Annotated in this window: 59 protein-coding genes and 2 pseudogenes (2 of these 61 only partly in view); 29 read left to right on the forward strand and 32 right to left on the reverse strand. The window is 72.0% G+C overall.

Going from position 1 to position 55,132, the window contains the following annotated elements:
• The 4 genes from HDA43_RS06220 to HDA43_RS06235 all read left to right on the forward strand — a co-directional run.
• A protein-coding gene (locus HDA43_RS06220; protein WP_179822862.1) for a metal ABC transporter ATP-binding protein crosses the window boundary here: on the forward strand, positions 1–281 show its final stretch. It extends 472 nt beyond the left edge of the window; the window shows 281 of its 753 coding nt (coding positions 473–753); the start codon falls outside the window, past its left edge; its stop codon occupies positions 279–281.
• Entirely contained in the window at positions 278–1,111 is an 834-nt protein-coding gene (locus HDA43_RS06225) for a metal ABC transporter permease (protein WP_376770456.1), read from the forward strand. Before HDA43_RS06220 ends, HDA43_RS06225 begins: the two co-directional genes overlap by 4 nt.
• The gene (locus tag HDA43_RS06230; RefSeq protein ID WP_179818755.1) at positions 1,108–1,512 is read left to right on the forward strand and encodes a Fur family transcriptional regulator; all 405 of its coding nucleotides are present in this window, start codon (positions 1,108–1,110) and stop codon (positions 1,510–1,512) included. Before HDA43_RS06225 ends, HDA43_RS06230 begins: the two co-directional genes overlap by 4 nt.
• A gap of 116 nt (positions 1,513–1,628) precedes the next feature.
• A complete protein-coding gene (locus HDA43_RS06235; RefSeq protein ID WP_179818756.1) occupies positions 1,629–2,177 on the forward strand; it encodes a CGNR zinc finger domain-containing protein in 549 nt (182 codons plus the stop codon).
• Between the two features lie 51 nt (positions 2,178–2,228).
• Here HDA43_RS06235 and HDA43_RS06240 read toward each other — a convergent pair whose 3' ends face one another.
• Positions 2,229–3,008 (reverse strand): isoprenyl transferase, encoded by a 780-nt coding sequence (locus HDA43_RS06240; protein ID WP_179818757.1) that lies wholly within the window; start codon positions 3,006–3,008, stop codon positions 2,229–2,231.
• Positions 3,005–3,742: a DNA repair protein RecO gene (recO, locus tag HDA43_RS06245; protein ID WP_179818758.1), complete on the reverse strand. Its 738-nt coding sequence runs from the start codon at positions 3,740–3,742 to the stop codon at positions 3,005–3,007. The genes HDA43_RS06240 and recO overlap by 4 nt, the downstream gene beginning before the upstream one ends.
• A gap of 164 nt (positions 3,743–3,906) precedes the next feature.
• On the opposite strand from recO, the gene HDA43_RS35775 reads away from it, so the two are divergent.
• Entirely contained in the window at positions 3,907–5,493 is a 1,587-nt protein-coding gene (locus HDA43_RS35775) for a CDP-alcohol phosphatidyltransferase family protein (RefSeq protein WP_179818759.1), read from the forward strand.
• Positions 5,490–6,194 (forward strand): DUF5941 domain-containing protein, encoded by a 705-nt coding sequence (locus HDA43_RS35780; RefSeq protein ID WP_179818760.1) that lies wholly within the window; start codon positions 5,490–5,492, stop codon positions 6,192–6,194. The genes HDA43_RS35775 and HDA43_RS35780 overlap by 4 nt, the downstream gene beginning before the upstream one ends.
• A gap of 103 nt (positions 6,195–6,297) precedes the next feature.
• Here HDA43_RS35780 and HDA43_RS06260 read toward each other — a convergent pair whose 3' ends face one another.
• Both HDA43_RS06260 and HDA43_RS06265 read right to left on the reverse strand, forming a co-directional pair.
• Positions 6,298–7,356 carry an AF_0692 family protein gene (locus HDA43_RS06260; protein ID WP_179818761.1) on the reverse strand — a complete coding sequence of 353 codons (1,059 nt, stop codon included), beginning with the start codon at positions 7,354–7,356 and terminating at the stop codon, positions 6,298–6,300.
• Complete coding sequence (locus tag HDA43_RS06265; protein WP_179818762.1) at positions 7,353–7,583, reverse strand: hypothetical protein; 231 nt, start codon at positions 7,581–7,583, stop codon at positions 7,353–7,355. Before HDA43_RS06265 ends, HDA43_RS06260 begins: the two co-directional genes overlap by 4 nt.
• 179 nt (positions 7,584–7,762) lie before the next feature.
• On the opposite strand from HDA43_RS06265, the gene HDA43_RS06270 reads away from it, so the two are divergent.
• The 5 genes from HDA43_RS06270 (at position 7,763) to rocD (ending at position 12,557) form a co-directional block, all read left to right on the forward strand.
• Complete coding sequence (locus tag HDA43_RS06270) at positions 7,763–9,019, forward strand: sensor histidine kinase (protein WP_179818763.1); 1,257 nt, start codon at positions 7,763–7,765, stop codon at positions 9,017–9,019.
• Positions 9,016–9,699, forward strand: coding sequence for a response regulator transcription factor (locus HDA43_RS06275; protein ID WP_179818764.1), 684 nt, complete (start codon positions 9,016–9,018; stop codon positions 9,697–9,699). The genes HDA43_RS06270 and HDA43_RS06275 overlap by 4 nt, the downstream gene beginning before the upstream one ends.
• Before the next feature lie 164 nt (positions 9,700–9,863).
• Positions 9,864–10,337, forward strand: a complete 474-nt coding sequence (locus HDA43_RS06280; RefSeq protein ID WP_179818765.1) for an Lrp/AsnC family transcriptional regulator — start codon at positions 9,864–9,866, stop codon at positions 10,335–10,337.
• Positions 10,338–10,484: 147 nt separating this feature from the next.
• The gene (ddaH, locus tag HDA43_RS06285; RefSeq protein WP_179818766.1) at positions 10,485–11,279 is read left to right on the forward strand and encodes a dimethylargininase; all 795 of its coding nucleotides are present in this window, start codon (positions 10,485–10,487) and stop codon (positions 11,277–11,279) included.
• Positions 11,280–11,336: 57 nt separating this feature from the next.
• The gene (gene rocD / locus HDA43_RS06290; RefSeq protein ID WP_179818767.1) at positions 11,337–12,557 is read left to right on the forward strand and encodes an ornithine--oxo-acid transaminase; all 1,221 of its coding nucleotides are present in this window, start codon (positions 11,337–11,339) and stop codon (positions 12,555–12,557) included.
• A gap of 159 nt (positions 12,558–12,716) precedes the next feature.
• Here rocD and HDA43_RS06295 read toward each other — a convergent pair whose 3' ends face one another.
• The gene (locus HDA43_RS06295) at positions 12,717–14,270 is read right to left on the reverse strand and encodes an alkaline phosphatase D family protein (protein ID WP_179818768.1); all 1,554 of its coding nucleotides are present in this window, start codon (positions 14,268–14,270) and stop codon (positions 12,717–12,719) included.
• Between the two features lie 257 nt (positions 14,271–14,527).
• Between HDA43_RS06295 and HDA43_RS06300 the strand changes: the two genes are divergently transcribed.
• A complete protein-coding gene (locus HDA43_RS06300) occupies positions 14,528–15,811 on the forward strand; it encodes a Glu/Leu/Phe/Val family dehydrogenase (RefSeq protein ID WP_179818769.1) in 1,284 nt (427 codons plus the stop codon).
• Between the two features lie 13 nt (positions 15,812–15,824).
• On the opposite strand, the gene HDA43_RS06305 is transcribed toward HDA43_RS06300, so the two are convergent.
• Positions 15,825–16,145 carry a winged helix DNA-binding protein gene (locus HDA43_RS06305; RefSeq protein ID WP_179818770.1) on the reverse strand — a complete coding sequence of 107 codons (321 nt, stop codon included), beginning with the start codon at positions 16,143–16,145 and terminating at the stop codon, positions 15,825–15,827.
• A gap of 207 nt (positions 16,146–16,352) precedes the next feature.
• On the opposite strand from HDA43_RS06305, the pseudogene HDA43_RS06310 reads away from it, so the two are divergent.
• From HDA43_RS06310 to HDA43_RS06320, 3 genes and pseudogenes are all read left to right on the forward strand, one after another.
• A pseudogene (locus HDA43_RS06310) lies at positions 16,353–17,538 on the forward strand (RNA-guided endonuclease InsQ/TnpB family protein).
• Between the two features lie 173 nt (positions 17,539–17,711).
• On the forward strand, positions 17,712–18,068 hold the full coding sequence (locus tag HDA43_RS06315) for a hypothetical protein (RefSeq protein ID WP_179818771.1): 357 nt from the start codon (positions 17,712–17,714) through the stop codon (positions 18,066–18,068).
• A gap of 87 nt (positions 18,069–18,155) precedes the next feature.
• Positions 18,156–19,166, forward strand: coding sequence for an acetamidase/formamidase family protein (locus HDA43_RS06320; RefSeq protein ID WP_179818772.1), 1,011 nt, complete (start codon positions 18,156–18,158; stop codon positions 19,164–19,166).
• A 221-nt stretch (positions 19,167–19,387) separates the two neighbouring features.
• On the opposite strand, the gene HDA43_RS06325 is transcribed toward HDA43_RS06320, so the two are convergent.
• The 3 genes from HDA43_RS06325 to HDA43_RS06335 form a co-directional block, all read right to left on the reverse strand.
• Positions 19,388–20,296 (reverse strand): Gfo/Idh/MocA family protein, encoded by a 909-nt coding sequence (locus tag HDA43_RS06325; protein WP_179818773.1) that lies wholly within the window; start codon positions 20,294–20,296, stop codon positions 19,388–19,390.
• Positions 20,297–20,312: 16 nt separating this feature from the next.
• A complete protein-coding gene (locus HDA43_RS06330) occupies positions 20,313–21,257 on the reverse strand; it encodes an NAD-dependent epimerase/dehydratase family protein (protein ID WP_179818774.1) in 945 nt (314 codons plus the stop codon).
• Positions 21,258–21,332: 75 nt separating this feature from the next.
• Positions 21,333–21,683, reverse strand: a complete 351-nt coding sequence (locus tag HDA43_RS06335) for a YrdB family protein (RefSeq protein ID WP_179818775.1) — start codon at positions 21,681–21,683, stop codon at positions 21,333–21,335.
• 115 nt (positions 21,684–21,798) lie between these two features.
• On the opposite strand from HDA43_RS06335, the gene HDA43_RS06340 reads away from it, so the two are divergent.
• Positions 21,799–22,497 (forward strand): TetR/AcrR family transcriptional regulator, encoded by a 699-nt coding sequence (locus HDA43_RS06340; protein WP_179818776.1) that lies wholly within the window; start codon positions 21,799–21,801, stop codon positions 22,495–22,497.
• A gap of 165 nt (positions 22,498–22,662) precedes the next feature.
• A complete protein-coding gene (locus tag HDA43_RS06345; protein ID WP_179818777.1) occupies positions 22,663–23,217 on the forward strand; it encodes a YciI family protein in 555 nt (184 codons plus the stop codon).
• 8 nt (positions 23,218–23,225) lie between these two features.
• On the opposite strand, the gene HDA43_RS06350 is transcribed toward HDA43_RS06345, so the two are convergent.
• Together HDA43_RS06350 and HDA43_RS06355 are read right to left on the reverse strand one after the other, a co-directional pair.
• Positions 23,226–23,447, reverse strand: a complete 222-nt coding sequence (locus HDA43_RS06350) for a transposase (RefSeq protein ID WP_218911620.1) — start codon at positions 23,445–23,447, stop codon at positions 23,226–23,228.
• Positions 23,448–23,521: 74 nt separating this feature from the next.
• Positions 23,522–24,109 (reverse strand): TetR/AcrR family transcriptional regulator, encoded by a 588-nt coding sequence (locus tag HDA43_RS06355; RefSeq protein ID WP_179818778.1) that lies wholly within the window; start codon positions 24,107–24,109, stop codon positions 23,522–23,524.
• An 86-nt stretch (positions 24,110–24,195) separates the two neighbouring features.
• Between HDA43_RS06355 and HDA43_RS06360 the strand changes: the two genes are divergently transcribed.
• Together HDA43_RS06360 and HDA43_RS06365 are read left to right on the forward strand one after the other, a co-directional pair.
• A complete protein-coding gene (locus HDA43_RS06360) occupies positions 24,196–25,101 on the forward strand; it encodes an NmrA/HSCARG family protein (RefSeq protein ID WP_179818779.1) in 906 nt (301 codons plus the stop codon).
• A gap of 365 nt (positions 25,102–25,466) precedes the next feature.
• Positions 25,467–26,356, forward strand: a pseudogene (locus HDA43_RS06365) (IS5 family transposase).
• Here HDA43_RS06365 and HDA43_RS06370 read toward each other — a convergent pair.
• Positions 26,353–26,823 carry an ATP-binding protein gene (locus HDA43_RS06370; RefSeq protein WP_179818780.1) on the reverse strand — a complete coding sequence of 157 codons (471 nt, stop codon included), beginning with the start codon at positions 26,821–26,823 and terminating at the stop codon, positions 26,353–26,355. The pseudogene HDA43_RS06365 and the gene HDA43_RS06370 overlap by 4 nt on opposite strands.
• A gap of 145 nt (positions 26,824–26,968) precedes the next feature.
• On the opposite strand from HDA43_RS06370, the gene HDA43_RS06375 reads away from it, so the two are divergent.
• A complete protein-coding gene (locus HDA43_RS06375; protein WP_179818781.1) occupies positions 26,969–27,796 on the forward strand; it encodes a helix-turn-helix domain-containing protein in 828 nt (275 codons plus the stop codon).
• Positions 27,784–27,996, forward strand: coding sequence for a DUF397 domain-containing protein (locus HDA43_RS06380; RefSeq protein ID WP_179818782.1), 213 nt, complete (start codon positions 27,784–27,786; stop codon positions 27,994–27,996). Before HDA43_RS06375 ends, HDA43_RS06380 begins: the two co-directional genes overlap by 13 nt.
• A gap of 119 nt (positions 27,997–28,115) precedes the next feature.
• Here the strand turns inward: HDA43_RS06380 and HDA43_RS06385 are convergent, their stop codons facing one another.
• Together HDA43_RS06385 and HDA43_RS06390 are read right to left on the reverse strand one after the other, a co-directional pair.
• On the reverse strand, positions 28,116–28,511 hold the full coding sequence (locus HDA43_RS06385; RefSeq protein WP_179818783.1) for a GNAT family N-acetyltransferase: 396 nt from the start codon (positions 28,509–28,511) through the stop codon (positions 28,116–28,118).
• Between the two features lie 194 nt (positions 28,512–28,705).
• Positions 28,706–28,927, reverse strand: coding sequence for a hypothetical protein (locus tag HDA43_RS06390; protein ID WP_179818784.1), 222 nt, complete (start codon positions 28,925–28,927; stop codon positions 28,706–28,708).
• Positions 28,928–29,179: 252 nt separating this feature from the next.
• On the opposite strand from HDA43_RS06390, the gene HDA43_RS06395 reads away from it, so the two are divergent.
• Positions 29,180–29,641: a DUF6220 domain-containing protein gene (locus HDA43_RS06395; protein ID WP_179818785.1), complete on the forward strand. Its 462-nt coding sequence runs from the start codon at positions 29,180–29,182 to the stop codon at positions 29,639–29,641.
• Positions 29,638–31,869, forward strand: a complete 2,232-nt coding sequence (locus HDA43_RS06400) for a multicopper oxidase family protein (RefSeq protein ID WP_179818786.1) — start codon at positions 29,638–29,640, stop codon at positions 31,867–31,869. The genes HDA43_RS06395 and HDA43_RS06400 overlap by 4 nt, the downstream gene beginning before the upstream one ends.
• Before the next feature lie 172 nt (positions 31,870–32,041).
• On the opposite strand, the gene HDA43_RS06405 is transcribed toward HDA43_RS06400, so the two are convergent.
• Together HDA43_RS06405 and HDA43_RS06410 are read right to left on the reverse strand one after the other, a co-directional pair.
• Positions 32,042–32,593, reverse strand: a complete 552-nt coding sequence (locus HDA43_RS06405) for a hypothetical protein (RefSeq protein WP_179818787.1) — start codon at positions 32,591–32,593, stop codon at positions 32,042–32,044.
• Positions 32,594–32,804: 211 nt separating this feature from the next.
• Positions 32,805–33,419, reverse strand: a complete 615-nt coding sequence (locus HDA43_RS06410; protein WP_218911622.1) for an Ohr family peroxiredoxin — start codon at positions 33,417–33,419, stop codon at positions 32,805–32,807.
• 539 nt (positions 33,420–33,958) lie between these two features.
• Between HDA43_RS06410 and HDA43_RS06415 the strand changes: the two genes are divergently transcribed.
• A complete protein-coding gene (locus tag HDA43_RS06415) occupies positions 33,959–35,206 on the forward strand; it encodes a phospholipase D-like domain-containing protein (protein WP_218911623.1) in 1,248 nt (415 codons plus the stop codon).
• A 165-nt stretch (positions 35,207–35,371) separates the two neighbouring features.
• On the opposite strand, the gene leuA is transcribed toward HDA43_RS06415, so the two are convergent.
• The gene (leuA, locus tag HDA43_RS06420; RefSeq protein ID WP_179818788.1) at positions 35,372–37,084 is read right to left on the reverse strand and encodes a 2-isopropylmalate synthase; all 1,713 of its coding nucleotides are present in this window, start codon (positions 37,082–37,084) and stop codon (positions 35,372–35,374) included.
• A gap of 306 nt (positions 37,085–37,390) precedes the next feature.
• On the opposite strand from leuA, the gene HDA43_RS06425 reads away from it, so the two are divergent.
• Entirely contained in the window at positions 37,391–37,636 is a 246-nt protein-coding gene (locus HDA43_RS06425; protein ID WP_179818789.1) for a DUF2630 family protein, read from the forward strand.
• Between the two features lie 166 nt (positions 37,637–37,802).
• Here HDA43_RS06425 and HDA43_RS06430 read toward each other — a convergent pair whose 3' ends face one another.
• The 5 genes from HDA43_RS06430 to HDA43_RS06450 all read right to left on the reverse strand — a co-directional run bounded on the left by HDA43_RS06430 (position 37,803) and on the right by HDA43_RS06450 (position 42,301).
• Complete coding sequence (locus HDA43_RS06430) at positions 37,803–38,063, reverse strand: serine hydrolase (RefSeq protein ID WP_312873051.1); 261 nt, start codon at positions 38,061–38,063, stop codon at positions 37,803–37,805.
• 106 nt (positions 38,064–38,169) lie between these two features.
• Positions 38,170–39,291, reverse strand: coding sequence for an RNA-guided endonuclease InsQ/TnpB family protein (locus HDA43_RS06435; RefSeq protein WP_179818790.1), 1,122 nt, complete (start codon positions 39,289–39,291; stop codon positions 38,170–38,172).
• A 17-nt stretch (positions 39,292–39,308) separates the two neighbouring features.
• Positions 39,309–39,956, reverse strand: a complete 648-nt coding sequence (locus tag HDA43_RS06440) for a serine hydrolase domain-containing protein (RefSeq protein WP_312873052.1) — start codon at positions 39,954–39,956, stop codon at positions 39,309–39,311.
• A gap of 174 nt (positions 39,957–40,130) precedes the next feature.
• Positions 40,131–41,168 (reverse strand): hypothetical protein, encoded by a 1,038-nt coding sequence (locus HDA43_RS06445; RefSeq protein ID WP_179818791.1) that lies wholly within the window; start codon positions 41,166–41,168, stop codon positions 40,131–40,133.
• Positions 41,153–42,301, reverse strand: a complete 1,149-nt coding sequence (locus HDA43_RS06450) for a transporter substrate-binding domain-containing protein (protein WP_179818792.1) — start codon at positions 42,299–42,301, stop codon at positions 41,153–41,155. The genes HDA43_RS06445 and HDA43_RS06450 overlap by 16 nt, the downstream gene beginning before the upstream one ends.
• Before the next feature lie 150 nt (positions 42,302–42,451).
• Here HDA43_RS06450 and HDA43_RS06455 point away from each other — a divergent pair, with 150 nt between their 5' ends.
• The gene (locus HDA43_RS06455) at positions 42,452–44,392 is read left to right on the forward strand and encodes a serine/threonine-protein kinase (protein ID WP_179818793.1); all 1,941 of its coding nucleotides are present in this window, start codon (positions 42,452–42,454) and stop codon (positions 44,390–44,392) included.
• A 32-nt stretch (positions 44,393–44,424) separates the two neighbouring features.
• Here HDA43_RS06455 and era read toward each other — a convergent pair whose 3' ends face one another.
• From era to HDA43_RS06490, 7 genes are all read right to left on the reverse strand, one after another.
• Entirely contained in the window at positions 44,425–45,345 is a 921-nt protein-coding gene (gene era / locus HDA43_RS06460; RefSeq protein ID WP_179818794.1) for a GTPase Era, read from the reverse strand.
• 17 nt (positions 45,346–45,362) lie between these two features.
• Positions 45,363–45,695: a cytidine deaminase-like protein gene (locus HDA43_RS06465; protein ID WP_179818795.1), complete on the reverse strand. Its 333-nt coding sequence runs from the start codon at positions 45,693–45,695 to the stop codon at positions 45,363–45,365.
• A 25-nt stretch (positions 45,696–45,720) separates the two neighbouring features.
• A complete protein-coding gene (locus tag HDA43_RS06470; RefSeq protein WP_179818796.1) occupies positions 45,721–46,392 on the reverse strand; it encodes a hypothetical protein in 672 nt (223 codons plus the stop codon).
• Positions 46,393–46,582: 190 nt separating this feature from the next.
• On the reverse strand, positions 46,583–47,902 hold the full coding sequence (locus tag HDA43_RS06475; RefSeq protein ID WP_179818797.1) for a hemolysin family protein: 1,320 nt from the start codon (positions 47,900–47,902) through the stop codon (positions 46,583–46,585).
• Entirely contained in the window at positions 47,899–48,381 is a 483-nt protein-coding gene (ybeY, locus tag HDA43_RS06480) for an rRNA maturation RNase YbeY (protein ID WP_179818798.1), read from the reverse strand. Before ybeY ends, HDA43_RS06475 begins: the two co-directional genes overlap by 4 nt.
• Positions 48,382–48,400: 19 nt before the next feature.
• Positions 48,401–49,462, reverse strand: a complete 1,062-nt coding sequence (locus HDA43_RS06485; protein WP_179818799.1) for a PhoH family protein — start codon at positions 49,460–49,462, stop codon at positions 48,401–48,403.
• A 92-nt stretch (positions 49,463–49,554) separates the two neighbouring features.
• Positions 49,555–49,905, reverse strand: coding sequence for a histidine triad nucleotide-binding protein (locus HDA43_RS06490; protein ID WP_179822871.1), 351 nt, complete (start codon positions 49,903–49,905; stop codon positions 49,555–49,557).
• 286 nt (positions 49,906–50,191) lie between these two features.
• Here HDA43_RS06490 and HDA43_RS06495 point away from each other — a divergent pair, with 286 nt between their 5' ends.
• Together HDA43_RS06495 and HDA43_RS06500 are read left to right on the forward strand one after the other, a co-directional pair.
• Positions 50,192–50,671, forward strand: a complete 480-nt coding sequence (locus HDA43_RS06495; protein WP_179822874.1) for a SigE family RNA polymerase sigma factor — start codon at positions 50,192–50,194, stop codon at positions 50,669–50,671.
• On the forward strand, positions 50,668–51,321 hold the full coding sequence (locus HDA43_RS06500; RefSeq protein ID WP_179818800.1) for a hypothetical protein: 654 nt from the start codon (positions 50,668–50,670) through the stop codon (positions 51,319–51,321). The genes HDA43_RS06495 and HDA43_RS06500 overlap by 4 nt, the downstream gene beginning before the upstream one ends.
• A 25-nt stretch (positions 51,322–51,346) precedes the next feature.
• Here the strand turns inward: HDA43_RS06500 and HDA43_RS06505 are convergent, their stop codons facing one another.
• The 3 genes from HDA43_RS06505 to hrcA are packed head-to-tail and all read right to left on the reverse strand — an operon-like array spanning position 51,347 to position 54,304.
• Positions 51,347–52,078 carry a 16S rRNA (uracil(1498)-N(3))-methyltransferase gene (locus HDA43_RS06505; RefSeq protein ID WP_179818801.1) on the reverse strand — a complete coding sequence of 244 codons (732 nt, stop codon included), beginning with the start codon at positions 52,076–52,078 and terminating at the stop codon, positions 51,347–51,349.
• 57 nt (positions 52,079–52,135) lie between these two features.
• Positions 52,136–53,278, reverse strand: a complete 1,143-nt coding sequence (gene dnaJ, locus HDA43_RS06510; RefSeq protein WP_179818802.1) for a molecular chaperone DnaJ — start codon at positions 53,276–53,278, stop codon at positions 52,136–52,138.
• A 12-nt stretch (positions 53,279–53,290) separates the two neighbouring features.
• Entirely contained in the window at positions 53,291–54,304 is a 1,014-nt protein-coding gene (gene hrcA / locus HDA43_RS06515; protein ID WP_179822877.1) for a heat-inducible transcriptional repressor HrcA, read from the reverse strand.
• Positions 54,305–54,464: 160 nt separating this feature from the next.
• Here hrcA and HDA43_RS06520 point away from each other — a divergent pair, with 160 nt between their 5' ends.
• Positions 54,465–55,132, forward strand: partial view of a DUF3097 domain-containing protein gene (locus HDA43_RS06520; RefSeq protein WP_179818803.1) — the 5' portion only. It continues 148 nt past the right edge of the window; the window shows 668 of its 816 coding nt (coding positions 1–668); the start codon lies at positions 54,465–54,467; its stop codon lies beyond the right edge, outside the window.

Consider the following 55,132-nt stretch of genomic DNA (forward strand, 5'->3'; position numbering starts at 1 on the left):
ACGAGCCCACGGCCGGGGTGGACGCCGACAGCCAGCAACTCCTCGCCGACACCCTGTCCGCGCTCGTCAGCCAGGGCAGGACGGTCCTGCTGGTCGCGCACGAGCTGGGCCCCCTGGAGCCGTTGATCACCCGCGCCGTGGTGCTGCGCGACGGCTGCGTCTGCCACGACGGCCCGCCACCGCGCGCCGTCGGCGCCCACGCCCTGCCCGGCCACGACCACGTGCACCCGCACGCCGAGGAGAACCCCGTGAGCACGCTCGACTGGAGGCCCACGCCGTGATCGAACTACTGAGCCTGGGCCTCATGCGCCGGGCGCTGATCGCGGCCCTGCTGGTCGGCCTGGCCGCCCCGGCCATCGGCACGTTCATCGTCCAGCGCCGCCTGGCCCTGCTCGGCGACGGCATCGGCCACGTCGCCCTGACCGGCGTGGCGCTCGGCTTCCTGACCGGCACCGCCCCCGTGCTGACCGCGGTGGCGGTCTCGGTGCTGGGCGCCGTGACGATCGAACTGGTCCGGGCGCGCGGCAGGACCAGCGGCGACGTGGCGCTCGCCCTGCTGTTCTACGGCGGCATCGCCGGGGGCGCGCTGCTCATCTCGCTGGCCCCGGGCGGCAGCAACACCACCCTGATGTCCTACCTGTTCGGCTCGATCAGCAGCGTCACCTCCCAGGACGTGTGGGCGATCGGCCTGCTGGCCGCGGCCGTGCTCGGCGTGGTCGCCGTCTTCGGGCGCGAGCTGTACGTGCTGTGCCAGGACGAGGAGGTCGCCAGGGCCAGCGGCCTGCCGGTGCGCTTCCTCAGCCTGCTGATCGCCGTCACCGCCGCGCTGACCGTGGTCATCGCCATGCGGGTGGTGGGCCTGCTGCTGGTCAGCGCGCTGATGGTGGTCCCGGTGGCGACCAGCCAGCAGTTCACCCGGGGGTTCCGGGCCACGATGCTGCTGTCCATGGTCTTCGGGGTGCTCGCCACGGTCGGCGGGCTCACCTCGTCGTTCTACGTGGAGGTGCCGCCGGGTGCGATCATCGTGGTGGTCGCCCTCGCGGGGTTCGTCCTCGCCCTGGGGCTCGGTAGATTCGTACGCCGCAGCCGATCACAGGAGTCCACGCCATGAGCAGCAGGCGCGATGCCGTACACGCCGTCCTTCGCAGCAGCGAGGGTTTCCGCAGTGCCCAGGACGTGTACGCCGAGATGCGCGCGCAGGGCGCGAAGATCGGCCTGACCACGGTCTACCGGGCGCTGCAGAACCTCGCCGACGGCGGTCAGGTCGACATGCTCCGGACGGACGACGGGGAGTCCGTCTACCGCGCCTGCGCCAGCGGTGACCATCATCACCATCTGGTCTGCCGCGTCTGCGGGCGGACGGTCGAGGTGGCCGGGCCCGTGGTGGAGCGGTGGGCCGAGGCGGTCGGGGCCGAGCACGGCTTCACCGAGGTCACCCACACGGTCGAGGTCTTCGGCACCTGCGGCTCCTGCTCGGCGGCGAAGGCCGCCGGAACGGCGGCCCGCTCCTGACCGGCCCGCGGCGTCCGTCCGTGAGATGCCCCCGCGGGGCCGTTCCCGGGATACGCTTCCGAAACGGCCGGTCGCCGTGCGCGTTCCCGCGAAAACCACATATAACAGGGGTCAACATGCCATTCGCCCATGACATGCTGTGCTCACTCGCCACCATGATCGATCTGATCAACACCTCTCCCTCCGTCAACGGCGAGGAGGGGCTGGGCGACCTGCGGGCGCTCGGCGAGTTCGTGGAACGTCAGCAGGTGAGCAACGTGGGCAGGCTGCGGGCCACCGACCTGACCGAGGTCCGGGCCCTGCGCGAGTCCTTCCACCGGGTCATCGTCGCCCCCGACCGGGCCACCGTGATCATCCGGCTGAACACGCTGCTGGGCGGCACCAGGATCACCCCCACCCTGGCCGAGCACGACGGCCACCCCCTGCACATCCACTACTTCGCGCCGGGCGCGTCGCTCGCCGAGCGGCTGTCGGCCGACCTCGGCGTCGCCCTGGCCCACCTGCTCGTCGAGGACGAGTGGGAGCGCCTGCGGAGCTGCTCGGCCCCCGACTGCGACCACTTCTTCCTGGACGAGTCGCGCAACCGCTCGCGCGTCTACTGCGACAGCCGCACCTGCGGCAACCGCATGCACGTCGCCGCCTACCGCGCCCGCCGCCGCGCCTGAGCCCCGTCCGCGTGACGCCGGGCCCGGCGGCCCGGCGTCAGGCGCACGATGTCAGCGGGAGACCTCGTTGGGCACCGCTCCGCCGTACCGGCGGTCGCGCTTGGCGTAGGTCTCGCACGCCTCCCACAGGTCGCGGCGGTCGAAGTCGGGCCACAGGCGGTTGAGGAAGACCATCTCGGCGTAGGCGCTCTGCCAGAGCAGGAAGTTGGAGGTGCGCTGCTCGCCGGAGGAGCGCACGAACAGGTCGACGTCGGGGATCTCCGGCTCGTCGAGGTAGCGGGCGAAGGTCGACTCCTTGACCCGGTCGGGCTTGACGCGCCCGGCGGCGATGTCGGCGGCCAGGCGGACCGCGGCGTCCACGATCTCGGCGCGGCCGCCGTAGTTGACGCAGAACTGCAGGGTCAGGGTGGAGTTGCGCTCGGTCATCCGCTCGGCGTCCTGCAGCTCGCCGATGACGCTCTTCCACAGCCGTCCGGGGCGGCCCGCCCAGCGGACCCGCACGCCCATCGCGTGGAGCTGGTCGCGGCGGCGGCGGATGACGTCGCGGTTGAAGCCCATCAGGAAGCGCACCTCGTCCGGGGAGCGCTTCCAGTTCTCGGTGGAGAAGGCGTACGCCGACAGGTAGGGGACGCCCAGCTCGATGGCGCCCTCGATCACGTCGAAGAGCGACGCCTCGCCCGCCTTGTGGCCCTCGGTGCGCGGCAGCCCGCGCTGCTTGGCCCACCGGCCGTTGCCGTCCATCACGATCGCCACGTGCCGGGGCACCAGGTCGCGCGGAATGGGGGGCGGGACGGCTCCGGAGGGGTGCGGTGCCGGTGGGCGGACGTTCACGAGGCGGGCTCCCTTTCTACGTGTCGAAGAGAGCGTATTCCGTGTTCGAGGTGCCATTGGAGATACGCGGCCACCAGGCCGCTGCACTCGGCGCGGTGGCGCCCCTCGGAGGCGTCCGCGGTCGCCCAGTCGCCCTTGAGCAGCGCGCTCATCAGGGCGATGGTCTCCCCCGCGGGTACGGCGGAACCGGCCGGGCGGCACGCGCCGCACACCACTCCCCCGGCCACGATGGCGAACGCCCGCACCGCGGGGGCCTTGCACCGGGCGCACGCCTCCAGGGCCGGGGCGTAGCCGGCGACGGCCAGCGAGCGCAGGAAGTAGGCGTCGAGCACCAGCCTGGGCTCGTGCCCGCCGGAGCCGAGCGTGCGCAGGCCGCCGACCAGCAGCAGGAACTGGCGGAGCGCGGGCTCCTTCTCCCCCATGATCAGCCGGTCGGCGGTCTCCAGCATCGCGCTGCCCGCGGTGTAGCGGGGGTAGTCGTGGACGAGCGCCTCGCCGTACGGGTGGATCGTCTCGGCCTGGGTGATCACATCGAGGGTGCGGCCGTTGTGCAGCTGGAGGTCGACGTGGGTGAACGGCTCCAGCCGGGCGCCGAAGCGGGACATGGTGCGCCGGACGCCCTTGGCGACGCCGCGGATCTTGCCGGTGCGCCTGGTCAGCACGGTGACGATGCGGTCGGCCTCGCCCAGCTTGTGGGTGCGCAGCACGATGCCCTCGTCACGGTACAGACTCACCGGATCAGTTTAGTGCGGTGACCGGGACGAAAGGCCGTTTTACCCGGTCCACCGGCACGGAACGATCACGAGTGCGCGTTGTTCACCCGAAACTAACTAAACTTTGGCTCTCGGCGAACCCCCCGCCTTGATGTTCCACCCCCGCCCCCGCACGAAAGGGTGCCATGCCCCGCGTGGTCCTGCTGGGTTCATCGCCCGGCCACGATGACGTCCCCGGCCAGCCGGCGCCGCCCGCCGCGCTGACGCTGCCCGCGCTCCCCGGCTGCCCCACGGTGATCGGCAAGCTGCACGGACAGCTCGCCTCCCTCGACCCGGCGCCGGTGACGATCGCCCGCGTCGCCGACGCGCCGGCCTACCGCGGCTTCCCCGGCACGCTCGTCGAGACCGCGGATCTGGCCGGCGACCTGCGCGCCCTGGCCGACGCGGTCGAGGACAGCGAGGAGAACCTGCTGATCCTCCCGTCCAACTCGCTGATCCACGACGAGCTGATCTACCAGATCACCAAGTCGAAGCGCGGCGCGCTGGCGCTGATCGCCAAGGAGCCCCGCGAGGACCGCGAGGAGGACGAGAACGGCGACCTCATCGTCCCGGACATCCCGATCAGCGAGGCCGAGCCGGAGATCGGCGATCGGGTGTACGAGGGCCTGCCGGTCCGGCTGCGCGCCGCCAGGTCCCGGATCATCTCCGTCGGCTCGGCGTTCCACGCGGTGACCCGGCCCAACGCCATCGCGCTCGGCCCGCTGCACCTGCACCGCAAGCACGCGCCCGCTCTGGCCGAGGCCGCCCGCGAGCTGGCGGACATGGCCCACCTGTTCGGCCCCGAGGACGACCTGGTCCAGCTCCTGGTCCTGGGCCTGGTACGGCGGGGCGTCTCGGTCGGCATCCGAGGCCGCCGCGACCTGTTCTTCCGCCGGGTCACCTCGCCCGAGCAGGCCGACGAGGCCGTGGCCGAGATGGCGACCTTCGACGAGGACCGCGCCCGGCTGAACAACGCGGTCAAGGGCGCCGACGGCTTCTTCACCACCTTCTTCGTCAGCACCTACTCGCGGTTCATCGCCCGCTGGGCGGCCCGGCGCGGGCTCACCCCGAACCAGGTCACGCTGATCTCGATCGCCCTGGGCGTGGCGTCGGCGGCGTGCTTCGCCACCGGCGCGCGGGCCGGGATGATCGCCGGCGGCATCCTGATCTACTTCGCGTTCGTGTTCGACTGCGTGGACGGCCAGGTCGCCCGGTACGCCCGCAAGTTCGGGGTGCTCGGGGCGTGGCTGGACGCCACCTTCGACCGCTTCAAGGAGTACGTGGTCTTCGCGGGCCTGGCGATCGGCGCGGCCGTGTCCGGTGTCGGCGACGTGTGGACGCTCGCGCTGGTGGCGCTGGCCCTGCAGTCCGCCAAGCACCTGCTGGACTTCTCCTTCGGCGCGGCCAACCGGCGCAAGCCGCCGTCGCCGCTGCCGTCGATGCCCCTGTCGATCAGCCCCGACACCGACCTGCGCCTGGCGCTGGAGCAGCGCCGGATCGCGCGCAGCGGCGGCATCCGCGGGCTGCTGAGGATGTGGAGCAAGGCCGGCCGGAACCGCGCCGTGTACTGGGCACGCAAGATGATCGTCTTCCCGATCGGTGAGCGCTTCGCGGCGATCGCGATCGTCAGCGCCCTCTTCGACGCCAGGATCACCTTCATCACGCTGATCATCTGGGGCGGCATCGCCGCCACCTACACGCTCACCGGACGTCTGATGAGGTCGCTCGCATGATCACCCAACCGCAGACCACGCCCGTCCCGGACCCGTACGAGGAGCGGCTGCGCATCCAGACCGCCCGCCTGCTCGCCTACCGCGACGACGGCCCGCTGGTGACGGCGCTGCGCGGCAGGATCGGTCCCGGGCTGCCCGCGGTGCCCGCCGCGGTCGCCGCGCTCGTGCTGATCATCGCGATGGCGGCGGCCGGGATGCTCAAGGACGGCCCGGTCCTGCTGCTCCCGCCGGTGGTGATGCTCGTCCTCGTGCTGCCGACCGCGGCCCGCGACCACCTGGGCAGGATCGACTGGCTGCTGCCGCCGCTGATCCGGGCCACCGAGTTCCTCACGATCATCCTGATCGGCCTGGCGGCGGACGCGCCCAAGTGGCTGATGTACGTGCTGCTGTACGTGATCGGCTACCACACCTACGACACGGTGTACCGCACCCGGCAGAGCATCTGGCCGCCCGACTGGGTGTTCCGGGCCGGCCTGGGCTGGGAGATCCGTCTGCTGCTGATCGGCGCCGGCGCGGCACTGGGCGTGCTGACCTGGGTGCTGGCCGCGCTGACCGTCTATCTCGGCGTGCTGTTCGCCGTGGAGAGCGTGACGAGCTGGGTGCGCCTCGACAAGCAGTCGGCGATGCAGGCCAGCGCGAGCGACGACCTGGAGGCCTCCCCCGAGGAGGCGCAGGAGCAGGTGACGGGCGAGCCCGCCTGATCCACCGCACCGGTCCCGCGGAAGGGGCCGCGGTGATCCCCCGGGTCCGGGGGATCACCGCGGCCCCTTCGCCGTCTCCGGGCCGGAGGCTCAGCCGGCCGCCTCAGCCGACCGCCGCCGCCCGGCCCGCCCTCCGGGCGGCCACGGCGAGCAGGAGGACCGAGCCGAGGGCCAGGACCGCCTGGCCCGCCAGGTTGACGGGGGTCGCGGTGCCCTTCAGCACCAGCAGGACGAAGCCTCCGCAGGCGTAGGTCGGCAGGGCGCCTCCGGCCGGCGCGAACCGGTGGCGCGCGTCCCAGCCCGGACGCCGCGACCAGCGGGTGATCACGACCGCCGCCACGACGGCGAGCGCGACACCGGCGGCGACGCCCGGCCAGGTCTCGGGTCGCATCCAGTACAGGCCCGACAGGAGCCACGCGACCGCGCCGACCGCCCAGGGGCCGGGTGCGCGGCGGCCGGACGCGCGGCCGGACGCCGGGCGGGGACGTCGTCCGACGGCGAACGCGGCTCCGGCCAGGACCGCGGCCACCGCGGCGGCCCCGGCGGTCTGCGCCGCCGTCGCCCGGAAGTGCTCCCCCTCGTACACGCCGTAACCGACGAGGACGGAGCCGAGCACGAACACGGCGCAGGCGACCGCCAGGCCGCGCCCACCGAGCCAGGGAGCCGTACCGCGGCGGGCCGCGAGGGTCTCGACGACGGCGACCGGCACGCCGATGCTCCAGATCACGTGCCCGCCGACGAAGCTCAGCAACGAGGAGGCGGAGAGGCCCGGCGCCGGGAGGTACGTCTCCGTGCCGAAGTCGAGCCCCTCGAAGGACGGGTTGAACAGCGACTGGTCGATCACGCCGGCCTCAAGGACGCCGTAGGCCGCCGCGAGCAGCAGGATCGCGGGCCATCCGCGCCCGGCGCGCCGTACCGTCTCGCGGATGACGAGGGCGCCGCCGCCGTACATCGGCGCGAGGACGAGGAGGCCCCCGATGTCGGACGCGGGCACGTTGCCGAGGAGATACTCGCCGACCAGCGGGGCCAGCAGGAACAGCCCGAACGCGGGCGCGAGACGCCGGGCCGCCCCGGACCGGCGCCCGGGGTCCGCGGACCGGCCGTCCACCGGGTCGGCGATCCCGCCGGCCCCCGGTTCCCGCGGGGCGCCCGCGGCCGTCATGACGCCCCGATCCGGTCGGCGGCGACGAGCACGGCGGCGCCCAGGACCGCCAGGCTCAGGTTCGCGTAGACCTCGTAGCCGGTCAGGAAGTCCAGGCGGGGGATGACGACGCGGTTGAAGAGATTGAGGAGCCCTCCCATGAACGGCTGGACGAACAGGCGGTCGATCGTCCCGCTGACGCCCTGGAGGACCATGACGAATCCGATGAACTGAACGGCTTTGCCCATGGATCCGACGCTAGGGACCGGCGTCCCGGCGGAGATCGGCCGTCGGGATCCCCCGCTTCGACGAGCGTCGCCGTTCCCGGGCGCCGCCGCGGACGAAGGTAGGTGTCCGGTGCGACTTTGGTATCGCCCGCCGCCCGCGGCGGGCGGCGTCCCCTTTCCGGCTCCTAGGCTTTGGCGGGATGAACGCATCCGCACCCGCCGCCGGCGTCCGGCGCAGCCGCCGTGACTGGGCCGTGGACTTCCTGCTGTTCCTGCTGGCGGTGCTCTTCGGGCTCGTGATGTCGGGGATGCGGCTGGAGGTCTACCCCCGGCCGGAGAAGTGGCTGTTCCACCTCGACCAGCTCACCGGCGCGCTGGGCTGCGCCGCGCTGTGGCTGCGCCGTCGCCGGCCGGTCGAGCTGGCCGTCGTGCTGACGGTCCTGTCGGCGTTCTCCGAGACGGTCGGCGGCGCGATGCTGGCCGTGCTGTTCACGGTCGCCGTGCACCGGCCACCGCGCACCACGTCGGCGGTCTTCGCGCTGAGCCTGGTGGCGGCGCTGGGTTTCGCGGTGTTGCGCCCCGAACCCGAGGACCCTCCGCTCCTGGTGTTCATGCTGGGCGTCTCGCTCCAGGGGGCCGCGGTGGGCTGGGGCCTGTTCGTCCACCACCGGCGCAGGCTCGCGGCGTCGCTGCACGACCGCGCCGCACGGGCCGAGACCGAGGCGGCGCTCCGCGCCGAGCAGGCCCAGCACCGGGTCCGCGAGGCGATCGCCCGGGAGATCCACGACGTCCTCGGGCACCGGCTGTCGCTGCTGAGCGTGCACGCCGGCGCGCTGGAGTACAACCCCGGCGCCCCGCCCGAGGACGTCGCCCGGGCGGCCAAGGTGATCCGGGAGAGCGCCCACCAGGCGTTGCAGGACCTGCGCGAGGTGATCGGCGTGCTCCGGGCGCCGGTCGGCGAGCTGCCGCAGCCCACCCTCGCCGACGTCCGGGAGCTGGTCGCCGAGTCGAGCCGGGCGGGCATGGAGGTGACCTTCGGCGAGGATCTCGCCGGGACCGCCCCCGACCTGACGGGCCGCACCGCGTACCGGGTCGTCCAGGAGGCCCTGACCAACGCGCGCAAGCACGCGCCCGGCGCCCGGGTGACGGTCCGGCTCGCGGGGGCGCCGGGGGCGGGGCTGACCGTCGAGGTGCGCAACACCGCTCCACCTGAAGCACCCGGCGCCGCGCCGGACGCACCGGACGCCTCGGGGCCCGCGTCCGCCGAGCCCGCAGGGCCCACCGGACCGGCGGTGGCCGCGTACGGCGGGCCCGGCTCGTCCGTGCCCGGCGCGGGGCCGGGGCAGGGGCTGGCCGGGCTGGCCGAGCGCGTCGCCCTGGCGGGCGGCCGCCTGGAGCACGGGCCCGGCACCGCGGGCGACTGGCGGCTGACGGCCTGGCTACCATGGCCGCCATGACCGGCCCCGCCCCCACGCCGATCGGCGTGCTCATCGCCGATGACGATCCCCTGGTCCGCGCCGGTCTGGCGATGATGCTGGACGGCGCCCCCGACATCCGCGTGGTCGCCGAGGCGGGCGACGGCACGGAGGTCCTCCCCCTGGTCGCCCGGCACGCCCCCGACGTGGTCCTGATGGACATCAGGATGCCCGCGATGGACGGGCTGGCCGCCACCGAGAGGCTGCGCGCCCGCGGCGCCGCGCCGGAGGTCATCGTGCTGACCACCTTCGACGCCGACGAGCACGTCCTGCGCGCCCTGCGCGCCGGGGCGGCCGGGTTCCTGCTCAAGGACACCCCGCCCGGTGAGATCGTGACCGCGATACGCCAGGTGGCGCGGGGGTATCCGGTGCTGTCGCCCTCGGTGACCCGGCGCCTCATCGACCGGGTGGCCGATCCCGCTCCCGACCTGCGGCGCGCCCGCGCCAGGGAGCGCCTGGCCGTGCTGAACGACCGTGAGCGGGAGGTCTCCGTCGCGGTCGGCCAGGGCCGGTCCAACGCCGAGATCGGGGCGGTGCTCTTCCTCAGCGTGCCCACGGTCAAGACGCACGTCTCCAGCGTCCTCGCCAAGCTCGGCCTCAACAACCGCGTCCAGATCGCGCTGCTGGTCCACGAGGCGGGGCTCCTCGACGACCACGGCTGAGACGGCCGCGGCGGAGGCGGTCGCGGCGGAGCGGTCGTGGTGCGACGGGCGCGGTGCGACGGGCGCGGTGCGACGGGCGCGGCGGGCCGTACGGTCCCGGCCGGGGGGCCGTGCCCGGGACGGCCGCGGGCGGGCCGTACGGCCCGCTGTGTTAGAAAACAGCGGTGGAGTTGGACCGGCTTGACCGTGACATCATCGGGGCGCTCGTCGAGGACGCCCGCGCCACCTACGCGGAGATCGGGCAGCGGGTGGGCCTGTCGGCGTCGGCCGTGAAGCGCCGCGTCGACCGGCTGCGCGACCGGGGGGCGATCACCGGGTTCACCGCGCGGGTGGAGCCCGCGGCGCTCGGGTGGACCACCGAGGCGTACGTGGAGCTGTTCTGCGCGGGCAAGACCTCGCCGCCGGAGATCGGGGTGGCCGTTGCCCGCCATCCCGAGGTGGTCTCCGCCTGCACCATCACCGGCGAGGCCGACGCGCTGCTGCACATCAGGGCCACCGACGTCCGGCACGTGGAGCGGGTGATCGAGCGGATCGCGGCGGAGCCGTTCGTGGTGCGGACGAAGAGCTCCATCGTGCTCTCCCGGCTCATCGACACCCCGCTCATCGTCACGCACAACGAATCCCCGTTCCCCCCGTGAAACACGCAAGGAACCGGCGCGGACGCGCATGGTCGTGCTCTTGGCCCGCGTGAACCCGCGTTCCTAGGCTGTAGCCGTTCTCACCGCGACGGTCTCAGCCGATGGCCGCCGCCGTTTCTCACCACGACGTCCTTTGCGGGGTTTCGCATGTCCAAGCACTACCTCATGTGCCGGCCCGACCATTTCGCGGTGGAGTACGCGATCAACCCGTGGATGCACCCGGAGGCGGGCGCCGACCGGGACCGGGCGATCCTGCAGTGGGAGACCCTCCGGAAGGTCTACCTCGAACTCGGGCACGAGGTCAGCCTGATCGAGCCGATCGAGGGCCTGCCCGACATGGTGTTCGCGGCCAACGGCGCGCTGGTCGTCCGCGGCCGGGTGTACGGCGCGCGGTTCACCTACCCGCAGCGCGCCGCCGAGGGGCCCGCCTACCTGAACTGGTTCACCTCCAACGGCTACGAGCGGGTGTGCGAGCCGGCCTTCACCAACGAGGGCGAGGGCGACTTCCTCACGCTCGACGACGTGATCCTGGCCGGGACCGGTTTCCGCACCGACATCACCGCGCACAAGGAGGCCCAGGAGTTCCTCGGCCTGCCGGTGGTGACGCTGCAGCTCGTGGACCCGCGCTTCTACCACCTGGACACCGCGCTTTTCCCGCTAAACGGACATAACGTGGCATACTTCCCAGGGGCCTTCTCGGCGGGCAGCCAGGAGGTGCTCCGCACCATGTTCCCCGAGGCCGTCATCGCCACCGAGGACGACGCGACCGTCCTGGGGCTCAACGCGGTCAGCGACGGGACCAACGTAGTGATCAATACGGAGGCGGCCGACCTCCAACTGGAGCTCAAGCGCCGCGGCTTCGAGGTCGTACCCGTCGACCTGTCGGAGCTGCGCAAGGCGGGCGGCGGACCCAAGTGCTGCACGCTGGAGATCCGGGGATGAACACAGGCAGGACGGCCTGACAGCAAGGAACCGCACCAGAGGAACGGCGAACATCGGATGACCAGCACCAACGAGTTCATCGAACTCAGCGAGCGCCGCAGCGCGCACAACTACCACCCGCTCCCGATCGTGATCCACGAGGCGCAGGGCGCCTGGGTGACCGACGTGGAGGGCAAGCGGTTCCTGGACTGCCTGTCCGGCTACTCCTCGCTGAACTTCGGCCACGGGAATCCGAAGATCATCGCAGCGGCCCAGGAGCAGCTGTCCAGGCTCACCCTCACCAGCCGCGCGTTCTTCCACGACCAGTTCGCCGCCTTCGCGGCCGGGCTGGGCGACCTCACCGGCAAGGACATGGTCCTGCCGATGAACACCGGCGCCGAGGCCGTGGAGACCGCGATCAAGGTGGCCCGCAAGTGGGGTTACGAGGTCAAGGGCGTGACGCAGGACCGGGCCAACATCATCGTGATGGAGGACAACTTCCACGGCCGCACCACCACGATCGTCGGTTTCTCCACCGACCCCGACGCGCGCGGCGGTTTCGGCCCCTACACGCCGGGCTTCAGGATCGTGAAGTACGGCTCGGTCGAGGCGATCCGCGAGGCGATCGACGAGGACACCGTCGCCGTGCTGCTGGAGCCCATCCAGGGCGAGGCCGGCGTGCTGGTCCCGCCGGACGGCTACCTCACCCAGGTGCGGGAGCTGTGCACCGAGCGGAACATCCTGATGATCGCCGACGAGATCCAGTCCGGCCTCGGCCGCACCGGCGACACCTTCGCCTGCGACCACGAGGGCGTCGTCCCGGACGTCTTCGTGCTGGGCAAGGCCCTGGGCGGCGGCGTCGTCCCCGTCTCGGCGATCGCCGCCGACGAGGACGTGCTCGGCGTGATCAGGCCGGGCCAGCACGGGTCCACCTTCGGCGGCAACCCGCTGGCCTGCGCGGTGGCGAACGCCGTCATCGAGATGCTCGGCACCGGCGAGTACCAGGCGCGGGCCAGGGAGCTCGGCGCGGTCATGCACGAGCGGCTGCGGACGCTCATCGGCCACGGCGTGGTGGCCGTGCGCGGCCGCGGCCTGTGGGCGGGCGTGGACGTCGACCCGTCCGTGGCGACGGGCCGCGAGGTCTCCGAGGCGCTGATGAGCCGCGGCGTCCTCGCCAAGGACACCCACGGCTCGACCATCCGGCTCGCCCCGCCGATCGTCGTCTCCGAGGAGGACCTCCTCTGGGCCGTCGACCAGCTCGCCGACGCCATCAGGGAGCTGCGGGAGCGCACCGCCTGACGGGCGGGCGTGTTCCCTCCGCCGCCCCGGTACGGCCCGCGGTCCGCGCGGCCGTGCCGGGGCGGCGCCGTACCGGGGCCGCCCCGTGCTCCGGCGGCGCCCCGGCCGCACGCCGTGCCGCGGCGGCTCCGGGGCGGCGCCGTGTCAGGGCGGGCCGCGTCAGGGCAGCCGGACCGTGCTGACCTCGGAGATCTCGGTGGCCGCGGCGGTGTCCCAGCGGGCCGACGGCGGGTCGGTGTCCAGCGTCAGGGTGGCCACCGCGTTGGAGAACCACGGCCCGTGGGCGATCCGCCACTTCATGGACGGCTTGGGGATCCTCGCCAGACGCGCCAGCCAGCCGCCGATCAGCGTGGCGACGCCGAACTGGGCGACGATGTTGGCCAGGCGGAGCGTACGGCTCAGCGGGTTGCGGATCGGGGAGCAGACGAGCTGGTAGACCGGCAGCCCGTCGGCCTTGGCGACGTAGGAGTAGTGCACGTCACCGGACAGGATGATCACCGGCTTGTCCGTCCGCGCCAGCAGCCGGGCCATGTCCTCGAATGAGCGGCGGAAGGCCGCCCAGTGCTCCAGGTCGACGTACTGGCGCAGCCGCTCCGACCAGCGCGCCACCCTGGGGCCCCAGCCGCCCTGGGCCAGCTTCTCGTTCCAGTTCTGGATGTGGTGGATCCCGGCGGGCAGCAGGAACGGCACCGACGTGCCGATCAGGAAGCGCTTCACGCCCTCCCGCCGGAGCTGCTCGGTGAACCACTCCCACTCCACCGGGTCGATCATGCGCCGGTCCCCCGGGTCGAGCTGGCGGGCGCACCGGGAGTCGAGCATGATCAGGCGGGTGTCGCCGAGGTCGCGGGCGTAGCTCCACCGGTTGTCGGTCGGGGCGGCGTCGGAGTGCTCGGCGAACGCGTCGAGGATCTCCGCCCCGTCGCCCTCGGTCTTGCACAACCTGGTCAGCACGTCGTCGGAGGCGCGCTCCTCGGGCGACATGTTGCCCAGGTGCTGGTAGACCCAGTAGGCGCCGAGCCCGGAGATCACCCGGCGCGGCCACCACGGCACCCGGGCCATCTGCTCGCGCCAGGTGGCGGAGGTGTTCCAGTCGTCGCGCAGGTCGTGGTCATCGAAGATCATCGCGGTGGGCACCGTGGACAGGAGCCAGCGGATCTCGGGGTCGGTCCACGCCTGGCGGTACAGCTCGGCGTACTCCTCGAAGTCGGCGATCTCCCCGACCGGCTCGCCGTCCCGGCGGTTCTTGATGAACTCCAGCATCTCGCTGGACGGCTCGTCGGCGTAGACCTGGTCGCCGAGCAGCAGGAGCAGGTCGGGCCAGTCCTCCTCGGGCGCCCCCATCATCGTGCAACCGTAGGCGCGCAGCACGTCCACGCCGTGGGAGATGGTGTGCAGCGTGTCGTGCGGGACGCTGGTGCGGCACGAGCCGAACATCACCCGGCGGGGGCCGCCCGGCCCGAGGAGGCGGATGCGGCTGGGCGGATGGTCGGGCAGCGGCCAGACGACCTGCCCGTCGAGGCGGACCTCGTAGGTCCCCTCATGGGCGACGTCGACGATCGCGTAGTGGTGGCCGTGCACGGTGAACGTCGCCGCCCGCGACCGCGTCCCGCCGACCTCGACGGTCACCTCGCAGGGTTCGCTGGTCTCCACCCACACCGACGCATCGGTCTCGTCCACGTAGCGCAGCATCGGACCGACGACAAGTTCCGGCACCTCAGACCCCTCAAACAGTACAGAACGGCAGGCTTCTACGGAGAAGCCTGCCGGATCGGCGCGTTCCCCTCGTCCGGTTCGCCTGATCTGATCGGTGGCAACGGATCAGGCCCGCAAGCAGGGGAACGCACAAAAAACGTTCATACGAACGCAACATGCCCTGCTTGGCGAGCAAAAAACCCGTTACTAATGTGATCGTCACCAACAGTTCCGGGCGGGGCAACGGCGCCCCGCCCGCCCTACGGAGGCTGTCCTTCATGACCACCATGGTGCCGTCAACGACGCCGGCGACCACCCTCATCGGCCCGGGCCGCCAGGCGCTCGACTCCGCGTTACTCCAGCTCGACCGGGCCGCCGACCGGCTCGGACTCGACGACGGCCTGCGCACGATGCTGGCCACGCCCCGCCGCTCGCTCACCGTCTCGGTGCCCGTCCGCCGCGAGGACGGCCGGATGGACGTCGTGCAGGGCTTCCGGGTGCAGCACAACACCACCCGCGGCCCCGCCAAGGGCGGCGTCCGCTTCCACCCCTCCACCGACATCCACGAGGTCACCGCGCTGGCCATGTGGATGACGTGGAAGTGCGCCCTGGTCGGCATCCCGTACGGCGGCGCCAAGGGCGGCGTCGCCGTGGACCCGGCCTCGCTGAGCACGCGGGAGCTGGAGCGGGTCACCCGCCGCTACGTCAACGAGATCATGCCGATCATCGGCCCGGACCGGGACATCCCGGCCCCCGACGTCGGCACCGACGAGCAGACCATGGCCTGGATCATGGACACCTACTCCATCAACGCCGGCCGTCCCGTGCCGGGCGTGGTGACCGGCAAGCCCATGATCCTCGGCGGCTCCGCCGGGCGGGCCGGGGCCACCTCGCGCGGTGTGCTGATCTCCGCGCTCAAGGCCCTGGGAGGCTCCCCGGCCGGCCGTACCGTCGCGGTGCAGGGGTTCGGCAAGGTCGGCGCGGGCGCGGCGCGGTACTTCGCCGACGCCGGCTGCCGCGTGGTGGCGGTCTCCGACGTCACCGGTGCCGTGGTGGACCGTTCCGGCCTGGACGTCGACGCCCTGCGGGCGTGGGCCGAGGAGACCGGCGGCGTGTACGGCTACCGCCACGCCGACGCCCTGTCCCACGACGAGCTGCTGGAACTCGACGTGGACGTGCTGGTGCCCGCGGCGCTGGAGGGCGTGATCACGGCGGAGAACGCGTCCCGGATCAGGGCCCGGCTGGTCGTCGAGGGAGCCAACGGCCCCACCACGCCCGAGGCCGACCGGATCCTCGCGGACGCCGGGACCACGGTGGTCCCCGACATCCTGGCCAACGCGGGCGGGGTGATCGTCTCCTACCTGGAGTGGGTGCAGAACCTCCAGGCGTGCTCCTGGAGCGCGAGCGAGGTGGACGCCAAGCTGCGCGGGCTGATGGAGGACGCCTTCGACGCGGTCGCGGCGATGTCCGCCGAGCGCGGCATCACCCTGCGCGAGGCGGCGCACGTCATCGGCGTGGGCCGGGTCGCCGAGACCCACCGGATGCGGGGCCTCTACCCCTGAGCCGCCCCCGGGGTCAGGGACCGGTCCGCCCGGCGCGGGCGGGCCGGTCCTCCTCTTCCAGCGCGCCGACCAGACCCTCCAGGTCGCGCATGAGCCGCTCGGTGCGCTCGGTGCCGTAGGCCGCCTCGATCAGCCGGTGGTGGTCGGTCACCCCGCCCTCCACCCGGCCGAGCAGCTCGGCGCCCCGGTCGGCGAGGAAGACCGCGACCCGGCGGTCGGCCGGGTCGTGGCCGCGGTAGACGAGTGAGCGGTCGATGAGCCTGTCGATGGCCTGAGCCTCAGCGAGCGCTACGTCCGCCGGTTCGGCCCCGACGCGCCGCTGCTCAACGGGCACGGCCAGGGGTGCTACCGAAATGCGGGCCAGTGCTCTGACCTTCCCGCTCTTGCCGCTCGGTTCACCAGGTGCAGGGCACCGGGACGGCGAAGGGCCGGCCGCGTGTGCTCGCCGAGGTGGCGGGCTGCGTGGGCGCGGTCGCCGATGTGCTCACGGATCGCCCGGATCCCCTACGCCCGGTCATGGCCGGATGGCACGATGATGGCCGTGCGGCTGCGTTACCGGTACCGGCTCTATCCGGACGCCGCCCAGCGCCAGGCGCTGGCCAAGGCGTTCGGGTGCGCCCGCGTGGTGTTCGACGACGGGCTGCGCGCACGCCAGGCGACATATGAGGCGGGCCTGCCGTACGTCTCCGACGGGGAGTTGTCGAAGCGGGTCATCACCGAGGCGAAGCAGACGCCCGAACGCGCTTGGCTGTGTGAGTGGTGCTCCAGCAGGCTCTGGCCGACCTGAACGCCGCCTACCGCGCCTTCTTCGCCTTCGTCGCCGGGAGGCGCAAGGGGCCGAAGGTGGCCGAGTCCCGGTTCCGGTCGAAGAAGGACAGGCGGCAGGCGGTTCGCTTCACCAAGAACGCCCGGTTCTCGATCACGGCGGGCGGGAAACTCCGTCTGCCGAAGATCGGTGACGTGCCGGTGCGCTGGTCTCGACCCTGCCGTCGGACCCCTCGTCAGTGACGGTGATCAAGGACGCGGCCGGGCGGTACTTCGCCTCGTTCGTGGTCGAAACCACCAGCGAGCCGTTGCCGGAAACGGCGGCCGAGGTGGGCATCGACCTGGGATTGATGCATTTCGCGGTGCTGTCGGACGGCCGGACGATCGGCAACCCCCGGTTCCTGCGCCGGGCGGCGAAGAAGCTCCGTAAAGCACACAAGGCCCTCAGCCGCACGGCGAAGGGGTCGGCGAACAGGAAGAAGGCCGTCGTGAAGGTCGCCCGGGCGCATGCCAGGGTGGCCGACGCGCGGCGGGACCACCACCACAAGCCGTCCACGGCGATCATCCGCGATGACCAAGCGGTGTACGTCGAGGACCTGGCGGTGAACGGTCTCGCACGCACACGGCTGGCCAAGAGCGTGCACGACGCCGGATGGTCGGCGTTCGTGGGCATGCTGGAGTACAAGGCCGCCCGGTACGGCCGCACCTTCGCGAAGATCGACCGCTGGTTTCCCTCGTCGAAGCTCTGCTCGGCGTGCGGGGCCGTCGCCGCTTCGATGCCGCTTTCCGTCCGGTCATGGACCTGCCCATGCGGGGCGGCCTATGACCGGGACGTCAACGCGGCGATCAACATCCTGGCCGCCGGACGGGCGGACAGGCGAAACGCCTGTGGAGACCCGGTAAGACCACCGCTCGCGGTGGCGCGGGTCGACGAAGCAGGAAGCCACAGAGGTGCCGCGTGACGCGGCACGGGCTGAATCCCCGGGCCTTCAGGCCGGGGAGCGCGTCAAGAGGCGGTGCTGATGCTGGCCGCGCTCGCGGGCCGGACCGCTGGCCGTGCTCGTGATGGCCGACGGCGCCTCCGTCGTCATCGCGTGTGGGCAGCTGACCCTGCTGAGTCGGGGGTGCAGCGGCGGTGTCGCTGGTCGTCGGCCTGTACCTGACCACCCGCCCGGACAACGGCATCCCGCTGATCAGCGGGCTGGTCAACTTCGGCGCGCTGGTCGCCTTCCTCGCGCTGCACGTGTCGGTGGTCGTCCACTACGTCGTACGGCGGCGCAGCCGCGACCTGTGGCGGCACCTGTTCGCCCCGATCATCGGCTTCGTGATCCTGGCTTACGTCGTGATCAACGCCAGCTTCGAGGCCAAGGCGCTGGGACTGTCCTGGATCGCCCTCGGTGTCGTGCTGCTGGCCGTCTCCTACGCCATGGGCCGCCACCCCAGGTTGTCCGGCATGCACGACGACATGCCGGAGCCCTGGGTGAAGAAGTGAGCCCCGCCCGCCCCTCATCCCGCCCTTCGTCCCGTCCCCCGCGCCGCCCGGCGCCGGAGCCCGTCGCGGGCGGGCGGGAGGCGCGCGGTGAACGTCGTCTCCTACCGGCCCGAACTCTCCGAGCTGAGCTACACCTTCGGCGGGCGGCCCGCCGTACGGCGGATCCAGCCCGGCACCATCGTCGAGATGTACACCGAGGACTGCTTCGCCGGGCGGGTACGCTCCGTCGACGACCTGCCCTCGCGCGTCTGCGACTTCCCCTACCTGAACCCGGTCACCGGCCCCTTCCACGTGGAGGGCGCCGAGCCCGGCGACACGCTCGCCCTGCACTTCGTCTCCATCGAACCGGCCAGGGACTGGGCGGTGTCGGCCACCTTCCCGCACTTCGGCGCGCTCACGCCCACCCACACGACGGCGATGCTCGCCCCGACGCTGCCGGAGGTCGTCTGGCGCTACGACATCGACGCCGAGGCGGGCGTGGCCCGCTACCACGCGCGCAACGGCGACTTCACGGTCGAGCTGCCGCTGGATCCGATGCACGGCACGGTCGGCGTGGCGCCCGCCGCGTCCGAGACGCGGATGACGATCACCCCGGACACGCACGGCGGCAACATGGACACCCCCGAACTGCGGGCCGGGGTCACGGTCTACCTGAACGTGAACGTCGAGGGCGGCCTCTTCGGGGTCGGCGACGGCCACGCCCGGCAGGGGCACGGCGAGGTCTGCGGCACCGCCGTCGAGGCGGCGATGAACACCGTCGTCGCGGTAGAGCTGATCAAGGGGGTGGCCACCCCGTGGCCGCGCCTGGAGGACGACACCCACCTGATGTCGACCGGCTCGGCCCGCCCGCTGGAGGACGCCTACCGGATCAGCCAGCACGACCTGGGCACCTGGGCCTCGGAGGTCACCGGCCTGGACGCCCTGGACGCCTACCAGCTCGTCAGCCAGATCGGCGAGGCGCCGGTCGGCAACGTCTGCGACACCAACTACACGATGGTCGCCAAGATCCCCAAGACGTACCTCGGGGGCCCGGCCGTCTACGAGTCGGCCCACGAGCGGCTGCGCGCCCTCGGCCGTATCTACCTGGAACAGCGCTGACGCTCCCCGTCCTCCCGACCGGGGGCGGGTCCGGCGTCTCCCCCCGCCGCGGCGTCCGCCCCCACCGCCGTCCGGGCCGTACTGCGGCGCGGCCCGGACGGCTCAGACGGCCCCGATGGCCGGAACGGCTCAGACGGCCCCGATGGCCGGAACGGCTCGGATGGCCCGGACCGCCCGGACCGCTCTGACCGCTCTGAACGACCCGGACGGTCCGGACGACCCTAGAGCGCGTCGGTCGCCGGGTGGATCGCCGCCCGCACGATGTCCTCGCAGATCGCGTGGGTGGCCAGGGCGTCGCCGGCGTCGACGACGGTGCCGGAGCGGACCGCGTCGAGGAACTCCCGGCAGACCTCCGCGATGCCGCGCTGCTCGCCGACCGAGACCCAGTCGCCGCGCCGGGTCAGCGTCTCCTCATCGGCGTAGTCGATCACGTCGGCCAGGTTGACCACCCGGCGCTTGACGCCCCCGCCCATGACCTCCACGGTCTCCTCGGACGCGCCGCTCGTCCTGCTCATGATCCCGAACGTGGTGAAGCCGTCGCCGGACAACTCCAGCGTCACGTGCTCCAGCAGGCCGTCGGCGACCCGGGTGCGGATCCGGGTGTGCTCGACCGGGCCGGGCGCCAGGAACCTGAGCGTGTCCACCACGTGGACGAAGTCGTCGAAGACCGCGGTGCGCGGGTCCTCGGCGAGGTTCCTGCGGTTCTTCTGCATGACCACCAGGTCGCGGGGCAGGTCGCGCAGCTTCTTGTAGGACGGCGCCCGGCGGCGGTTGAAGCCGACCAGCAGCGACCGCCGCATGTCGCGGGCCAGCCGTACCAGGCGCTCGGACTCGGCGTAGGTGTAGGCGATCGGCTTGTCGAGGTAGACGTGGACGCCCGCCCGGAGCAGCGGCTCGACGACCTTGACGTGCGCGGCGGTCGCGGCGTGCACGAAGGCCGCCTCGACCCCGGCCTCGATCACCTCGTCCACCGAGGTGGAGCGTGACGCTATCCGGTAGGCGTCGCCCAGACGGTCGAGGGTGTCGCGGTTACGGGTGCTGAGGTGGATGTCGAGGCCGGGCAGTGCGGACAGTACGGGCAGGTACGCCTTCTCCGCGATGTCCCCCAGGCCGATCATGGCGATCTGCATGCTCAGAGCGTACGGCCTACGCCGCCGCCGCGAGACGGTTCCGCCACCATGCGATCGTCGAGGTCAGCGCCTCGTCGAGCGGGGTGGGCGACATGCCGAAGGTCGTCTGGAAATCGGTGGAGTCGAGGATGAAGGGCCGGGTGAACTGGTACCGCAGCTCCTCCAGTTCGCCGAGCATGGGTGAGAAGGCGCCCGCGGTGCGGACCAGCCAGTGCGGCATCGCCCTGACGCCGGGGTTGCGGACCCCGGCCAGCGCGCACAGCCGGTCGGCGACCCGCGCGGCGGACAGCGGCGCGTCGGTGGGGATGTGCCAGGCGCGTCCCCAGATCCGGTCGTCCCCGGCCGCCGCCACCAGGGCCCGCGCCACGTCGGGGGTGTAGGTCCAGCTGTGCGGCTGCTCGGGGTCGCCGACGAAGCGGACGACCCTGCCCGAGAGCAGCCGGGGGACGAACCTCTCGCCCAGGTGCGCCTGGTCCAGCGAGCCGGGGCCGAAGTAGTCGGAGGCCCGCAGCTCGGTCACCCTGACCCGGCCGGCCTCGTGGGCGGCGAGGGCGTCGCGCCACAGGCGCACCCGGACGGCGCCCTTGGCGCTGGGCGGGGTGAGCGGGTCGCTCTCGCGCATCGGCCGGTCGGGGGCGGCGTAGCCGTACAGGCAGCCGAGGATGACGTATCCGGCGCCGGAGGTCTCGGCGGCGCCCAGCATGGAGGCGGCCATCCCGGGCCATGTCTCGGCCCAGCGGTGGTAGGGCGGGTTGACGCAGTTGAACAGGGTGGCGGCGCCCCGGGTGAGGGCCGCCATCCGGTCGCGGTCGGCCACGTCCGCGGCGACCCGGCGGACGCCCGGCAGTTCGGGGCCGGAGCCGGACCGGCTGACGAGGACGACCTCGTCGCCCCGCTCCGCCAGCAGCCGGGCCACCTGCGAGCCGACCTGCCCGGCTCCCGCGACGACGTGCTTGCCCATGGTCGTTCTCCTTCTCACTGATCTCTCACTGGCCTTCATCGGTTCTCACCGGCTCTCACTGGTTCTCGCCGGTTCTCACTGGTTCCACAGCAGCCGCAGCGCGGCGTTGACGAGGTAGACGGCGGCGAGCAGCGCGCCCACACCGGGACGGCCGGCCGCCACCAGGGCCACGGCGCCGCCACCGAACCAGACGACCTCCAGGGCGACCCGGGCGAGCCCGGTGGCCGGGATCGGCGCGTTGGCGCCGCCGCCCGCGCCGAAGACCGCCCAGACCACGGCGAACGCCACCGGGGCGCCCAGCCCGAGGAGCAGCCGCATCGGCCAGTTCGAGCCGGCGGTGAAGCCCCAGACCCCCGCCGCGACGAGGACGCCCAGCTCCAGCAGGAACATGACGAGGAGGTTCGCGCCTTTGGCGAGGTTCAGCATGGGGGGCTCCGATGAGGTTGACGCTTCGTTGCGAGAGCAATGCTCTCTTAAAAGAGCAATGCTCGTCAAGAGCAGTGCTCTCTTTTATTTTCGCCGCTCTGATATCGTCCTGGCCATGAGCTCAAGCCGAACAGCACGGGAACGGGTCAGAGCCGAGCTGACCAGGGAGATCGCCGACATCGCGCGCCGGCAGCTCGCCACCGAGGGGGCCACGGGGCTCTCACTGCGGGCCGTCGCCCGGGAGATGGGCATGGTCTCCTCGGCGATCTACCGCTACTTCCCCTCCAGGGACGACCTGCTCACGACCCTCATCATCGACGGCTACAACGCCCTCGGCGAGGCCGTGGAGAACGCCGACGCGGCCACGCCCCACGAGGACCACACCGGCCGGTGGCTGGCGGTCTGCCACGCCGTACGGGACTGGGCGCTGGCCCACCCGCACGAGTACGCCCTGCTGTACGGCTCGCCCGTGCCCGGCTACCAGGCGCCGCAGGACACCGTCGCCGCGGCCGTGCGCGACACCGTCGTCTACGGCCGCATCGTCTCCGACGCCTACCACGCCGGGGCGCTGAACCCGCCGGACGTCGCCCCTCCCCCGTCGGCGGCGTTCGCCGAGGACGCCGCCCGGGTACGGGAGATCATCTCGGACATCCCCGACGACGTGGTCGCCCGCGCCCTGGTCGCCTGGACCGGCCTGTTCGGCTGGGTCAGCTTCGAGCTGTTCGGCCAGTTCAACGGCGCGATCCTCAACCGCGACCCGGCCTTCGACCACGCCATGCGCTCCCACGCCGCCTACCTCGGCCTGCCGCTCTGACCCCGTCGTGGTGCGGCTCCCGGCCGGGCCCGGGAGCCGCACCAGTGGGCAGGGGGCGGTCCGCCGATCACGGAGTCGCCGGGCAGGGTGTCCCGGTCGAAGGAGTTCCGCCGCCGTTCCCCGCCGAAGGAGCTCCGCCGCCGTGATCGTCTAGGCTGGGCGGCCGTGGAGTATTTCGTGTACGGCCGCGACCGCCCCGGCATGTTCGGGCTCAAGGTGCGCCTGAGCGAGGACCACTGGTCCTTCATGGACGGGTACGCCGAGCGGCTGGTCGCCCGCGGCCCCACGATGACCGGCCACGATGATGAGGCCGAGCCGACGGGCAGCCTGCACATCGTCGATCTTCCGGACACCGAAGCCGCCCGCACGTTCGCCTACGAGGAGCCGTACCACCGGGCCGGCATCTTCGAGTCGGTGCAGCTGTGCCGCTTCCGCAACGTCCTGGGCCGCACCATGTGGGAATTCACCGAGGCCGTGGACGGCTACGGACGATTCCTGGTGATCGCCATGGGCGGGTCCGCCCCCGCGCCGGCCACGTCGAAACACCTGATCGTGTACGGCGAACTGCTCTCCCTCAACGGTGAGACACGCCTCGGCCGGGCGGCCCTGGTGGAGGCGCCGGACCGCGAGGCCGCCGCAGCGCTGCTGCCGTCCAGCGGTGACGACCGTACGGAGGTCCACCCCTGGCGCTTCGGCGGCAGACCCGCCCAGGGCCCCTAGGCCGTGTTTCATAAGGCGCTGAGCCACTGGTTGATCGCAGCGATGACGACGACGGCTTCGTAGCGTACGGCGAGCTTGTCGTAACGGGTTGCCATGCCGCGGCCGCCTTTGAGCAGGTTGATGCCGCATTCCATGGCGTGGCGCAGCCGGTAGAGCGCGGGGTCGAAGGCGAGTGAGCGGCCTCCCTCCGACCCCTCTTGGCCGACCGCCGCCGTCGAGTCATCGTTCATGGTGCCGCGGCTCGGCCCCGGCCTCGCCCGCACTCAGCTCCACTGACGACCGTTCCGATCCTCCTCCGGCGCCGTCACCGGGAGTCGGTTGCGGAGCGCATCCCGTCGATGCCGAAGGCCAACAGGCGCTCGCCCTGTGCGGGCGATGTCTGTTCCCCGACCCAGGAGACCGAGTTGATCAGGGCGTAAAGGTCTGAGGCGGTGACATCGGCGCGCATGCTTCCGGCGGCCTGCGCACGGTTGAGGAGCTGTTCGCCGGCGGTGAGCACCGCTTGGCAGGCGGCATGCAGGTGCGAGCTCTCGTCCTCGATGCTGCGCATCAGCGAGGTCACCAGCCCCCGATAGACCGTGGTGTGCGCCATGGCCGCGCGCGCCCAGATGAGCAACGCCTCGTCCGCGGACGGGTGATCGAGGAGATCGCGGGCCTTGTCGGACAACGCTTGCATGCGGTCGCGCAGCAACGCCTCCAGCAGCGCCTGCCTGGTGGGGAAATGGCTGTAAAGGGTTCCGTTCGCCACGCCGGCGCGCCGGGCGATCTCCTCCAGCGAGGCTTCAACGCCATGTTCAGCGAAGATCGTGGCCGCTTCAGCCAGCAACCGTTCGTAGTTGCGGCGCGCGTCAGCGCGCATCCTGCGCCGCGGCGCAGGATCGACGGTCGTCATAAGCGCTCCCGGATTGCCAAGTTGAGACTGTCTCAATATATTTCTTGAGACAGCCTCAGTTTACTACCTCGCGAAAGGCCCCTTCGGTGAACACTGCCGGCAACCCCATCCTCGTGACCGGTGCGACCGGACGCCAAGGCGGTGCCACCGCCGCCCGTCTCCTGGCCGCAGGCCGGCCGGTACGTGCCCTCGTCCGCGACCCGGACTCCCCAGCCGCCCGGACGCTGAGAGCCCAAGGCGCCGAGCTGCACACCGGGAACCTCGACGATCCCGGCTCGCTCGCGGCGGCCGCCGCCGGCGTCCACGGCATCTTCGCGGTCACGCCTGACGACGATGACGTCGAACGCGAGATCCGCCGCGGCCGTGATCTCGCCGACGTCGCGGCGGCAGCCGGCGTCTCCCACTTCGTGTTCGCCTCGGTCGGCGGGGCCGACCGGGGCACCGGCATCCCCTACTGGGAGAGCAAATGGCAGATCGAGCAGCACATACGCGCGCTCGGCCTGCCCGCGACGATCCTGCGTCCGGTCCGCTTCATGGAGAACCACACCATTCCCGGCCTGCCTCTCGGCGGCATCGTCGACGGAGAGCTCAGGCACCTGTTCGACCCGGAGACACCGGTGCAGCTCATCGCCGCCACCGACATCGGCGCCCTGGCCTGCCTCGCCTTCACTCGCCCGCAGGAGTACCTCGGACAGGCGATCGAGATCGCCGGCGACGAACTGACCCCCAACCGGACGGTGGAACTCATCAGCCGCAGCCTCGGACGCGAGATCACCTACCGGCAGGTCTCCATCGACGGCACCGGACTGGGCCCGGAGACGCAGCGCGCCTTCACGGACGAGCGCGGTCTGTGGCGAGCCGACATCGCGGCGCTGCGCGAACGCCACCCCGGCCTGCTGGACTTCCAGACCTGGCTCGAGCACGGCGGAACCGAACAGATCCGAGCCCTGTTCCAGGACTCACCAGGCCGTGTTTCGAAAGATCATGCGTGAGGCGTATCAGTGATCGTTGAACGAAGAGGTCTCCGGTAGTCGGTTCAACTACCAAGAAGAATGAAATACCGGAGACCTCGCGGCCAGCGTGGTGGTGACGAGGGAGACCGCCGGCCCCTTTCGCGGAGACATGAAAAAGCCCCCGACGAGGGTGGGACGGGTCTCGTCGGGGGCGGGTCCGGCCGGCCACGGGGGAAGGCTCGGGCCGGACGTCCGGTGGCGGCCTCGCCTCTCACCCCTCCACGAAAAGGCGCGGCCGCCCGGCTTCCCGATCGGCGGGTACGCGATCGATCGGGAAATCTCGTCCGTCTCCTAAGGCGTGTCTGATAAATGATCTCGGTGGTGCGGTTAGATGATTCCTCGTGGTGCGACGAGGTGAGCTGACTGACAAGGCCTGGCAGCGGATCGAGCCCCTGCTGCCCGCCAAGGATGGCAGGGGACGGCCCTGGCGGGATCACCGCGCGGTCATCAACGGGATCTTGTGGAGGTTGCGGACCGGAGCGCCCTGGCGCGACGTACCGGAGCGCTACGGTCCCTGGCAGACCTGCTACGAGCGGTTCAAACGCTGGGAGGAAGACGGCACCTGGACCCGCCTGCTGGAGGAGATGCAGGTCAAAGACGACTCCCTCGGTGCGGTGGAGCTGGTCGTCAGCGTCGACTCCACCATCGCCCGAGCCCACCAGCACGCTGCCGGCGCCCGAAAAAGGGGGACGGCGGAGGGACGATCGACGCGAAAGCCTCCCAAAGACGACAAGCCCTCGGCCGATCCCGGGGCGGGCTGACCACCAAGCTCCATCTGATCACCGAAGCCCGTGGCCTGCCGCTTGCCCTGCACCTGACCGGCGGCAACATCAACGACTGCACCGCCTTCGAAGCGGTGATGGGCACCTTCCGGCTGCGCCGTCGCATCGGCCGTCCCCGTACCCGGCCGGACCGGCTGGTGGCGGATAAGGGCTACTCCTTTCGGAAGATCCGCCTGCATCTGCGGCGGCGCGGCATCGGCGCGGTCATCCCTGAGCGGTCCGATCAGATCGCCGCCCGCAAGCGCAAGGGCAGCCGCGGAGGCCGCCCGCCCGCCTTCGATGCCGCGGCCTACAAGGGGCGTAACGTGGTGGAGCGGTGCTTTGCCAAGCTCAAGCAGTGGCGAGCCGTCGCCACCCGCTACGACAAGCTCGCCGGCCGCTACCTCGCGGGCGTCACCATCGCTTCCCTGCTGCTCTGGCTCCGCCACGCCGAATTATCAGACACGCCTTAGCCGGATCGCCCGGAGGTCGGCTCGGAGACGGACAGGTTCTTCGGATCCTCCGAGTGGGGTACGGCCCGGATGGCGCACCAGACCGTACGGCCCAGGCCGGGGCCGAGCTCGCGCGCACCCCACTCCAGGGAGAGCTCGCGGATGATCAGTAGTCCTCGACCGTCCTCCGCGTACGGCTCCCTGCGGACGTGGGGACCGGAGAACAGCGACCCCGGGTCGTTGACCTCGATGTAGACGACCTCCCCGGTGGCGCTGAGGGTGAGGCCGATGAAATCACCGGGGCCCGAGTCGGAATGCCGGATCGCGTTGGTCACCAGCTCCGACGCCGCGAGCACGACGTCGTCGACCGCCGGATGATCGTCACCGAGCCATCCGCGTACCTCGGAACGGGCACGTGAGACGGACTCGTGGACGCCCGGCAGACCGGTCCGGCCGAGAACCTTCGGTTCCGTGCTCGGTGCTTTCATGACTTCACCCCCTTGAAGGGTTTCTCCTCGTTCAGCCTTATGAGCATCTCGAATCTCAGCTACATTCGGTAGCCGATTGACTCCTTAGAGTCATGAACAGTTGCGCCGGAAGGCCGGTTGAAGCCGCCGTCCCCCGGGAGGCAACATGCCGAAAGAGATGGAGCTCTGCCCCGCCGACTCGCCGACCGCCCTATTCGGTTTCGAGCTGCGCCGGCATCGCAAGGCTCGTGGATGGTCGCAGATCAAGCTGTCGAAGGCGGTGCCGTACTCGGTCGGCACGATCAGCATGATCGAGACCGCGAAGCGGTCACCGTCCGAGGAGTTCGCGCGCTACTGCGACGAGGCCCTGGAGGCGGAGGGCGCCCTGATGCGGCTCTGGCCGATGGTCAGCCACGCCGCGGCCCCGCCGTGGTTCCGGCCATGGCTCGACGTGGAGGCCACTGCGGAGGCGATCCGTACCTGGGAGCCGCTGATCGTCCCTGGGCTACTCCAGACCGAGGACTACGCCAGAGCCATTCTGAGTGGCGAAATCGGTGTGACACCCGAACAGGTCGAGCAGCAGGTGACCGCGCGAATGGAGCGCCAATCCATCCTCAAACGCTCCAAGCCTCCCTTGTTCTGGGTGGTCATCGACGAAGCAGTCCTCCACCGGCCCATCGGAAGCCCTGCCGTTATGACGGCGCAGATCTCCTATCTGGTCGAAGCCGCCCAGACACCTCGGACCACCGTTCAGGTGCTGCCACTCAACGCCTACTCCACGACCGGCCTGGCCGGAGGGTTCGCCATCGCGCAGACCCAGGGGGTGTTCGATACGGCATACGCCGAATCAGCCGGCGTGATGAGCCGGGTAACGGATCGCCCGGAAGATGTGAGCGTTCTAGCATACAGATACGAAGGAATCCGCTCCCAAGCACTACCTCAGCGCGATTCTCTAGAGTTGATCAAGGAGACGCTGCAACGATGGACGAGCTGACCGGAGAACTCAATGGCGCCGTCTGGCGCAAGTCCAGCCTGTCGGGGCCTGACGGCGGAAACTGCGTGGAGGTGGCGAAGCTGTCCGGGGACCGCAGGGGCGTCCGCGACAGCAAGAACCTGTCCGGTCCCGCACTGGTTCTCACCCCCGGCGCATGGGCTGATTTCCTCGCGACGCTGAAGAACGGCGAATTCGACTAGTCGCCGAATGCGAACACCGGAAAGGCGCCCGGCTCCGTGAGGCCATTTCATCTTGACGACACAGGTCGTAGGGCCGCTGCGGATCCCGGGCCGGAAAGCTGCTGCCGTATCGTGCCTGGCTACAGAGCGATGAGGCCGGCATGTGCCGGCTGAAACCCGCAGGCCCCGAAGTAGAAGTCCTTCAGGTCATCGTCGAAGTCGACGTGGAGCCATTCACACTTGGCCGCGCGGGCCTCTCTGACGGCGACGGCGATGAGTTCGGTCCCGACACCGCGCCGCCGGACTCTTTCCGTCACGAGGGTGTCGAGGATGAAGGCGTGGACGGCACCGTCCCATGCCACATTGACAAAGCCGACGAGCTCCCCGTTCTCCGTGGCGCAGACCCACCCGAGGCTGTGCCGGTTGACCTGAGCCCACCAGTCATCCTTCAGAGGCGCATGACCGAAGCCCTCCGCGTGCAGTGCGTTGATCGCCGTATTGTCGAAGTGGCCCCGCCACTCGTATGCAACCGTCACGGAATGATCGTAGGAAGAGGCTCACGCCGTCGGCAACGAGTTTCCAGCGGCCCCCTCTCAACCCGGTAGCGCAGGTCGCGGGCTCGTTGCTCTTCGCGCAGGCCGGCTGGTCAAAGCCATCCTCATCCTTCAAATGCGCGAGGCAAGACGAAAACGTTCCGTACCCGAGACCCGGCCGATTCCGTATCGGGCCCTCATTCTCTGGAACGGGCGAACAGTTCGAGATGGGAGCAGCGGATACAGCGGAACGCCTCGATGATCCAGCGCGTCTTTCCCATACGCTTGGCATTGCCGAGCGGACCGCGCTCCAGGGAACCTGCGATCCAGCGACCGTATCCCCGTGAGTACTCGCCGGCATCCTCGACGAATCCCGGCTCCAGGTCCGTACCGTCACATTGAGTACAGCGCATGTTCATGGTTCCCAGTCTCCCGCCGATTGCCGGAACACCTTGAACCGTACTGCCCAGGGCCTTGGTGAGGTTCCTTCCGGGACCGCGGCCCGGCTACGGCGGGCACCGCGGGCGGCGTACACCACGGGGTGATCCGTACCGCCCCGAGAGTAGGCCGTTCGCCTCCGACCGGCGGACGACGAAACGGAGCGCGTCGGACACCATCGCCAGTGACCGTCCGATGACGGGCGGAGGTGATGGACAGGAAGGAGTGAAACCGTGCGCAAGCTCTACGTCGCGCTGGCCGGCCTGCTGCTGGCCTCCGTGGTCGTGCAGTTCTACTTCGCGGCGGTCGGCGCGTTCGACAGGCCGATGGAGGAGGGCTCGTTCGCGCTGCACGACACGTTCGGCATGATGGTCATCCCGGTCCTGTCGCTGCTGGCCACCGTGGCCGCGGCGCTGGCCAAGGCACCCGGGCGGCTGATCGGGCTCACCCTGCTGCCGCTGGGCCTGGTGGTCGTCCAGGCGCTGATCGTGGTCCTGGGCAGGGCGCTGAACGACGACACCGGCTACACCACCACCGCGAGCCTGGCCGTCCTCGGCCTGCACGCGATCAACGGCCTGGCCGTCATGGGTTCGGCCGGCCTGGTCCTGCGGCGGGCCAGGGCGCTGGCCGCGGCCCCGGCCGGAGCCGCGTCCGGCGGAACGGCACCGGGAGAGCCCGCGGCGCGCGCGTCATGAGCGTCGGCACCCTCATCACGTTCGACCTGCTGGTCGCGGTCCTGACCGCCGCGACGTGGCTGGGGGCGGGCGCGGCGGCGGCCGCCCGGCGGTCCGGGATCGCGCTGGCCCTGTTCGTCGCGGCGGCCGTCCTGTCGGTGGCCCGCGCCGCCACCGCCGCCGTGCTGGCCGGCGCGGGCTGGTGGTTCGTCCAGGAGAAGGTCACCCTCACGCTCCCGCTGCTCGCCGCCGCCGGGGGCGTCGCGGCGGCGGTGGCGGGACCGCGCCTGGTCAGGGCGGCCCGCGGCGGCCGGGCGGACCTGGCGGGGCGGCCCGCCGTCGTCGTCCCGCTGTTGAGCGCCGGCTACGCGGCCGTGGCCGGGCCGGTGTACGCGCTGCTGCTCGGCTACCCGGCGACCTGGAGCGCCGGGCTGGTCACGGTGGCCCTGGTCGGGGCGGCGGTGCTCCTCACCTGGCGGATCGTCTCGGCGCCCCGGTCCCTGCCGGTGAGCGCCGCCAGGGCCGCCGTCGCGGCGGCCCTGGCGGCGGGGCTCGCCGGGACGGGGCTGGCGTTCGCCCCCGCCCCGGAGACCGACGCGGGCGGCGGCCCGCCGACCCGCCACCTGGCCGCCGGGCACCCGGCGGACGGCCGTACGGCGAGCACGACCGGAGCCCACACCGCCGATGAGCCCGCGACCGGCACGGGCGCGGGCTCGGGGGCAGAGCACGCACCGGAGGCGCACGGGAGCGGCGGGAGCGCCACGGCAGAGCACGCGGCGGGTACGGACACCACGGGAGAGCACGCACCGGAGGTCCACGAGGCCGGGGCGGGAGGCGTCCGGTCGATGACCTCGCTGCGCGGACCCTCCGAACCCGCGCCGGGCGGCACGACGCGCCGGTTCGCGCTGACCGCCCGCACCGCCACCGTCACGCTGTCCTCCGGGCGCCGCGTGGCGGCGTGGACCTTCGACGGCAAGGTGCCGGGCCCGCCGATCACCGCCGTCGAAGGCGACCTGGTCGAGGTACGGCTGCGCAACGCCGACGTCACGTCGGGCGTGACGATCCACTGGCACGGCTACGACGTGCCCGCCGGCGAGGACGGCGTCCCGGGCCTGACCCAGGACGCCGTACGGCCCGGCCAGGAGTTCACCTACCGGTTCCTGGCGAATCAGGTGGGGACCTACTGGTACCACACGCACGAGGTCTCCGACATCGGCGTCCGGAAGGGTCTGTACGGCATGCTGGTGGTCACCCGCCGGGCCGGCGGACCGGCCGATCAGGTCTCCGGGTCCGGCTCGGGTCCGGCGTCCGACGGGGAGACCGGGCGGACACGGGACGGCGGAGCCGGGACCGGCGGGCCGGCCGCGTCCGCGCCGGGCCTGGACCTCACCCTGCCGGTGCACACCTTCGGGGGCGTGACGGTGCTCGGCGACCACGACCGGGCGATCGAACGGTCCGCCGCCCCCGGCACCCCCGTACGGCTGCGCCTGGTCAACACCGACAACACGCCGCACCGGTTCACCCTGGCGGGCACGCCGTACCGGCTGGTGGCCGTGGACGGGCAGGACCTGAACGGCCCCGGCGAGCTGGGCCGGGTCGGGCTGCGGCTGCCCGCGGGAGGCCGCTACGACCTCGCGTTCACCATGCCCGCGGCGCGGACGGTGCTGCTCGCGGTGGACGACCGTACGGAGGGTCTGCGGCTGTCACCGCAAGAAGGCGCCGGGTCCGCGGGCGTCGCGGGGAGCGCCGGGGACGGCGCGGGCTGGCCGGAGCTCGACATCACCCGGTACGGGACCCCGGCCGGCACGCCGTTCGGCCCCGGCAGCCGCTTCGACCGGCGGTTCACCCTCGTGCTCGACCGCGGCCTGACGTTCTCCGGCGGCCGGCCGCTGTACGCGCACACGGTCAACGGCCGCGCGTTCCCGTCCATCCCCACCCAGGTCGTCAGGGACGGCGAGCTCATCCGTTTCACCGTCGTCAACCGGAGCCGCGACACCCACCCCTGGCACCTGCACGGTCACCGGGTGCTGGTGCTCTCCCGCGACGGGCGGGCGACGAGCGGCAGCCCGCTCTGGCTGGACACCTTCGACGTGCGCCCCGGCGAGGTGTGGGAGGTCGCCTTCCGCGCCGCCAACCCGGGTCTGTGGATGAACCACTGCCACAACCTCGCCCACGCCGACCAGGGGATGGTGCTGCACCTGAACTACGAGGACGTGACCACCCCGTTCCACGGCGCCCACGGAGGCTGAGGGCCCCTCACCCGGCGCGGGCCCGCCGCGCCCCGGACATGATGCGGCGGGCCCGTCGATCCCGGAGTTCCGAGGTCGGCGGAACCGTCCACGCCCCGGACACGCCACGCCCCGGGCACGGAGCCGTCCACGCCCCGGGCCCGCCACGCCCCGGACACGGCGCGGCGGGCCGTCAGTTGGCGAGGAGCCTGCGCAGCACTCCCTGGAACACCTGTCCCGGCCTCTGCTGCTCGCCGTGCAGGGCGTTCAGGACGAGGAGCCCGCCGGTGAGCGCGGGGATCACCCACTGCACGACGCGCAGCCGCTTCTGGGCGCCGGCGACGTCCGGCGGGGTCTCGGCGCAGGGTTCGACGCCCGACTCCGCGGGGACGTCACCGGCCTGCTCGATCTTCGCGCCGAGCATCCTGCTGCAGCCGGTCACCGCCAGCGCCGCGCCGCTGAGCACCGTCTTGCCGATGGTGTTCCCCGCCACGCCCTTCTGCGTCGCGACGCGGCCCTTGTTCGCCGCCAGCAGGCCGACGGAGCCGGCGAGGTACATGGCGATGCCCGCGGCGTTGACCGGGGTCCACTTGCTCCAGCCGACGTTCGCCACCCGGGTCCGTTCGCGCCTGTCGCTGACCGCTCCGGACGCGCCGTTCAGGCCGACGGCGCCCATCAGCGAGCCGCCGAACCACATGGCCAGTCCCAGGTCGTGCATGGAGCGCACGACGGTGTCGCGTTGCATGCCTTTACCCCCCGTCCAAGGTGACGGACCACCGACCTCCGGCAGATGGCGCCACGCCGTCACCGCGATGGGGGTTCACTACCCCGCTTCGGGTATGCGGTCGGCGCGCATCGCGCGATGTCCCGGGCAAGGTTGAACCGGAACCGGAACCGACCAGGGCCGGGGCGGGGCCGGGGCCGTGGTCGGGCCGGGCTCGACGCGGGGCTTCCCTTCAGGCGAGGCGCGCCCCGACCTGGAGGTTTCCGCGCAGCGCCTTGGAGTAGGGGCAGTGCTCGTGGGCCCGCCGGACGAGGCGGCCGGCGAGGTCCCGGTCCACGCCCGGCAGGCTGACCACCACCTCGACGCCGATCGCGTAGTCGTCGTGCTTCCCGCGCTTGCGCAGCTCGACGGCCGTCTCGACGATGCAGTCCGCGGTGCTCACCCCTTCCCGGCCGGCGACCAGCGCGAGGGAGTTGTGGAAGCAGGTGGCGTACGCCGCCGCCAGAAGCTGCTCGGGGTTGGGCGCGCCGCCGGGCCCGCCGAGCTCCCGGGGGGCCTTCACCGGGAGGTCGAGCACCCCGTCCTCGGTCGTCACCCGCCCCGCGCCGTCCGTGGAGAAGGCTCGGGCCGTGTAGAGGGTGACGTAGCCATCGCCACCCTCGTCCGGGGGTCCGCCGACGCCGCTCCGCGGTCCGCCGGCGTCGGCCGCGGCCCGGGGTCCGCCGACGCGGATCTCGGCCTCGACGCCGGGTCCCGAGTAGTCGGAGGCGTCGGCCGTCGGCCGGTCGGAGACCGCCGACCTGCTCGGCGCGGCGGCCTCGTTGGGCATTCCCTGTCCGAATCGCACGTCATCGTTCATGGTCGTCCCCCGATCCCCCGATCCCCGCGCTCGGTACGGCCGGGCACCCCGTCGGAGGGGCCCGCCGTACCACGCGGGGCCATGACCTGCGCGAACTACTCGAAATGGTGCTTATCTACCCTCCACGCCAGGACCGACACGGGGCGCGGCCCGGCCCCGGAGGAGGTCCGGGCAAGGTGGAAGCCGATCGACGGCGAAGGGCAGGGTGAGGCGAGGCCGGCCCCGTGGAGAACCCGGTCGGGGCCGCAGCCGATCCCCGAAGGCGAGCCGGAAGCCGACCCGCGAGGACAACCGGTCGAGCCGGCGGGAGACCGTTTCGGGAGAAGTTCGCCGGCCGTTGTCCGGATCTTCAGGCCGCCGTTCCCGGCCCCGCCATCGACCCGTCCAGGATCTCTGCCGGGACTCGGGAACCGGCACCGAATCGGCCGTGCAATGCACTATCCGGTGACGTACCGTCCTCAGAAGACCGTCCCGTTCGAGAAATACGACGGAGAAGGCTGATTCCGTCGCTCTGTGAGGAGTGATCCATGCCGAGAAGGTTCCTGTCCGCACTGGCCGCGGCGGCCGCCATGGCCACCACGACGATCATCGGAGGCGGCGTGGCCGCGGCGAGCGGCACGACCACGGCGAACGACGCGACTCCGGCGAGCGGTACGGCCGCGGCGAGCGGCGGTACCTGCGCGACCGCGCCGAACACCCCCGTCACCACCGACGCCGTCTTCAGCGAGCCCGTCGGGGGCGACCCGGCCGCCATCGTGCGCAGGCTCTGCGGCCTGATCCACCAGACCCCCGCCGGGGCGCGGATCCAGGTCGCGCACTTCGTCATGTCCGGTACGGCCGGCACGGAGTTCGCCGACGAGCTCGCCAGGGCCCACCGGCGCGGCGTCGAGGTGCGGGTGATCCTGGACGGCGACAAGCGCGGCGCCACCGTGGCGTCGCGACTGGCGGCCGAGCTGGGCACGGACACCTCGGCCGGATCGTGGGTGCACGTCTGCACCGGCCCGATGTCGGGCGGCACGGCGGCCTGCATCGGGGACAAGGGCCAGCACAACAAGTTCTACACGTTCTCCCGGACGGGCGGGGCCTCGAACGTGGTCGTGCAGTCGTCGGCCAACCTCACCGACCTGAACTCCACGACGTACTGGAACAACGCCGTCGTCCTGACCGGGAACCGGCGGCTGTACCAGGCGTACGACGGCTACTTCGCCGACCTCGCGGCGGAGCGGAAGAACCTCGACTACTACCGCGTCGTCACCACCGGCGCGGCCGGCGGCTCGGTGCGGGCCCACTTCTTCCCACGGGCGGGCACGGACGCCTCCACCGACCCCGTCGCCGAGTACCTCGACAAGGTCTCCTGCGAGGGCCGCACGAAGATCCGCGTCGGGATGTCGGAGTGGGACACCTACCGCGTCGCGATCCCCGAGCGGCTCCGCGACCTGGCCGCCCAGGGCTGCTCGGTGCAGATCGTCTACGGGATCATGGACGACGAGGTGAAGCGGCTCCTGCTGGCCGAGCCCCGCGTCGAGCTGCGCGCCCTCGGCGACGGGAACGCGCTGCCCGGCCGCATCCACTCCAAGTACCTGCTCGTCGAGGGCTCCTACGACGGGGACCGGAACGCCCACTGGGTCTTCACCGGCAGCCACAACTACAACGAGACGTCGCTGCGCCGCAACGACGAGACCATGCTGCGGCTCAACGACAAGGCCGTCTACCAGCGCTACGTCGCCAACTTCGAGAAGGCCCGCGCCGCCGCCGTACCGGTGTCCGCGGCCTGAGCCGACCCTCCGGTGCGATCCCGCCGGGCGTTCGCCGGCGCGGCGCCCGCCGCGGGACGCCCTCTCGCCCGCCGGCCGCACGTGAGAGGGACCGGAGCACGCCGTACGGCCGGCGCCCCGGGGTCCCGGCCGGGCGGATGAGCCCGCCCGGCCGGGACCGGGCCCTCAGCGGGCGGCGCGGTTGACCGCGGAGATGACGGCCTTGAGCGAGGCGGTGGTGGTGTTGGCGTCGATGCCCACGCCCCACAGCACCTGGCCCGCCACCTCGCACTCGATGTAGGAGGCCGCCTTGGCGTCGGTACCGGCGCTCAGGGCGTGCTCGGCGTAGTCCAGGACGCGCACCGGGAAGCCGCTCCGCGTCAGGGCGTCACAGAAGGCGGAGATGGGGCCGTTGCCCACGCCCTCGACCTCGCGGATCTCGCCGTCCAGCCGCAGGTCGACGCTGATGACGTCCTTCTCGTCGACCGTGGACACGCCGCGGTGCGCCAGCAGGCCCAGCCTGCCCCAGGGGCGCGCCGGGTTCGGCAGGTACTCGTCGGCGAAGACCTCCCACATCTCGGCCGGGTTCACCTCGCCGCCGAGGGTGTCGGTACGGGCCTGGACGACCCGGGAGAACTCGATCTGCAGGCGGCGCGGCAGGTCGAGGCTGTGGTCGGCCTTCATGATGTAGGCGACGCCGCCCTTGCCGGACTGGCTGTTGACCCTGATGACCGCCTCGTAGGTGCGGCCGATGTCCTTGGGATCGATCGGCAGGTACGGCACCGCCCACGTGAACTCGTCCACCGGCACGCCCGCGGCGGCCGCGTCGCGCTCCAGGTGCTCCAGGCCCTTCTTGATCGCATCCTGGTGGGACCCGGAGAAGGCGGTGTAGACCAGCTCGCCGCCCCAGGGGTGGCGGGGGTGGACCGGCAGCTGGGTGCAGTACTCGGTGACCCGGCGGATCTCGTCGATGTCGGACAGGTCGATCTCGGGGTCGACGCCCTGGGAGAACAGGTTCATCCCCAGCGTGACCAGGCACACGTTGCCGGTGCGCTCGCCGTTGCCGAACAGGCAGCCCTCGATGCGGTCGGCCCCGGCCATGTATCCCAGCTCGGCGGCGGCCACGGCGGTGCCCCGGTCGTTGTGCGGGTGCAGGGACAGCACGATCGAGTCGCGGTAGGCGAGGTTGCGGTGCATCCACTCGATCTGGTCGGCGTAGACGTTGGGGGTGGCCATCTCCACGGTGGCCGGCAGGTTCACGATGACCTTGCGGTCGGGGGTGGGCTGCCAGACGTCGTTGACGGCGTTGCAGACCTCCACGGCGTACTCCAGCTCGGTCCCGGTGAAGGACTCGGGCGAGTACTGGAAGTAGATCTCGGTGTCCTCCAGCTCGGCCGCCAGCTTCTTGCACAGCTTGGCGCCTTCGACCGCGATCGCGGTGATGCCGTCGCGGTCCTGGCCGAACACCACGCGGCGCTGCAGCGTGGAGGTGGAGTTGTACAGGTGGACGATGGCCTGCCTGGCGCCGCGCAGCGACTCGAAGGTCCGCTCGATCAGCTCGGGCCGGGCCTGGGTCAGGACCTGGATCACCACGTCCTCGGGGACGCGGTCCTCTTCGATGATCTGCCGTACGAAGTCGAAGTCGGTCTGCGAGGCGGCGGGGAAGCCCACCTCGATCTCCTTGTAACCGATCTTCACCAGCAGCTCGAACATCTTGAGCTTGCGGTGGGCGTCCATCGGGTCGATCAGCGCCTGGTTGCCGTCACGCAGGTCCACCGCGCACCACCGGGGCGCGGTCTCGATGACCTTGCCGGGCCAGGTGCGGTCGTCGAGCCTGACCGGGGTGAAGGGCTGATAACGCCGGAACGGCATGGGGCTGGGCTGCTGCTGCGGGTACATGCAATGGCTCCTCGACGTGGAAAACGATCGCGGCCGACGCGCATGGCTCGCTCCGCGACGAGGGGGCCGGCCTCTTACAGGCCCTCGTCGCGGCAGCTAAGAAGCAGCCCACGCAGCATGTCTAGCACGTTAGCAGACTGTCCCAAATCCACGCCCGAAGATCTCAGAAACCGAGACGCGCCAGGTCGCAGGGGGTGTGATACGGAGCCGCCGACCGCGGGGACTCCCGCCCGGCCCGGCACGCCGTCCGGGGCGGAGCCCTGCCGGCCGGGTTAGAGTGACGCTATCGCGGAATCAGGGGAGACCATGAAGGACACCGACATTCTCGCCCATATCCACGACCTCATCGAAGAGGAGCACGACCTGCGCCGGCGACTGGCCTCCGGCGGGATCTCCTCCTACGAGGAGAACAACCGGATCCGGCAGGTCGAGGAGGCCCTCGACCAGGCGTGGGACCTGCTGCGGCAGCGCCGGGCACGCCGGGACGCCGGGGAGGACCCCGACACGGCGGCGCCCCGCCCGGTCGGCGAGGTCGAAGGCTACCGCCAGTAGGAGCCGGTAGGCCCAGATAGGGGCCTACCGGGGCCGGCAGGGTCCGCCGCCCGGCCGTCCCGGCGCCCGCCGGCCGGCACGGTCCGCGCGGTTAGACTGCGGCCATGCCCCGAACCCTCACGTCGCCGCTGCGACGAGCCGTCGGCGTGGCCGCGGGCGTGCCCGGTCATTCCGCGCGGAGGGGGGTGCGCATCTTCTCGATGGTCCGCGGGGAGATGCGCCCGTCCCGCTGTGCGATCAGCCACTGGGCCATGTCGTTCGCGGTGGTGAGGACGCCGCCGGAGCCGTTGCCGAACCCGGGGATGTACAGGTGGCCGCGTGCGCCGGGCGGCAGGTCCCGGCCGCTGTCGATCGTCCGGCTGTGGCGCATGCCGAGCGGGGGGAACATCTGCGCGTCGAGGTACTCGGCGAACGGCCGGCCGCTCACCCCTCAACGAGCCGCGTGGCGACTTGGTAATTGGTGTTGTGGTAGGCCAGCTACTCGGACGTGAACGCCCGGGCTTGCAGCTCATCGTCCTGGTGGAGGTCAGGCGTCAGGCCGCGTTCGGCTGGTTGACGGCAGCCCGGCCCGCTTCGCCGCGTGCGGCGATGTTGCGGGCCGCGTTGACGTCGGCGTGCTCAGCGAAGCCGCACGACGTACAGGAGAAGGTTTCCTGGTCCGGCCGGTTGCGTCGATCGGTGTGACCACAGGCCGAACACCCTTGGGAGGTGTAGGCGGGGTCGACATGCGTCACGACGACGCCGCTCCGGCGGGCCTTGTAGGCGATGAACGCGCCCAGCTGGTGAAATGCCCACGAGTGCAGTGTGATCCGCTGGGGCTTGCGGAGCCGTACCCGGTCGCGGATGCCCTGGAGGTCTTCCAGGGCGATGCCGCGCCCGGTGCGTGCAGCCTCGGTCACGATGCGCTTGGAGATGACGTGGTTGACGTCGCGGGCGAACCGGGATTCCTTGCGACGGCGCTTTTTCAGCAGCCGCTTGGCGGACGTGGTCCGTTTGGCCTGCAGGCGGCGACGGAGCCGGCGGTTGCGGCGGCGGACGGCGTTGAGGTGCACGCCGGTGTGGCGTTCGCCGTCGCTGGTGGTGGCGATGTTGGCGATACCGAGGTCCACGCCGAGGAAAGCGTCCGGTTCGGTGACGTCGACGTCGGGGACGTCGCAGGTGGCGATGAGCAGCCACAGGCCGTCGCGGTGGATGAGGTCGGATTCGCCCCTGCGGTAGGCGGCCAGCGCGCGGGCCTGGTCGTCGGAGCAGCCGAACCGGACGCCTTTCATCCGGCCGCCGGTGGTCCAGATGCTCACGGTGCGCTCTTCAACTTGCCAGGACAGGCAGCGGTCGTCGAACGGCTGCGCCGCGTCGGTGCGGAAGGCGATCGGTTCGGTCAGGGGCTTGCGCAGCTTCGCCCTCGCCTGCGCCTTCACCGTCGTATAGGCGTCGGCGACCTTCTTGATGACATGCTGGGCGGGTTGGGCCGACAAGCCCATGGCCTTCAGCCGACCGTAGGTGTGCCTGCGCAGGTCGTAGTTGCGGAACGTCTTCGTCTCCCACGCGATGCCGGAGACGAGGCCGGCGGCCTCGTTGCACAGGAGCAACGTGTCCGCCAGCGCCGCCTCCTGGGCGGGCGTGGGGAACAGCCGGACCTGCACAACGAACTTCACGTTGCGAAGCGTAGCCTTTACACTCCGAAGCGTAGTGGCGATTCGTCAAATGCGCGGCGCCTATGCGATTCCCCCCGAGTCTGAAGGCCCGAGGCTCCTCGCAAGCGCCTACTGAAGACGGTTCCCGGTTCCGCGGCGAGCCTCGCCGTCCTGAGCCGGGCCACCGCGCCCTTCAGCGTGGTGGGCTGGGGCAGGCTCCGCTCGCGGAAGGCCGAGTCCGCCATGCCCGACGTCTGGTGGAGCAGCTGCCGTACGGTGATCTTCGCCGCCCGGGGGTCGGCCATCGTGAACTCGGGCAGGTGGCGGCGGACCGGGTCGTCGAGCCCGATCCTGCCCGCCTCCACCAGCCGCATCACGGCCAGGGCGGTGAAGGACTTGCTGACCGAGGCGAAGGGCATGGGGGTGTCCGCCGTCACCGGTTCGCCCGCGGCGGTCACGCCGTACCCCGAGGCGTGGACGACCTCCGTTCCCCTGGTGACCACCACGGCCACCCCGGGCAGCCCCGTCTCCTCGCGGTAGTCCGCGACGAACGCGGCGATCGCCGCGGGGGTGACGCCGCCGGGCGGGGCGGCTTCGGGCGGGGTCCCCGGCAGGGCCCCGGGCAGGGCGGCTCCGGCCGCGGGAAGCACGGCCATGCAGATCGCGATGAGAGTTCTCAGAAACACCCGCCGGACGCTAGCCGCCCGTTCCGGCCCGGGACCATTGCGAAAAACCTCCCTTTTCGCGGTGGGAAACCGTCGTACGGCGGGCCGCCGGTCGCCGACGGGCCCATCAGGACGGCCGGAACGCCGCCGTGCGCCGCCCCGGACGACGGCGGGCGGGCAGGGCCGGAGACCCGCTCAGTCGGCGGAGCGGCCCTGGCAGCGCGGGTCGGCCGGCGTCTGCAGCGGAGCCGGGGCCAGCCACGACAGCACGTTCTTCTCGACGTACCAGCCGTGCAGGTTCACCCAGGTCACGGGTGCCTCGTCGGGATCGGGGCAGAGCACCTTCGACTCCAGCCGGTCGCCGCGGACGAAGTTCACCTGACCGTCGCGTCCCAGCACGGTCACCATCTGGTCGTCGCTGGTGACCAGGTAGCCCACGAGCACCCGCGGCGCGTCCCGTTCCCCGTCCGCCGTCATCTGGAACGCCGTCAGCGGCAGGATCGGCGCCTTCATCACCACCACGCCCACCAGGAACGGCGTGAAGACCGCCACGACGACGGCGAGCCCGTGGGTGAGCAGCCGGGCGAGCACCCTCGGCACCGGACCGGTCAGCAGGCCCGCGATCCCCGGCGGCAGGAGGAGCAGGATCGAGGTCGTCACGTCCCGCGCGGCGACCGCCTGGCCGATGGCGGGCCACAGCGCGGCGTAGACGAGCACGGCGGCCACCGCGGGCAGGACGTAGCAGACGGCCACCCGCAGCGTCCTCCTGCCGGGGAAGCGGTCGCGCACCGTCAGCCCGGCGGTGGCCAGCGCCAGCATCTCCAGCGTCGGCAGGAACCGCAGTTCCCAGGAGACCAGGCCCACCACCACCGCCAGCACCACCACCCAGCCGGGCAGGCGCTCGGCGGCGCGCAGCAACCAGGAGGAGCGGTCCGCGCCGGTCCAGCCCCGCGTGCTGATCCAGTACAGGGCGCCGAGCATCCGCCCGCTCAGGACGAGAGCCGGCAGGATCCACACGGTCGTCAGCAGCACGGCGGTGAGCAGGCCCAGCGGGCTGACGTTCTGCACCAGCAGCAGCAGGGTCTGGGTGTCCTGGCGGCTGGCGTACCACAGCCGCATGGTGAGCAGGAGCAGCGGGAAGGCCGGGAGCAGCGCGAGCAGCCACTCCTGGTTCCTGGGCTGCTCTCTGGACGTGCGCTTGGTCCGCCCGATGCCGCTCAACGGGTCGGGCACTCCTGGACGGGAAGCGTCCGCTCCCACGGCCATCGGCGTACCTCCGGGGGCAGCGCGCAGGGCTGTTCGGCCTGCGCCACGTTCACCCCGGGGTTGGCCGCCAGCAGCGGGCCGATGTACGTCCGGTACGCCTGCTCCCACCGCTGGTCCTGGGGGTCGGCGTAGGAGCGGTAGAGCGAGAGGTCGACCAGCGTGCGCAGGGCGGCGTTGGGGCCGGCGTTGACCGCCCACATCTCCGTCTTCTCCAGCGCGATGTCATGGTGGCGCAGCCTGCCGCCGGACTCGGCGACGAACCCGGCCAGGAGCGCCGCGTCGGTGGTCACCGCGTCGAACTCCTTCTTCTTGAGACCTTCGACGCAGTCGCTGATGAGGTTCCGGGCGGTGACGGTGGCCCTGGTCGCCCGCTCCAGTTCGATCTCGGAGGTCGAGGTGCCCAGCGTGCAGACCTTCCTGCCCTCCAGCTGCCCCAGCGAGGTGATCTTCCCGGGATAGTCGGGCCGGGTCACCACGGACTGCTCGGTGTAGAGGTAGGGCGTGCTGAAGCCGACCGCCGGGTCCTGCCGCCGCTCGGGCGTCATGCTGAAGGTGGCGACCACCAGGTCAACCTTGACGAACCGGCCCTGCTCGTCCTGGGCCTGCATGCGCGCCCTGTCCTCGGTCTCGATGGACAGGAAGTCGACCTTGTCCGGCGAGAAGCCCAGGTCGGCGGCGATCATGTAGGCGATCTGGATGTCGAACCCGGTGAAGACGCGCCTGCCCGTCTTCTCCTGGAGCGCGATGCCGGGGGTGTCGGACTTCACGCCGATCCGGAGCCGGTCCTTGTTGAACAGCCCGGCCCGCTCCCGCAGTTCCGCCTCGGTGGGCGGCCCCTTCGTCACCAGGATGGACGCGCCGACCACGATCGCGGCCAGGACCAGGGCGATCCAGGCGGCGATCCGGAAGCGGCGGAACCTCTTGACCGGCTGCGGCTCCGGCTGCGGGAACGGGTCGGGCACGGGATCGGCCGGGGGGTGCGGCGGCTCGTCGGCCCGCGGGTCGGGCGTGCCGGCCGACGAGCCGGGACGCCACCGCTTCCCGGCGAACAGACCGGCCTTCCCGGACGGCGCCGTCACGTCCTCATGCTCTTCGGTCATAACCCCACGGACCCCCTGCTCGTTAGGCAGGCTATGACGTGGCTCCGGCCGCGAGGAGGTCCTTCATCAAGACGAGATCAAACCGCTTCCCCGCCGCGGTGACCGGAATACCCCCTAAGATCCAGTACCGAATGTCAGGAACGGGGGATGATGGATCTCATCATTGGGCCGTACCGCGTGGCCGGCAGGCTGGGGCAGGACGCCGCCGGTGAGGCCTTCCTCGCCCACGACCCCGCCGGCCGGCAGGTCGTGGTCAAGGTCCTCGACCCGGCCCTGACCGCCGATCCCGGCGTCCGGTGGCGGTTCCAGCAGGAGACGGGCGCCGCGTCCCGGGTCGCCCCGCGCTGCGTCGTCCCGCTGGTCTCGGCGGGGTTCGACGGTGACCGCGCCTACGTCGTCACCGAGCACGTCGAAGGCCCCTCCCTGCGCGAGCGGGTCGAGGGTCAGGGCCCGCTGACCGGGCCGGGCCTCGGCTCACTGGCGGTGTCCACCGCCGTCGCCCTGCAGGCGATCCACGCCGCGGGCGTCGCACACGGGCGGCTGACGCCGTCCGACATCCTGATGAGCCCGCTCGGGCCGAGGGTCGGCGGTTTCGGTCTCTCCTTCCTTCCCCGCCACGACGCCCCCGGCGGCGGTACGCCGCCCGAACGGGTGCGCGGCGAAGCGGCCACCGCGGCTTCGGACGTGTTCTCCTGGGGCGCGGCCGTCCTGTACGCGGCGACGGGACGCGAGCCGTACGGCCATGCCGGGCGCGAGCCGCACGGTGATGCCGGCGACCCCGAGGAGACCGCGCGGGTCGTCCGCCCCGGGCCCGACCTGACCGGCCTGACCGGCCCGCTGCGCGACCTCGTGGCGAGCGCCCTCGCCGAGGATCCCGGCCGCCGCCCGGACGTGCGCGACATCGTCCGCGCCCTGACCGGCGTCAGCGACCCGGCCGCCGCGTCGGCCCCGCCCAGGCCGCCCGCCGCGGGGGCCGCGCCGGTCCCGCCGACCGGCGGCCAGGTGACCGCCCCGCCCGTCATCGGTCAGGAACCGGTCGTCCCGTCGCCCGCCGCGGCCGGGGCCCCCGCCGGGGCCCTCGCCGAACCGCCCGCCGCGGGGGCCGCGCCGGTTCCGCCGACCGCCGTTCCGGAGCCGGTCTCCCCGTCCGTTCCAGGTCCGGGAGCCGCTCCGCCCGTTCCCGGTCCCGGAGCCGCCCGGCCGCCGGTCGCGGCGACTCCGGGTCAGGCCCCGCCGCCCGCCGTACCGGCCGTCTCCGGGTATCCGGGCGCGGCCCGCCGTACCGACGCGGCGGCGGTCCCCGACACGGCGCGGCAGGTCAGGCGGCATCTCATCCCCGCTGCGGCGGGTCTGGTCCTCGCCGGGGTCATCGCCGGGGCCGCCTGGCTCCTGCCCCGGGACCCGGCGCCCGGCGACGTCGCGTCGCGGGCCCTGCCCACCGCCCCGGCGAGCGTCGGGCCCGCCCCCGTGACGGCGTCGCCCACATCGTCGCCCCCGCCCTCGCCGGCGCCCGTGAGGCGCACCGCCCGGCCCACCACCGAGCGCGCCCTGCCGTTCCAGGACGACTTCGGCGGCGCCGGCGGCTGGAGCAGCACGGCGGCGGGGAACGCCGGGAAGCACCGGCCGGACCACGGTGCCTACCGGCTCACCGTCCGGGCCGGTGCGAGCCTCCCGGTCACCGCCCCCGTCACCGCCTCGCTGCGGAACACCGTCATCACCGTGAAGGGGCGCCTGATCTCCGGCAAGGGAGACTTCGGGGTGTTCTGCCGCGGCCGGAAGGCGACGGACGAGCGCTACGAGTTCGCGCTCACCGGCGACGGCGGCGCCTCGATCACCCGGAGCGGCGAGACGCCGTCGGCGGTGCGGCGTGTCCCGGGGCTGCGTCCCGGCCGGCTCACCGTCCTGCAGGCGGTCTGCCGCGGCGGCGCGACGGGGACCACGCTGAGCCTGCGGGTCAACGGCAAGGAGGTCATCTCCCGGGTGGACCGGGCCCGGCCGCTGACCGCCGGTTCCATCGGGGTCTTCGCCCGGGGCCGGCGCGGCGGTTCCGGGCTGGACGTCGCATTCAACTCCTTCGAGGCCCGTCCCTGAGTCCTCCGGACGGGCCCGCCGTGCCGGCGCCGTCAGTCGTAGAAGCCCAGCCGGCGCAGCTGCTTGGGGTCGCGCTGCCAGTCCTTGGCGACGCTGATGCGCAGGTCGAGATACACCCGGGTGCCGAGCAGCGCCTCGATGTGGCCGCGGGCCCGGCTGCCGACCTCCTTGAGGCGGCTGCCCTTGTGCCCGATCACGATGGCCTTCTGCGAGGGCCGCTCGACGAACATGTGGGCGTAGATGTCGAGCAGGTCGTCGCGGCCCTCGCGGGGCACCATCTCGTCGACGACGACCGCGATGGAGTGCGGCAGCTCGTCGCGGACGCCCTCCAGGGCCGCCTCCCGGATCAGCTCGCCCACCAGCACCTGCTCGGGCTCGTCGGTGAGCTGCCCGCCCTCGTACAGCGGCGGGCTGGCCGGGAGCCTGCCGACCAGCACGTCGCGCAGCACGTCGAGCCGCTCCCCGCTCTCCGCCGAGACCGGGACGATCTCCTCGAACTCGGCGAGCTGCGACACGGCCAGCAGCTGCGCGGCGATCTGCTCGCGGGTCGCCAGGTCGCACTTGGTGACGACGGCGACGACCGGGGTCTTCTTGACGGCGGCGAGCTTCTCGGCGATGAACCGGTCGCCCTTGCCGATGGGCTCGTTGGCCGGCACGCAGAAGCCGATCACGTCCACCTCGGTGAGCGTGGACAGCACCAGGCTGTCGAGCCGCTCGCCCAGGAGGGTCCGGGGACGGTGCAGGCCGGGGGTGTCGACGATGATGAGCTGGGCGTCCGGGCGGTGCACGATGCCCCGGATGACGCGGCGGGTCGTCTGCGGCTTGGAGGAGGTGATGGCCACCTTCGTCCCGACCAACGCGTTCATCAGCGTTGATTTGCCGACGTTGGGCCGTCCGACGAAACAGGCGAAACCGGCGTGGAAATCAGCGGCTGGAGAACTCACGTCACCCATTGTCCCCGATCGTCGGCTCAGCTCTGACGCGGTGTCCCGTCCGGGCCGGCCACCAGCAGCCGTTCGCCGCCCATGTCGCGCACGGCTCGCTCGTCCGCCGGGGAGGGGCCCTCGCCCGCGGTGACCAGCGCCGCGGCCTCCAGGGACTCCGCGCCGCTGGAGACGGCCATGGCCACGGCGACCTGCAGCGCCGACAGCGTCAGCGAGGGCAGCGTCACGTTGGTCGCCACGTAGGTCCGGCCCGTCTCGTCGCGCACCGCGGCCCCCTCGGCGGTGCCGTTGCGGGCACGGGCGGAACGGGCCAGCACGATGATCTTGTTGTCCTCGGGGTCGAGGTTCGCGTCGCTCACGGCACAAGGGTATTCAGCCGCCGGATCAGGCGGAGAGGCGGCCGACCACGATCCGGGCGAGCCGCCGGGTGCTCTCCTCGTCGATCCCGGCCATCCCGCTGTGTACCAGCGAGACGACGGTGTTGCCGACGCGGGCGAAGACCACGTGCAGCTCGTACGGGTAGCCGTTCAGCCGGCCGCGCAGCCTCCCGGCCCGCACGTCGCCGGGCACGTCCACCTCCAGGGGGGAGACCCGCAGCGAGGTGCCGCGGCCGGCGAGGGGGCCGGCCGCCACCGGGCAGCCGTCCAGGGCGTCGGAGATCTCGGCGAAGCGGAGGGCGGCGCCGGCGCCGGTGTAGGACACCAGGGCGACCCCGGCCAGCTCGCCCACGTCGTCGCCCTGGTAGGTCACGGTGACCCGGGGCTCAGTGGTACGGCGCGGCGAGCCGCCCCCGGCCATGTTCAGGACGGTCCGGCACTCGGGGTTCTCCGCGCGGAACGGGGGCCGCCAGCCGTCCCGCGGCCGGGCCGAGAACCCCTCCGGCATGTCCTCCTGGAGCGGCAGCAGGCCGCGCAGCCGCGCCTGCTCCGCCCTGGCGTCCGCCCGGGTGTATCGCGCCGGCCCGGTGCCGCACGCGATCGGGGCCACCGCCAGCAGCCCGCAGACCGCGACCGCGGCGGCGGCCCGGATCCCCGGGGTCCGAGTCCTCCGCCCCATGTCCGTTCCCCCGATGTCGGGCGCGGGCCCCCGCCCCCGCCGATCCGCTTCCTTCCCCCTTGGCAAAAGCGGCAATCATCGGCAAACACCCAGGACCCCGCCAACCCGCCTCACACGCCTCCGGTACGGCGACGCGGGCCGTCCCCGGCCGGGGCCGGAATCCCCGGCCCCGGCCGGATTACCGGGCCCCTCAGGCCCTGCTCTGGTCGTGCTCCGGGGCGGTCTCGGCCGGGTCGGCCTCCTCCTCCGGGGGGACCCGCCGGACGAGGACCGTGCCGATCCGGTTGCGCCGCCCGGCGAGGCTCTCGGCCGTCAGGCTGAGGCCGTTCACGACGGCCTCGGAGCCGGCGATCGGCACCCGGCCCAGCGCGTGGGCCAGCAGTCCTCCGACGGTCTCGACGTCGTCGACCTCCAGCTCGGCGTCGAACAGGTCCTCCAGGTCCCCCACGGGGAGCCGGGCGGTCACCCGGACCGAACCGTCCTGCAGCGGCTCGACGCGCGGGGCCTCCTGGTCGTACTCGTCGGTGATCTCCCCGACGATCTCCTCCAGGATGTCCTCGATCGTCACCAGGCCGGCGGTCCCGCCGTACTCGTCGATCACGATGGCCTGGTGGATGCGGCGGGCCTGCATCTCCCGCAGGAGCTGGTCGATCGGCTTGCTCTCGGGGACGTAGGCGGCCGGACGCATGATCGTCTCGACCTGCTCGGCGCGGCCCGCCTCGCCCGCCTCCTGCACCCGGCGCACGATGTCCCTGAGATAGGCGATACCGATGACGTCGTCCTCGTTCTCGCCGACCACCGGGATGCGGGAGAAGCCGCTGCGCAGCGCGAGCGACAGGCCCTGGTGCAGGGTCTTGCCGCGCTCGATGAACACCATGTCGGTGCGGGGCACCATGACCTCGCGGACGATGGTGTCGCCGAGCTCGAAGACCGAATGGATCATCTCCCGCTCGTCCGGCTCGATGACCCTGCGCTCCTCGGCCAGGTCGACCAGGTCGCGCAGCTCGGCCTCGGAGGTGAACGGCCCCTCCCGGAAGCCCTTGCCGGGCGTCAGGGCGTTGCCCAGCAGGATGAGCAGCTTGGGCAGCGGGCCGAAGATCCGGGTGAGGCCGTACACCGGGGAGGCGCTGGCCAGCGCGACCGGCTCGGCATGCTGGCGGCCCAGCGTGCGCGGGGAGACGCCGACGATGACGTAGCTGACGACGATCATGATCGCCGCGGCGGCGGTGTACGCCCAGCCCTGGTCGCCGAGCCAGTCGATGCACAGCAGCGTGACGATCACCGTGGCGATCATCTCGCAGCTCAGCCGGATCAGGAGCAGCAGGTTGAGGTAGCGGGGCGGGTCGGCGACGATCTCCTGCAGCCGCGCGGAGCCCCGGCGCCCCTCGCGGGCGAACTCCTCGGCCCGGACCCGCGAGATGCGCGTCAGCGCCGTCTCCGCGCTGGCTATCAGGCCGGCGACCACGACCAGGACGACCGCCGAGAACAACCACCCATTGGCACCGTTCACCGCTGGGCGCGCACCTCCCGCCACGATTCGAGCAGTTCGGCCTGGAGGCCGAACATCTCCTTGTGCTCCTCCGGCTCGGCATGGTCGTAGCCGAGCAGGTGGAGGATGCCGTGGGTGCACAGCAGCTCCAGCTCGGCCTCGGTGCCGTGTCCCGCCTCGGCCCCCTGCCTGGCGGCGACCTGCGGGCACAGCACCACGTCACCGAGGAGGGCCGGGTCGGCGGGGGCGTCGCCCTCCTGCCGGGCGCCGCTGCCGCCACCGGGCCGCAGCTCGTCCATCGGGAAGGACAGCACGTCTGTCGGGCCGGGCTCCCCCATCCACTGCTCGTGCAGAACCGCCATGGCCTCTTCGTCGACGATGAGGATCGACAGCTCGGCGAGCGGGTTGATGTCCATCCGCTCCAGCACGTGGCCGGCCAGCGAGACGAGGAGGCCCTCGTCGACCTCGACGCCGGACTCGTTGTTGACCTCGATGCTCACCGGTCGTTCTCCACTACTTTCACGATCTTCCTCGGGGACGCTTGGCCACGCCCTTGATCGGCTGCGGCGCGCTCTGCCGCTGCGACTCGTCGTAGCGGCCGTAGGCGTCGACGATGTCGCTCACCAGCCTGTGCCGGACCACGTCGGCGCTGGTCAGCCTGCTGAAATGGATGTCGGGGATACCGTCGAGGATGTCCTGCACCACCCGCAGGCCGCTCTGGGTGCCGCCCGGCAGGTCGACCTGGGTGACGTCACCGGTGACGACGATCTTGGAGTTGAAGCCCAGGCGGGTCAGGAACATCTTCATCTGCTCTGGCGAGGTGTTCTGCGCCTCGTCCAGGATGATGTAGGCGTCGTTGAGCGTACGGCCGCGCATGTAGGCCAGCGGGGCGACCTCGATCGTGCCGGCCGCCATCAGCCGGGGGATCGACTCGGGGTCGAGCATGTCGTGCAGCGCGTCGTACAGCGGGCGCAGGTAGGGGTCGATCTTCTCGTACAGGGTGCCGGGCAGGAAGCCCAGCCGCTCCCCCGCCTCGACCGCCGGACGGGTGAGGATGATCCGGTTGACCTTCTTCTCCTGCAGGGCCCGCACGGCCTTGGCCATCGCGAGGTAGGTCTTGCCGGTGCCCGCCGGGCCGATGCCGAAGACGATGGTGTGCCTGTCGATCGCGTCGACGTACCGCTTCTGGTTCACCGTCTTCGGGCGGATGGTCCGGCCCCTGGAGGAGATGATGTCGAGGGAGAGCACCTCCGCGGGGCGCTCGGAGGTCATCCGCAGCATCGCGATGCTGCGCTCCACAGCGTCCGCCGTGAGCTCGGCGCCGCCGCGGACGAGCTCGGTGAGCTCCTCGAAGAGGCGCACGACGGTGCCGCTCTCCTCCGGGCTGCCGGTGATGGTGATCTCGTTGCCCCGGACGTGGATGTCGGCCCGGAAGGCTCCCTCGATGACCCGCAACAGCTCGTCACCCGAGCCCAGCAGGCTGACCATCGAGTGCTCGTCCGGAATCACCACCTTCGCCTGGGTGCGCCCGGGGGTCTTCGACCGCGGCGACGTTCTGTTGGAATCGTTTGTCTCGGACATAGGCGGGCCTTTCGGCCTGTTCGCCTCCAGATATCGGAGTGTGACTTCTACGCCATGGTATCCGCGATGGACCCCGTGACGCCTCCCGGTTGTCAGCCGGGCGGCCAGTTCAGGCCGCGCCCGCCGAGCACGTGTCCGTGCACGTGGAAGACGGTCTGACCGGCGCCGGGGCCGGTGTTGAAGACCAGCCGGTAGCCGGACTCGACGATCCCCTCCTGCTCGGCGACCTCGTGGGCCGCCCTGATCACCTCGTCGGTGAGCCCGTCGTCGGCGGCGGCCAGGGCCGCGGCGGTGGGGTAGTGGTCCTTCGGCACCACCAGAACGTGGGTCGGCGCCTGCGGATTGACGTCACGGAAGGCCAGCGTGCGGTCGGTCTCGTGAACGATCCGCGCGGGGATCTCCTTGGCCACGATCCTGCAGAACAGGCAGTCGGCTTCACTCACCATGCGGGCACCCTATCCGGTCCGGGCGTTGCCAATCGGTGATGGTCCATCCCCGGCGCGGAAAGATCCACACGGATATGGTGGATGTGCGAAACTTCAACAACTACAGACCATTGCGATTCGCACGACATGGCCGCCGGGCCGAGGACACGACTGGGTCATGCCCCCTAATGAACCGGAAGAGCGTAAACCCTCTGGGAAGGCCGAGCGTCCCACTGATGTGACCACCGAGACCCTCCTGGCCGACAGGTCGCTCGGGGCGGTGCCCGTCGGCTGGGACGCCGACATGGCCGTGACCGCGCTCTACAGCGCGCACTATCGGTCGCTCGTGCGTCTCGCTGTTCTGCTCGTCCGCGATGTGGCAACCGCGGAGGAGGTCGTGCAGGACGCGTTCGTCGCCATCCACGGCGCCTGGCGCCGTTTGCGCGACACCGACAAGGCACTCGCCTACCTGCGCCAATCGGTCGTCAACCGATCTCGTTCGGTGCTGCGGCACCGGGCGGTCGTGGAGAAGTACGCCCCCAAGGGCATGCCGGACGCGCCGAGCGCCGAGAACGGCGCGATCGGCGAGTTCGAGCGCTCCGCCGTCATCGAGGCGCTGCGCGCCCTGCCCGCCCGGCAGCGCGAGGCACTGGTCCTGCGCTATTACGGCGACCTGTCCGAGGCACAGATCGCCGACGCGATGGGAATCAGCAAAGGCGCGGTCAAGAGCCACACGGCTCGCGGCATGGCCGCCCTACGAACCACACTGGAGCAACTGTCATGACCGAGTCCCCCGATGAGTACGGCGAGCTGCTGCGCCGTGCCCTCAACGCGGAGGCGAACTCGGTCGTTCCCTCCCCCGACGGACTGGAGATCATCCGGGCCCGGATCGAGCGTCGCGGGCTCCGCGGACTCCGCGGGCTGGTGTGGTGGCGCGCCGGCGCCTCCGTCGCTGGAGCGGTCCTTGTCGCGGCGACCGTCGTGATGATGGTCCCCCAGCTGCGCGAGCAGGTGATCCAGGAGGTCTACAGCGGCGAGGTGAACTTCACCCAGTCCACCGCGCCCGACATGTCGGCCACCTCGCGCCCGCCGGCGAACAACGACAACCGGGTCCCGGTCGTCCCCAGGACGTCCAGCGCCCCGCCCCCGCCGGAGCCGACCGAGCGTTCCAGGAGCACGGCGCCGAGCGTGAAGGCGACCCCCACGCCCAAGGCGACCCCCACGCCGGAGCCCACCCCGTCGGACGGCTGCCCCACGACGCCCGCGGACGACACGGCGCCCGGCGACGTCTCCGAGGAGTGCCCGGCCACGCCGACCGCGGAGCCCGAGCCCACCGGCCAGTCCGAGAGCCCGTGCCCGCCGTCCGGCTGCCCCCAGCCGGACGAGCAGCCTCCCACGCCGAGCGAGGGCGCGCCCACCCCGGTGAGCCACTGACCGGCGGCGATCCGCCGCCGGTCGCCTACCAGCGGCCGGTGCGCGCCTGGAGCACCGCCACGGCCGCGACCCCGGCCGTCGAGGTGCGCAGCACCGTCGGCCCGAGCAGCGCCGGCGCGGCCCCGGCGGCGCGGAAGGCGGCGATCTCCTCCTCGGAGACCCCGCCCTCGGGGCCGACGACCACCACGATGTCCCCGTCGGCCGGCAGCGGAAGGCCGGACAGCGGCGAAGCGGCCTCCTCGTGCAGCACGACGCCCAGCGCCGCCGCCGACAGCAGGGCGGCGACCTCGGCGGTCCTCGCCAGGTCGGTCACCTCGGGCAGGTGGAAGCGGCGCGACTGCTTGGCCGCCTCCCGCGCCGTGGACCGCCAGCGGGCCAGCGACCTGGCCGCCCGCTCCCCCTTCCACTGGGTGACGCAGCGGGCCGCGGCCCAGGGCACGATCACGTCCACCCCGGCCTCGGTCATCATCTCCACGGCCAGCTCGCCCCGGTCGCCCTTGGGCAGGCCCTGGACGACGACCAGGCGGGGACGCGGCGCGGGCACCTCGTAGCGGCGCAGCACCCGCACCCGCAGGGAGTCCTTGCCGGCGTCGTCCACCACGCACTCGGCCACGGCGCCCGCGCCGTCGGTCAGGTCGAGCCGCTCCCCGGCGCGCAGCCGCCGTACGGCGGCCGCGTGCCGGCCCTCAGGACCGGCGAGCGTGAACCCCTCCCGGCTCAGGTCGGCCGGGTCGGCCAGGAAGACCGGCGCCGTCATGCGGCGGCGGGGACGCCGCGGCGGGCCCGGGACGCGCCGCCCGCGCCCCGCCGAGGGTCAGCGGCCATTGAAGGCGTCCCGCAGGCGGGAGAAGAAGCCCTGCTGGCCCGGGGCGAACTTGCCGGGCGGGCGCTCCTCGCCGCGCAGCCTGGCCAGCTCGCGCAGCAGCTCCTCCTGGGCGGGGTCGAGCTTGGCGGGGGTCTCGACGTTGACGTGGACCAGCAGGTCGCCGCGGCCGGTCTCGTTGAGCCGCTGGACGCCGCGGCCGTAGAGCGGGATCGTCTGACCGGACTGGGTGCCGGGCCGGATGTCCAGCTCCTCGGCGCCGTCGAGGGTCTCCATGACCAGGATGGTGCCGAGCGCGGCGGCGGTCATCGGGATCTGCACGGTGCAGTGCAGGTCGTCGCCTCGCCGCTCGAAGACATCGTGCGGGCGCTCGACGATCTCCAGGAACAGGTCGCCGGGCGGGCCGCCGCCGGGGCCGACCTCGCCCTCGCCGGCGAGCTGGATATGGGTGCCGTCCTCCACGCCCGCGGGGATGCGGACCTTGATGGTCCGCCGGGTGCGGACCCGGCCGTCGCCGGAGCACTCCTGGCAGGGGTTGCGGATGATCGAGCCGAAGCCGCCGCACTGGGGGCAGGGCCGGGACGTCATGACCTGGCCGAGGAAGGACCTGGTGACCTGGGAGACCTCGCCGCGGCCGTGGCACATGTCGCAGGTGTCGGGGTGGGTGCCGGGCGCGGCGCCCGCACCCGAGCAGACCTCGCAGAGCACGGCGGTGTCGACGACCAGCTCACGGGTGGTGCCGAAGGCCGCCTCGCGCAGGTCCAGCTCCACCCGGATGGTGGCGTTGCGGCCCCGGCGGGCGCGCGAGCGCGGCCCGCGACCGCCGCCGCCGGCCGCCGCGCCGAAGAAGGCGTCCATGATGTCGCTGAACGGGAAACCCGCGCCGAAGCCCCCGGCGCCCGCGCCCCCGCCGGGAGCGAACGGGTCGGCACCCATGTCGTACATCTGCCGCTTGCTGGGATCGGACAGGACCTCGTAGGCCTGCGTGATCTCCTTGAACCTCTCCTGCGTCTCAGGATCGGGGTTCACGTCGGGGTGCAGCTCGCGCGCCAGCCTGCGGTAGGCCTTCTTGATCTCCTCCGCACTGGCGTCACGGCGTACCCCGAGGGTGCCGTAGTAGTCGCTCTTAGCCACTTAGTTGACCTCTTAGGATGCAGCCAGGATCTGGCTGACGTAGCGTGCCACCGCGCGCACCGCGCCCATCGTGACCGGGTAGTCCATTCGCGTCGGGCCCAGCACGCCGAGCCTGGCCAGTTGCTTGTCCCCCGAACCGTACCCGGCGACGACGATGGACGTGCCCTGGAGACCGGTGTAGGGGTTCTCCGAGCCGATCCGCACCGTCAGCGCCGACAGGTCCGAGGTTTCTCCGAGCAGGCGCATCAGCACGACCTGCTCCTCCAGGGCCTCCAGCACGTCGCGGAGGCCGACGCTGAGGTCGGCTCCCGCGAGGTTGGCCGCCCCGGCGAAGACGATCTTCTCATCATGCCGCTCGACCAGCGACTCCAGCAGCACCGACAGGATCGTGGCGGCGAGCGGGCGGTCCTCGGCCGGGAGCCGCGAGGGCAGGTCGGCCACCCTGTCGGGGACCTCGGTCAGCCCGCAGCCGTCGAGGGAGGCGTTGAGGGTCGCGCGCAGGTGCGCGACGCGGGTCTCGTCGACCACCTCGGGCAGCTCGACGACGCGCTGCTCGACCCGGCCGGTGTTGGTGATGAGGACGAACATCAGCCGGCGCTCGCTCAGCGGGACCAGCTCGACGTGCCGGACCGTGGAGTGCGTCAGCGTGGGGTACTGCACCACGGCGACCTGGCGGGTGAGCTGCGCCAGCAGCCGCACCGTGCGGGTCACGACGTCGTCGATGTCCACCGCGCCGGCGAGGAAGCTCTCGATCGCTCTCCGCTCCGCGCCCGACAACGGCTTGACCTGGGAGAGCCGGTCGACGAACAGCCGGTAGCCCTTGTCGGTGGGCACCCGCCCCGCGCTGGTGTGCGGCTGGGCGATGTATCCCTGCTCCTCCAGCACCGCCATGTCGTTGCGGATGGTGGCGGGCGAGACGCCGAGGTTGTGCCGCTCGGCGAGCGCCTTCGACCCCACCGGCTCGTTGGTGGACACGTAGTCCTCGACGATGGCCCGAAGCACCGCAAGCCTGCGGTCATCGACCAACGTGCTCACCTCCTTGCCCTGCGCCGAACCGGGAACGCGGAGTCTGGCACTCTGTGTTCCCGAGTGCCAAGTGTACGGCTCTTGCCGACGGGGTGCGATAAGGCGACGGCCCTTTGCTAGCGTCCCCTTGATCGGCGAGGTGCGAGGAGGTGCGGCCGGCGTGTACGAGCGCGACGTGCTGGCGGGTGACTGGCGGCGTCCGGGCAGGGGGACGATCCCGCAGGTCCCCGCCGAGATCGACCTGGTCGTGGAGGACGCCGACGGCGGCTTCTGCGGCGCCGTGGTGGCCTGCGACAAGGAGGCCGTCACCCTGGAGGACCGTTTCGGGCGGCGGCGCGTGTTCCCGCTGGAGCCGGCCGCGTTCCTGCTGGAGGGCCGGGTCGTGACCCTGGTACGGCCGGCCGCCGCGCCCCGCGCCCCGCGGCGCAGCGCCTCCGGCTCCGTCGCCGTGGAGGGCCTGCGCGCCCGGGTGGCCAGGGAGAGCCGGATCTACGTCGAGGGCGTGCACGACGCCGCGCTGGTGGAGAAGGTCTGGGGCCACGACCTGCGCGTCGAGGGCGTGGTGGTGGAGTACCTCGAAGGGGTGGATCACCTGCCGGAGATCGTCGAGGAGTTCGGGCCGGGCCCGGAGCGCCGCCTGGGCGTGCTGGTCGACCACCTGGTCGCCGGATCCAAGGAGAGCCGGATCGCCGACCGGGTGGCCTCGCCGTACGTGCTGGTCGTCGGGCACCCGTTCGTGGACGTCTGGCAGGCGGTCAAGCCGTCGGTGCTGGGCATCGGCGCCTGGCCGCGGGTGCCGCGCGGCGTGCCGTGGAAGGAGGGGGTCAT

It is taken from the genome of Streptosporangium sandarakinum (assembly GCF_013409935.1).
In the GTDB taxonomy this organism is placed as follows: domain Bacteria; phylum Actinomycetota; class Actinomycetes; order Streptosporangiales; family Streptosporangiaceae; genus Streptosporangium; species Streptosporangium nondiastaticum.

Bases quoted from the DNA above. Each gene is read 5' to 3' on its own strand.
- HDA43_RS35780 (WP_179818760.1), top strand. From the start codon at position 5,490: ATGATCACCCAACCGCAGACCACGCCCGTCCCGGACCCGTACGAGGAG.
- HDA43_RS06235 (WP_179818756.1), top strand. From the start codon at position 1,629: ATGCCATTCGCCCATGACATGCTGTGCTCACTCGCCACCATGATCGAT.
- HDA43_RS06265 (WP_179818762.1), bottom strand. From the start codon at position 7,583: ATGGGCAAAGCCGTTCAGTTCATCGGATTCGTCATGGTCCTCCAGGGC.
- HDA43_RS06400 (WP_179818786.1), top strand. From the start codon at position 29,638: ATGAGCGTCGGCACCCTCATCACGTTCGACCTGCTGGTCGCGGTCCTG.
- HDA43_RS06495 (WP_179822874.1), top strand. From the start codon at position 50,192: ATGGCCGTGACCGCGCTCTACAGCGCGCACTATCGGTCGCTCGTGCGT.
- ddaH (WP_179818766.1), top strand. From the start codon at position 10,485: ATGTCCAAGCACTACCTCATGTGCCGGCCCGACCATTTCGCGGTGGAG.
- HDA43_RS06230 (WP_179818755.1), top strand. From the start codon at position 1,108: ATGAGCAGCAGGCGCGATGCCGTACACGCCGTCCTTCGCAGCAGCGAG.
- HDA43_RS06275 (WP_179818764.1), top strand. From the start codon at position 9,016: ATGACCGGCCCCGCCCCCACGCCGATCGGCGTGCTCATCGCCGATGAC.
- HDA43_RS06380 (WP_179818782.1), top strand. From the start codon at position 27,784: ATGGACGAGCTGACCGGAGAACTCAATGGCGCCGTCTGGCGCAAGTCC.
- HDA43_RS06260 (WP_179818761.1), bottom strand. From the start codon at position 7,356: ATGACGGCCGCGGGCGCCCCGCGGGAACCGGGGGCCGGCGGGATCGCC.
- HDA43_RS06405 (WP_179818787.1), bottom strand. From the start codon at position 32,593: ATGCAACGCGACACCGTCGTGCGCTCCATGCACGACCTGGGACTGGCC.
- HDA43_RS06325 (WP_179818773.1), bottom strand. From the start codon at position 20,296: ATGCAGATCGCCATGATCGGCCTGGGGGACATCGCGGAGAAGGCGTAC.
- HDA43_RS06425 (WP_179818789.1), top strand. From the start codon at position 37,391: ATGAAGGACACCGACATTCTCGCCCATATCCACGACCTCATCGAAGAG.
- HDA43_RS06300 (WP_179818769.1), top strand. From the start codon at position 14,528: ATGACCACCATGGTGCCGTCAACGACGCCGGCGACCACCCTCATCGGC.
- HDA43_RS06455 (WP_179818793.1), top strand. From the start codon at position 42,452: ATGGATCTCATCATTGGGCCGTACCGCGTGGCCGGCAGGCTGGGGCAG.
- HDA43_RS06415 (WP_218911623.1), top strand. From the start codon at position 33,959: ATGCCGAGAAGGTTCCTGTCCGCACTGGCCGCGGCGGCCGCCATGGCC.
- HDA43_RS06485 (WP_179818799.1), bottom strand. From the start codon at position 49,462: ATGTCCGAGACAAACGATTCCAACAGAACGTCGCCGCGGTCGAAGACC.
- HDA43_RS06370 (WP_179818780.1), bottom strand. From the start codon at position 26,823: ATGAAAGCACCGAGCACGGAACCGAAGGTTCTCGGCCGGACCGGTCTG.
- HDA43_RS06450 (WP_179818792.1), bottom strand. From the start codon at position 42,301: ATGACCGAAGAGCATGAGGACGTGACGGCGCCGTCCGGGAAGGCCGGT.
- HDA43_RS06330 (WP_179818774.1), bottom strand. From the start codon at position 21,257: ATGGGCAAGCACGTCGTCGCGGGAGCCGGGCAGGTCGGCTCGCAGGTG.
- rocD (WP_179818767.1), top strand. From the start codon at position 11,337: ATGACCAGCACCAACGAGTTCATCGAACTCAGCGAGCGCCGCAGCGCG.
- HDA43_RS35775 (WP_179818759.1), top strand. From the start codon at position 3,907: ATGCCCCGCGTGGTCCTGCTGGGTTCATCGCCCGGCCACGATGACGTC.
- HDA43_RS06340 (WP_179818776.1), top strand. From the start codon at position 21,799: ATGAGCTCAAGCCGAACAGCACGGGAACGGGTCAGAGCCGAGCTGACC.
- HDA43_RS06390 (WP_179818784.1), bottom strand. From the start codon at position 28,927: ATGAACATGCGCTGTACTCAATGTGACGGTACGGACCTGGAGCCGGGA.
- era (WP_179818794.1), bottom strand. From the start codon at position 45,345: ATGGGTGACGTGAGTTCTCCAGCCGCTGATTTCCACGCCGGTTTCGCC.
- HDA43_RS06470 (WP_179818796.1), bottom strand. From the start codon at position 46,392: ATGGGGCGGAGGACTCGGACCCCGGGGATCCGGGCCGCCGCCGCGGTC.
- HDA43_RS06505 (WP_179818801.1), bottom strand. From the start codon at position 52,078: ATGACGGCGCCGGTCTTCCTGGCCGACCCGGCCGACCTGAGCCGGGAG.
- HDA43_RS06335 (WP_179818775.1), bottom strand. From the start codon at position 21,683: ATGCTGAACCTCGCCAAAGGCGCGAACCTCCTCGTCATGTTCCTGCTG.
- leuA (WP_179818788.1), bottom strand. From the start codon at position 37,084: ATGTACCCGCAGCAGCAGCCCAGCCCCATGCCGTTCCGGCGTTATCAG.
- HDA43_RS06350 (WP_218911620.1), bottom strand. From the start codon at position 23,447: ATGAACGATGACTCGACGGCGGCGGTCGGCCAAGAGGGGTCGGAGGGA.
- HDA43_RS06355 (WP_179818778.1), bottom strand. From the start codon at position 24,109: ATGACGACCGTCGATCCTGCGCCGCGGCGCAGGATGCGCGCTGACGCG.
- HDA43_RS06500 (WP_179818800.1), top strand. From the start codon at position 50,668: ATGACCGAGTCCCCCGATGAGTACGGCGAGCTGCTGCGCCGTGCCCTC.
- HDA43_RS06270 (WP_179818763.1), top strand. From the start codon at position 7,763: ATGAACGCATCCGCACCCGCCGCCGGCGTCCGGCGCAGCCGCCGTGAC.
- HDA43_RS06375 (WP_179818781.1), top strand. From the start codon at position 26,969: ATGCCGAAAGAGATGGAGCTCTGCCCCGCCGACTCGCCGACCGCCCTA.